The organism is Clostridium simiarum (genome assembly GCF_018919175.1).
Taxonomy (GTDB): Bacteria; Bacillota; Clostridia; order Clostridiales; family Clostridiaceae; genus Clostridium_L; species Clostridium_L simiarum.
Window position 1 is genome coordinate 173014 of record NZ_JAHLQL010000003.1, and the last position, 57671, is coordinate 230684.

The window sequence follows — 57671 nt, forward strand, 5'->3', positions numbered from 1 at the left end:
ATAGAAAATCTTATTAATTCATAATTGGGGATCTAAACTGGCTCCCCAATTTGTTTATCTTTGATATAGCATTTCTATATGAGGTATATTATCCTCTAAGTATTCCTCTGAAACCTCTTTAAACCCAACAGATTCATATAATCCCTTTGCGTAAACTTGTGCTGATAACCTTATAGAGCTCTCCCTTAAATCTTTTTCAACAAATTCTATGGCTTTTTTCATCATTTTTTCAGCTAACCCTTTTCTTCTATGATTTTTGTTAACTACCACTCTACCTATAGAAATTTCTCCATAAGATATTCCCTTATCTAAAATCCTAGAATATGCTAAGATTTCATCTTTCTCTTTATAATAAAGATGATAAGCAAACTTATCCTTACCATCACAATCTTCATATATACAATTTTGTTCTACAACAAAAATTTCACTTCTTAATGCTAAAATATCATATAACTCCTCTAGAGAGAGCTCATGAAACTTTTTTATAAACAGATTCATAATATCACCTACTATTCTTAATTTATTACTACTTTTAATTCCATATGTTTATATAATATTGCTTATACTGAACAATATAAAGTTAATTATATCATATAATTCGTATTAAGATTTAACATAAATTTTTTACATAATATAATAAATATTTATACCATTAAAGCCACTATAAGCGAAAGTATTTGAACTACATTTATGATAACAAAGTTTTTAACTGCTACAATAAAAGTATCTTTTTTAGTCTGTTTCTTAAAGAATATCTTTAAATTTTTATTCACTGGTATTATGGTTAATAGCGTTATCAATGAAGTTATAGGAAGTATCCCAAGTGTTATAGCTATAATTATTCCTAAGTAAGCTATATAGTATAGAATTTTAAATAATTTTAAAGCATTTTTCTTTCCTATATATATTGGTAGGGTATATCTTCTATTTTCTATATCATCTTCCATATCACAAGTATTGTTTGCTAGCATAATATTGGCAATTCCATTCATTGTAGGTATAGAAAATATAAATATGAATATTAGCTCTTTTACATTCATTGTTAAACTCAAAATATTATTACTATAAGCAAATGAAAATAAATCTGAATCCCATACATGAATATACATAGCTAAAAACGGTATTATGACCCCCATAAAAAACCCTGAAAATATTTCTCCTAACGGCATCCTTGATATAGGAATGGGTCCAAAGGAATAAATAACGCCAGTAAAAAAAGAAGCTATTCCTATAAATAAAACTACATAGTTTGTATTTAAAAATAATAGAAAACCAAGTGTAATAGCTATTGTAACTAAAGTCACTATTATAGCTACCACCGTATTTTCTGAAAGCCCATCCTTTACTATAGCATTATGAACTTCATAATTGTACCCTTTAGTCTTTTGAGCTTTTTTAAAATCAAAATAATTATTTATAGCCGTAGTAGCCATATCAAAACATAATAGGGATATTAGCATAAATATAAAATTTTTTACATTAAATCTGTTAAATCTATGTAAGGCATATAAAGAACCTAAAGTGAAAGGAATCATACTGGCTACTTTAGTTTGAATTTCTACTAATTTTAAAAAACTTGAAATGGACAAATTATCTCCCCCTAATGCTACTTAATCATCTGTTTTTTCTCATTACAATCTCCCTATTTTTTTGTTATAAATACCCACTTATATCTAACAACCACTATTTATATTTTTATACACATTTTTTGTTTTTTATTATATACTTATCCACACACTCCTCAACAGAATCAACCAAATAACTTGCATGAACCTTAAGGTTTTTTTCTACGTTATGAAAAGTAAAAGATTTTCCTGCCACCTTAAACATTGATATATCATTCCAAGAGTCTCCTATAGCATAAACCTCTTTTTTATCTACTCCAAGAGTTTCTTTTACATGATTTACACCCTCACCTTTAGAACAGCCTACAGGAACCACATCTATGAAATTAGTGTTTCTATAGGCTACCACATACTTACCATACTTTTTATTTATATCATCACAAGCCTTTTCTATGTCATTAATATCTAAATCTCCACCATATATAGATATCAACGATAACTTTTTATCTTTAAGCTCCTCTAAATGAGCTTCAGTTACTTTTTGAACACTTTTAAGGATTTCTCCAGCTCCATGCACTACAAAAGTATCAAATCCTGTTTCAATGGATATTTCCCAAGGAAATTTTTTAAAACTTTCCACTATTTGTTTTATAATCTCATAGGGAATAGTCTTATGATCAATAACATTTCCCTCCCCATCCATTATTAGTGCTCCATTTAACAAAACAAAATAATCTATTTCTATATTATAATCTTTTTTTAAAAACACCGCTCCATTATAAGGTCTTCCTGTGGCTACAGTCACAAAATATTTCTTATCTTTTAGTCTTTTTAATGCATTATAATTGCCTTCAGTCATTTTATTATTATGTACTAAAGTACCATCTAAATCTGTTACAAACAATTTCCTCATATTTAAACCTCCTAGAAACTTTAATGAAAAATAAATAGAGATGAGTGTTTACCCATCTCCATTTTATCATAAATTTTATAGCTTTTTTGCTTAACATATGTAAAATATAATACCTATAAGAATAGCTTTATAATTGAACTATTAAATATATTTATAAGCCATGCTCCCACTGGTGGAACTATAAATAATACTAATGGTAGAGCTCCTTCATTTTCTGTCATACATTGTATGTTACTCATTGTACTAGCTGGCATACCAAAACTGAAACCTACTAACCCACTAGCCACATAAGAAGCTAAAGGATTCTTTTTGTAAAGCTTAAAAACTACATAGTAGCTTAAAGCCACAAGCCAAGCTAATTGTATTATCATAACAAGTAAATTATAAGGACTAATCTTTAATATCATAGTGATATCAAACATAGAGAATACAGTTATAAGTAACATTGAAAGAGAATAGTTCCCTAGTAAATTTATATTAGGTGCTTTAACCTCATATACCTTTGTAGAGTCAAAAGTCCATCTTAAAATTAATCCTAACATAAATCCTCCACCTGCTGGATTTATGTATTTTCCTAATCCAAACTGATTTGGCAGTAAAGCCACTGATACACCGCCTACAAATATTAATGCATGTTGTAAAAACTCCATTGGATTAAAAGTAGGTGCAGGTATCCTCAAGTTTCCGGATAAGTCCACTTTAGTCTTTAACTTTTTAAACAGTAAACTACCAGCTATAGTTCCTACATACAAAGTTAATATAGAAAAAGAAGTAAGAGATTGAACTGCTTCCTTTCCTCCCTTTGCAAATTCAGGAACAATTCCAGCTAAGGTATGATCTCCCATAAGTCCTAAAGACCCTGATATAACTATATCATAAGCAGATTTACCAAAAATTTTGCCAATACCAAAGCTTACTATATTTTGCATTAATGCTACACATATAGCTGTGATTAAAAATAATAATTGTAGCTTTATATTTTTCTTAAAAGTATTAAAATCTATTCTAAGTCCTATAGATAGAAAAAATCCTGCCACAAATATAGGTAAAGCTGAAAAATTAAGTTTTATAGTGATGAAGTTTTTTACAATAGCTAGAACTATAGTGAACAGCAAGCCCCCTATAAGAGGTGCTGGAATATAGTTATCTACTAAAAACTTAACTTTTTTCTTAATTGTATAACCTATAATCAAAAAAGCTATAAGTAATGCTAGAGTTTGAATAACGCTTAACTCCATACCTACACTCCGCCCTATTTATTTATTACTTTTTCATCATATAACTTTTCTGCTATATAAGCTGCTACTTCTCCAGTAATTTTTATGCAGTGAGCCTTTCTTTCTGGAGATGCAAATTCAAAGTTTCTTGTCATAACTCTACAGCAAGTACTTTTATATATACCTTTTATATGATCATGTAAATCAGCTGACATAGGGAACATCTTCTCTTGCATAGCTTGTCCATGTTCTCTTCCATAAACCATACCTAAAGCCATTACTCCTCCACTTATAGCTCCACAGACACAACCAGATTTACCTATACCTACTGGAAACCCTGAAGCTAACTTTGTAACGTTTTCATCGAAAGGTTTGTCTAAAACATCATTAATTGTTTTAACTACTGCTTCAGAACAAAAGAACTCTCCTCTTTCAAAATATCCTTCTGCAATGCTTCTAACTTCATCTACAAATTGTTTTTTATCCATCTTAAATACCTCCTAAAAACTTTTTCCCTCCTTAATGTATCATTAAAATGTAAATGATGTCCAATCGCTAATATGAATAGTTAAGTGTGATTCCATAGGTTCAATCAATGGCTACAAATAGTTAAATGTAATTCTATAGATTTAATCAATACTTAATTTTTTCCATAACTTCTCTTCCAATACTTCTATTTACTCCTATGTGGTAGTGGTTAGAAATAATTTTATTGAATAAGTCTATACTTATTTAGTTACGTGAAACCCTAAAAAAATTTCACTTAAAGCTATAAATTCTTACTTTAAATTAGTATTTTACTAAGATTTTTTCTTAAGATAATAGTATACTGGAAGTCCTAGTAAAGTAACACCTGTTCCATATATAGCATAGGAAGTGTTTGTTATCAACGTGCTTATTATTATATAAGTACTCCCTAGTATACCTAATAATGGTATTACAGGATATAGTGGAACTACATAAGGTCTTTCTATATCTTTAAATTTCTTTCTTAATATAAATATCCCTGCCACCGTCATAGTAAAGAATATCCATAGCACAAACATAACTAAATCTGTTAGCATATCAAAGGATCCAGATAGAACGTATAAACAAGCTAAGAATATTTCAAATACAAAAGCATTAGCAGGTGTTCCAAACTTATCACTTATATTGCCGAAAAAATCGCTAAAAGGAAGTAATTTTTCCTTAGCCATGGCAAAAGGAACTCTAGATCCTGTCATCATGTATCCATTTAAGGCGCCAAATATAGATATTAAAATACCAGCTGAAACAAATTTAGCTCCAAATCCACCAAATAACACCACAGCTGCATCAGAAGCAGGTTTATTAGAAGCAATTATAGCTTCAACAGGTACTATTTTTACAAGAGCTATATTTATAAAAACGTATACTACTATAGTTATAGATAATCCTAATATTATAGATTTTGGCAAGTCCTTTTTAGGGTTTTTAAGCTCTCCTGCCATATTTCCAACACTTACCCAGCCATCATAAGCCCATAAGGTTCCTAAAATAGCAGCTCCAAAACCTGTAGCAGTAGTAGCACCAGCCCCTTTTAGTATAACACCTTGTGCAGTCCCCTTCGCAAAACCTGCTATTATAATTATAAGTATGGGCAATAATTTTGCTACAGTTACAACACTTTGAATTTTACTTCCTAATTTAGTAGATATTACGTTAATAATAGTTAAAAATAATAAGAATCCTATAGCTACTATCTTTTGCTGAGCATTAGTAAGAGGTACAAATGCAGTAACTTGAGTAGCTAAAACAATAGCCAATGCAGCTATTGACCCAGGAACATACACTAAAGTTTGAACCCATCCAAACAAGAAAGCCCATTTTTCCCCATAAAGCTTTTTAAGATAGATAAATACCCCTCCTGTTTTTGGTATAGCGGCTGCAATTTCAGCTACAGTAAGACCTGATGCCATGGCTATTATTCCCCCTGCGGCCCAGGCTAGTATTCCTAGCAGTGGTGAACCTGCATTTCTAAATACAATAGAAGGTTTGAAAAATATTCCTGATCCTATTACCATTCCTATTACTATGGTCATTGCATCAAATAATCCTAGTTCTTTTTTTAAAATCTTGTTATTAGACTCTTCCATAAAAATTATTCCTTTCTTTAATAGATATAATCTCTAAATACTCCTTCTAATTTACTATTTCCCCCCTTTAAATACTGTATACCTTCATTTTTAAAAATTATCTTCGGTATACCTTTAGTAGCTATATATATTCGACAGATTGTTACACTTTCCTCTCTCATGCTTTATTTAATTACAAAATACCCGATTTATCAAATCGGGTATTTTGTAATTAACTTTATTTTTATTTTGCTAATTCTTCTTTTCCATTATATATATCCATGTCTATCTCTTTCATCATTTTACTAGAAACCACTCCCGCCAATATAGATCCACTTACATTAAGAGCGGTTCTTCCCATATCTATTAAAGGTTCTATGGCTATTAATAAACCAACTAACCCTACAGGAAGTCCCATGGCAGATAAAACTGTTAAGGCTGCAAAGGTAGCTCCACCACCTACACCAGCTATTCCAAAGGATCCCAAAGCTGTAACTATTATAAGCTTAACTAAAAAGGCAGGGGCTAGAGGATTTATTCCTAAAGTAGGGGCAATCATTACTGCTAGCATTGCAGGATATATCCCTGCGCATCCATTCTGACCTATGCTTGTTCCTAATGAAGCTGAAAGATTGGCAAAACCCTCTGGTACTCCTAGCTTATCCACTTGAGTTTCTACATTTAAAGGGATAGCTCCAGCACTTGTTCTTGATGTAAAGGCAAAGGTGAGGACAGAAGAAGCCTTCTTAATATAGGTAATTGGATTTAATCCAAAGATTCCAAGTATTATTAAATGTATTATAAACATTATGATTAGAGCAACATAAGAAGCCAAAACAAAGTTTAATAATCTTAATATTTCACTAAAATTACTTGTAGATACCATTTTTGTCATTAAAGCCAATACCCCATAAGGAGTAAGTCTTAATATTAATGTGACCATTCGCATCACTACATCATGAAGGGAATTTAAAAATTTGGTAAAAACCTCTGCTGACTCAGGCTTCTTTTTCTTTATTCCTATAGTTCCTATTCCAACAAAAGCTGCAAAGAAAACTACAGATAAAGTAGCTGAAGTACCTTGTCCTGTCATTGCGTAAAAAGGATTAGTAGGTATTATTTCTATAATCTGATCTTGAACAGGTTTTGCCTGAAAATCTTTTAAGTTAGCTTCAAGTTTTTCACTAGCCTTAGCTTCGCTTTCTCCAGATTGTAATCCCTCTGAAGTCAATTTAAAGGCACTAGCAGTTCCAGCTCCCACCGCAGCAGAAATTCCTGCTGTTATAACTAGAATAGCTATTATTGTTCCTGCCATCTTACCTAAATTCTTTGAATTTTGATTAATAATTGCTGTTGTAATAGAAACAAATATTAGTGGTATAACTATCATCTTTAAAAGTCTTACATAGCCAGTACCTATGATAGCAAACCAGGTATTAGACTGCTGCACAATTGGGGATTGTACCCCATACATAAGTTGCATTATAGCACCATAAGCTATTCCTATTCCTAAAGCTATAAATACTCTAACGGAAAACGAATAGTGTTTCTTTTGCATAAAATAAAGTATATAAACAAAAATAAGCATTATAATTACGTTTATTATTACAGAAATAGTTGTATTCATTTTTTCTCTCCCTCCACTATTTATTAATGGTATTAATTATATATTTTACAATATTTTGTATATAAATTGCAAGCTTAAACAATATCTTTAAAATAAAATATACTTTTCTTTTAAAGACTTTTAAAACTCATTTACTTACTTTGTGTAAGTATAGTATCATAAGTAATTAACATAATCAATATATTGCAAATAATTTTTATCTGTTAATATTTGTTACATTATATTTAAAATTACTATGTTTTAAATATAAAACCTTTGAGATTCTAAATAGAATTTTAAAATATTAAAGATTATTTAGAAATATATTTAAGAAATGATGCTATAATTAACTGTAATAGAAATAGATAAATGGGGGCTTGAAAGTAAATGAGATCAGATCTTTTTAATAGGCTTGGAGCTTTAGTAATCGATATGCTTATAATAATTATTTTACCCTTAGGAATATTTATATACATGGGAATAGATACAAAAATAGCTTTTGGATATTCATCAGGACTATATTTAGCTTATTCATTTTTAGTTCCCGTAATTACCAAAGGATATACTCTAGGAAAATATTTATTGGGTCTTAGGATTTTTTCTGAAGAAGGGAATAGTTTAAACCCCTTACAGATATTACATAGAGAAATAAGCAAGCTTATGTACACTGTACCTTTACTTGGCTTACTTTTAATTATTTTTTCTTTCTATATGATAAATAAAAGTAGTAAAGGTCAAGGGCTTCATGATTTATTCGCAAAAACAAAAGTTAATAAGTTATAGAAAAAATTAAAGGCACAAAATCATCAATAATTTATTTGTGCCTTTTTCCTATAGGGTAACTTACTTTAAGTATTAATTTGAATTATTAAACTCTTCTCTAGTTATTGAATAATATCTAAATTCTTGATTAAATAATTCTATATCTTTAATATATTTCATACCTAACTTTTTGATCACGTTTTGAGAAGCTTTGTTAAGAGGCTTTGTTAAAGCAATAATTTCTTTAAGGTTTAAAACATTAAATCCGTATTCCAAGGAAACTCTGGCAGCTTCGGTACCATAACCCTTACCTCTTCCTTCTTTACCTAGTGCATAAAGTACCTCTACTTCATTAATGCTTGATATTTTATTAAGTCCACAGTGTCCTAAAATTTTTCCTGTATTTATATCCTTAACAGCCCAGGCCCCGTACCCATGTTTATTCCAATGTTCTAGAATATACTCCATAAAGCGCTTGCTCTCTTCAAAAGAATACCCTTGCCCTTTAGGAAGCCATTTACCTACAGCATCTTCCTTCATTATATTAGAGTAATCTTCTAGATCTCTTTCCAATTCAAATTGTTCTAAACTTAATCTAGGACTTCTCAATTCTATCTCTTTGCAGTTATAGACCATAAATCTCCCTCCCTATAATGTATAGTACATTTCATATTGGCATATTGAATCTTTATTAAATCCTATATGCTTTAAAAACCCTTCTATGCTTGAACTATTAGTAAAACTCATAGAAAGTTTTTTGGGTTTTATATCACTATTTGCATTTTTTATAAGTTTTAGGGCTATATTTTTACCATTAAAATCTTTATGAACCCAAATAAAATAAATTTTCCCATTAGAATCTATAGACAATGTTCCTATTAAATTTTTCTCTACATAAGCTCCATAATACTTAACATTATTTAGTTTTTCCATATAATCAAAATCATTTTGCCAATTAATATGAACATATTTTATATTGTCATTAATAGCTTTTACATCCTCAAAGCTTATTTCCTCAATACGTGTTTCTAATAGTTCTTTATAGCTTATAGAATTAGGCTCTTTATGAGAATAATACTTTATATCATAAATTTTTTCATATCCCAAATTTTTATAAAATTTAATGGCTCTATCATTTCCTACAATAACCTCTAAAAATAGCTGATCACAATTCTCTCTTATGGCTAAGTCTTTATGCAATTGGAATAACTTTTGACTTATGCCTTGTCCTCTATACTCTGGATGAATACACAAAGTTCCACATCTTAAAGTTTTTAGTCCTTCATAAGTCTTTATACCACCTAAAATTAGACCTATAGGTCTCTCATTATCAAAAGCCATAAAAGAATACTGAAGTGAATTTCCCTCTGGTCCAAAAAATCTATTTTCAAAAAAATCTTTAGGCATTTTTATCTCTATAATATAATCGGAAAATCCATCTACAAAAGCTTTATAAATATCATCTATACTTACTTCAGTGCAGCATTTATAATGTATCATTTTTATACCCCTTTACTAGTTTTCTTAATACCATATCTAAATAATTTTCTATTACCTTCTCTGTTACACTAACAGACATAACACTTGAAACAAATCCTATGCCATCCATAGTAGCTAATATTATATAACAAATAGACTCTATGTCAGTATCCTCATAAAACTCACCTTCATCTATACCCATCTTTATTATTAAAGATAAATCTTTATAAAAAAGCTTATATCTATTTAAAGATTTCTCTCTCATTTCAGGGTTTCTGGATAAAACTGACCAAAATTCAAAAGTAAATCTAGCACCCTTAGAAGTCTTATCATCAAAAAGTCCTGTTAATGTCCATGTAATATATTTAATAATTTTTTCTTTATTATAAAGCTCTCCATTAAATTCAGATACAACCTTATGTCTTTTATTAAATCTACTTTCAGCTATGGCTAAAAACATCTCTTCCTTACTTTTGAAGTAATTATATATCCCTCCTTTACTCATTCCCAAAGATTGAACTATATCATCCATAGTAGTTTCTGTATATCCTTTTTCTGCAAATAAATCAAAAGCATGCTGAATAATCTTCTCTTTCCTTAAGTCCTTTTCTTTTTCACTTATTTTAGGCATGTTCCCTCCAAACAAAACGACTAGTCGGTCTTTTTATTTTAATTATATGGTACAAATTTACTTATTACAATACGTTATCCATATATTTTTTTAGCAAAATTATCAGACTCTCATTTGGATACCTTTACAAATATTACTACCCTATAAACTAAAATAATTCTTGTTTAAATGAGCATCCTATAGTATAATGAGTTGTTATGTTTGGAGGAGAAATAATGGAAAATTTAAAATTTAATGATTTAAAACTTAATAATGACATACTTAAATCCATAGAAGATATGGGTTTTGAAGAACCATCTAAAGTTCAACAAGAAGTTATTCCTGTTATTCTAGAAGGTTCTGACGTAATAGGGCAGGCTCAAACAGGTACAGGTAAAACTTTAGCCTTTGGAGCACCTATAATAAGCAATATTGATAAATCTTCAAATAAAATTCATGGTATAATACTTACTCCTACAAGAGAGCTAGCTATCCAAGTTAATGATGAGTTAGTGCGTATAGGAAAGTATTCAAACATAAAAATGTTACCAGTATATGGCGGTCAATCTATAGATAGACAGATTAAAGCTATAAAGAAGAATCCTGATTTTATAGTTGGAACTCCTGGAAGAGTTCTAGATCTTATAAGAAGAAGGGTCCTAGATTTAAGATATATTGATTTCCTAGTTCTTGATGAAGCAGATGAAATGTTAAATATGGGATTTGTTGAGGATATTGAACAAATAATACAATCTTCAAATGAAGAAAGGCAAACTCTTTTGTTCTCTGCAACAATGCCTCCTGCTATAAAGAAAATAGCAAAAAAATATATGAAACAAGATACTAAACACATTTCCATCGTAAAAAATGAAATGACAGTATCTACAGTAGAGCAATTTTATTATGAAGTAAGACACAATGAGCGTTTTGAAAGCTTATGCAGAATATTGGATGTAGATGAACCTTCAAGTAGCATAATCTTCTGTAAAACCAAAAGAGGTGTAGATGAATTAGTAGAGTCTATGCAATCTAGAGGTTACAATGTTGAAGGAATGCATGGAGACATGAACCAAAATCAAAGATTAAATACCTTAAGAAAGTTTAAAGAAGAAAATATAGACTTTTTAGTGGCTACAGATGTTGCTGCTAGAGGTATTGATGTAGAAAATGTATCTCATGTAATAAACTATGATTTACCTCAAGACACTGAATCTTATGTTCATAGAATAGGAAGAACTGGTAGAGCTAACAAAAAAGGTGTAGCTTATACTTTAGTAACTCCTAGAGAATATAAAGCTTTAAAGCAAATAGAAAGCACTACAAAGAGTAGAATAAAGAGAAAACCAATACCATCTATAGATGATATTTTCAATGCAAAATATGACAATATTATAAAAAGAGTGGTAGAAACTTTAGAAAGCGAAGAATATACTAGATTTGTACCTATCGTAACAGAGCTAGACGAAGAATATAACTTAGTTGATGTTGGAGCTGCATTAATGCATATGATTTATGACAAAGAAATAAGTCATAACTATAATGAAAATATTAGTACTACACCAAGTAATCTAAGATTATTCTTAAGCATAGGTCATTTAGATAAGGTTAAACCTAAAGCTTTGGTTGAATTCCTAACGGATTACTCAGATGTGGATAAGAATGCTATAGGAGATATAGACATACTTGATAAATTCACATTTATAGACGTAAGAGCTGATGCCGCTGATACTCTAATTAAAAAGTGCTCTGGTAGAAAGCTAAATGGTAGAAAAGTAAATATAGAAATAGCTAATCGTTCAAAATAAGCTATTCTAGAAAGTAAATTAAAAGAGCTTAACTCAAAAGCATAATATTGAAAATTAAACTTATGATTTTCAATTGAGGAAGCTCTTTTTTACGTTATTTTCAAATAAATCTTCTATCTTTTTAAGTCATAGAAGATTTATTTTTTTACCATAATTTAATACTTATTTTCAATCTATATGCCTATTCACAGGTTAATAAACTTCATTTAATCCATATACTTTCTCAATTTATCTTTTATCTCTTCATCAGCAAAACATGCATTAAGGCTATTGTAATATATCTCTTTATAATCTTCATAATCAATGTTAAATTCATTTGTAATGGCTGAAAGCTCATTAGTCATATTAGTGCTTGAAACCGTTCTGTTATCTGTATTCATGGTAACCTTGATTCCATCTTTGTAAAAATCATATATTGGATGTTCACTTATCTTTTTTACAGCTTTAGTCTGTACATTACTGGTTGGGCATATTTCCAAGGCAATGTTTTTTTCTTTTATAATATCATAGGCTTTTTTACAATCTTTTATATAAACCCCATGACCTATCCTCTCTGCGCCTAGAAGTTCTACTGATTCTAATACATTCTCACCTATACCTGTTTCTCCAGCATGGATAGTAATCCTATAGCCATAGCTTTTAGCAAGACTCATAGGTTCCACAAAAAACTTTGCAAACCCAGCCTCTTCAGGTCCGCACAAGTCTACTGCAACCACACCTTTTCCTAAGTATTTTCTTCCAATATTAATCACCTCAAATATCCCCTCCACTGGCATAGTCTTCATAAAGGATAATATTAGATTAGCATTAATATCATATTTATCTTCAGCATCCTTCATTCCCATTAATACGCTTTCTATTATCTTTTCTACCTCTAACCCTTTATTCCTATGAAGTAAGGGAGCAAACCTTATCTCCATGTATTTAACATTTTCTTTTGCAGCATCTTCAAGAAGCTCATAAGTCACCCTTCTAAGACTATACTCGCTTTGCATAATATTTATAGGTAAAGAAAATCTTTTTAAATATTCATCCAAGGAAGTGCACTCTATAGGTGCTATCATTAAATCATTTATTTCCTTTACATCATAGCTAGGAATATCTATATTTTCTTTTCTAGCTATATCTATTATAGTTTCCGGTCTAACACTTCCATCTAAGTGACAATGTAATTCTATTTTTGGCAAATTACTTAAATTCATATACTTCTCTCCTTCATCTCTCATATACTTTTAATCTCTAGAAAACAAAAAAATTCCTGATTACAAAGAAAACACACGAAAATGTATCTCCTTCGTAATCAGGAATTATCGGTTCCTGGTAGACACCCCTAAACCATATCATTAGAGTTATACGAAACTTAATTATATTAAAATTTATAATTTTAACTTTTTTATCATTTTATCATATTAGGATAAAGTGTCAATAGCATTATTAAAATTTAAATTGATTTCAATAAATTCACTAAATATACCAGTACTTTCTACAGCTATACTATTTTAAAAAACTCTGGTTTCTTATCTTTTGGTGGTGTAGGTCCAAAGTATTGATAATAATAGCACTGTATTCTTCCATTATAAAGCTTTCTATTTTTATGAGACTTTTCACCAAATAATTTTTCAAATTCAGGATGAGAAGTTATCACAAAATATGACCACTCATTTAAATTTCTAAAAACTTCTCCCATATCCTTATATAAAACTTCTACTTCTTTACCCTCGCCTATTCTTTCTCCATAAGGAGGATTAGTTATTATAAACCCATACTTTTTCTTGCTACTAAACTCTCTAACATCCATCTTTTGAAAAAATATGTTTTCTGCAACTCCTGCCTTTTCAGCATTTTCTTTGGCAGTTTTAATAAGCCTTCCATTAATATCTGAAGCTAGTATCTTAAAATCCTTATTATTTATAGAATTTCTTGCAAACTTTCTTATGTCTTCCCATAGATCTTGTGGGATTATATCCCATTGTTCAGAAACAAAACTTCGATTAAGTCCTGGTGCTATATTTCTACCAATCATAGCAGCTTCTATGGCTATGGTTCCGGAACCACAAAGAGGATCTGCCAATATCCTTGAAGGTTCCCATTTACTTAAAAGCACCATAGCTGCAGCTAATGTCTCCTTCATAGGTGCTTCTCCTGCTAGTTCCCTATAACCCCTTTTATGTAATCCAGAACCGGAAGTATCTAATGTTAGCGTAACTATATCCTTTAAAATAGCTACTTCTATTTTGTACTCTGCTCCATCTTCTGAAAATAAATCTCTTCTATATTTTCTCTTCATAGCTTCAATTACTGCCTTTTTTACTATAGACTGGCAGTCTGGAACACTATAAAGTTTTGATTTTACTGATTTACCTACTACGTGCATAAATCCTGTAATAGGTATTATATCTCCCCACTGAACCGCTAAGGTTCCTTGGAAAAGTTCTTCAAAGCTTTCTGCCTTAAATTCGGCCATTTTTATAAGCACCCTATCTGCAGTTCTAAGCCACATATTGCAGGTTACTATATCCATTTCATCCCCTTCAAAGGTTACTCTTCCATTCTCTATAGTTAAATCCTCATATCCCAAATCTTTTAGCTCGTTAGCTACAACCTTTTCTAATCCAAAGGTGGATGTTGCTATTAATGTATAATTCATATCTTTTTCTCCTATAAATAGATTTTGTATTTATTATTATATATTAGCCTTATGTATTTAATCTATACTTATTTTATCATTTATCTAGGCTATAGCATAATATTATATTTAATTATTAATAGACTTAGTAAATATAAAAATAAAAGCCATCCTTTTTATATAATGCCCTTATTACTAAAAAGCAAAATGTAAAAAAGACGACTTAATAATCACTTGATACTCCCTTAACCTAAAGCTACATCTAGAATCATCATAACTGCAAACCCTATCATAGCTCCTATAGTTCCTACGTCACTATTTCTTTCTGCTTGAGCTTCTGGTATTAGCTGTTCTACCACAACATATATCATAGCCCCTGCTGCAAAGGATAATGCATAAGGAAGTATGGATTTCATAGATACTACAGCTATGGCACCTAATACACCTGCAATAGGTTCTACAATCCCTGACGCTTGTCCGTATAAAAAGCTTTTAGTTCGTGAAAGCCCTTCTCTTCGTAAAGGTATTGAAACCGCCGCTCCCTCTGGAAAATTTTGAATTCCTATACCTAAAGCTAAAGCAATAGCTCCTGCCAAAGACGCTGAAGGTAAATCTGCAGCCATAGCACCAAAAGCAACTCCTACCGCTAACCCTTCTGGTATATTATGAAGAGTGATGGCCAAAACTAAAAGTACACTCCTTTGCCATCCAGTTTTAATCCCCTCTGCCTCTTCCATAGGTGCCCCTATATGAAGATGGGGTAATATCTTATCTACTAACCAAAGAAATCCTCCACCAGCTAGAAATCCTACTGAAGCTGGCACCCAAGCTTTTGTACCACTAGCTTCTGCCATCTCTATAGCCGGAGCTAATAAAGACCAAAAACTAGCTGCTATCATAACTCCTGCTGCAAATCCTAACATTCCATTTAATACTTTTTTATTAATTGTTTTAAATATAAATACTAAAGCGGCACCCAGTGCAGTTACAAACCATGTAAATAATGTGGCACAAAGAGCCTGCATTACTGGATCTAAACCTTTAAACCATTCAATAATCATAGCTAACCTCCTTAAAACGTTGCATTCATATACACTATAAATATTAAAATACTATTATAACCCTATAATTTTATTTTAACAATTTGTAATAATATTATCAATTACATATTATTAGTAGAAATTTTTATTATTAAAAATACATACTTGTGTTATAATACTATAAAATATATAAATCTAGATAATTGATAATATGTCACAGCATATGAAGGAGGGAATTTCAAATGAAAAAATTGAAATTAAATAATGCTAATTTAAATAAAATAAAGGTTAATAACCTTAAGGCTCCAGTTTCTAATCATGTTCACGGCGGAAGTTACATAGGTGATAAAAAAGATGGAAAGATGGAGGGCGAAGGAACCTATCTTTATAAGGATGGTAGCAAATACACTGGACAATGGCATAATGATAAAATGCATGGGGATGGTATTCACACTTGGTCCTGTGGTGAAAAATACATAGGTGAATGGAAAGAGGATGAAAAACACGGATTTGGGACATATCTATGGCCAGATGGAGAGCGTTATACAGGACAATGGGATAATGGCGAGAAATCTGGTGAAGGAACTTATATCTGGTCAGATGGAGGCTCTTATGTAGGTCAATGGAAAAATGATTTACGACATGGTTACGGCATTAATACATGGGCAGAAGGGGATAAATACATAGGTCAGTGGGAAAATGATCTAAGAGACGGAGATGGAATGTACATATCCCTAGAGGGTAAAGTCCAAATAGGAAAGTTTAAAAATAATATATTTCAAGAATAATTTGATATAATATAAATCCACACTTCTGAGTAAGTGTGGATTTATATTATCTATATCTTATCCCAGCTTTAGACCCTTAATATTATGCTTTGTAGCTTTAAATAGGTACTAAAGGTTAAAAATAAAAAACGTATAGGTTTAATCCTATACGTTGATCATTCTTAGATAATATTATCTTTGAAATCCTCTGTTGTTTTGTTGCTTTCTAGCTCTTCTACAATCAGGGCATCTTTGTGGTTCATTTTCGAAACCTTTTTCTTTATAGAATGCTTGCTCTCCTTCTGTGAAAACAAACTCTTTTCCGCAATCTTTACAAACTAAATTCTTATCCATTTAAACATTTCTCCTTTTTATTTATATTAAGATTTAAAAATTGATTTACTTTATATGCCTAAAAAGGTAATGCTTAAATCATATTAAATCTTCGTCGTTTAAATTTATTATTACGACTATTTAAATATAACATACATATAATTATTATGCAATAGATTTTTTAAAAATATTTTTTATTTTAAAGAATTTTTATAAATATATTGTAATACTGTATTATATTGATAAAAATATTTTAAATTACTATATACTCCTTAAAGAATTTTTATTTATAATTTAATTTTAATAAAATCTTAAGATTTATATATTATACTTATAATATGGACATGCACTATTAATATTTAAGGAGCTGAAATTATAATATTATGAATGATAAATATATTTATTTGGTTTTTTCAAAAACAGGAACCTGGCTTTCAAAAATGATAAATCTAATTACCTCAATTAAGTATGCTCACTCTTCCATTAGTTTGGATAATAGCTTTAAAAAAATGTATTCCTTTGGTAGGATAAATCCCAATAATCCTTTTTTAGGAGGCTTCGTTGAAGAAAATCTACATGAGGGCGTCTATAAGAAATTTACACACAGTGAATGTTTGATATATAAAGTTAAAGTTACTGAAGAACAACTTGAATCTCTAAAAAATGAGATAGACACATTTTCAAAAGAAAAAAACAAGTATAGATATAATTTTTTAGGCTTGTTCTTTGTACTGCTTAATCTGCCTATTAAAAGAAAACGCTACTATTTTTGCTCTCAATTTGTTTCTGAAGCCTTAATTAAAAGCAATATTTACAAATCTGATAAGACACCTGAGCTTATTAAAACTACAGATTTATTTTCAATTAATAATAAAGAAATTATTTATGAAGGACCCATTAATAAATACTATGTTAATGATAAATCATACAGTGTCATATAAAAACTCTTATGTTATACATGAACAAACTTTAAATAGGTCATATTTAAAACTTAAAAATGGGATTTTAATACAAAATCCCATTTCACTTATTCTTTTGATGCATTCCTAATATTATTATAATTAAATACGTACTGATTTTGTAATAATGTAAGATTTAAAATTAATATGACTTTTTTATCTACCTTTTCGAAAGTATATGCCTCTTGCAATGTATCTTTTAAAACCTCAATACCACCTTGATTTCCTGTCTCCAACAGCTTAGCGCTATTTAAATTACAAAATACCTTATCATTAGTATATTCCAAATGTTTATAGCTTTTTTCATATGTATCTATATTATTACCCTGCCCCTCAAAGGATTCCAAATCTATAAAATAAGTACCTTTTGAAACTACAGGCTTAGTTTTTAAAGAAACCTTTGTAGAACATTTAAAGGGAATGTTCATTGCTAATTTTTTTATATTACCCTTCACTGAATCTCTATGGATACATCTAGCAGTTGCATATTCTATACTTTCTTCTATGACACCTGTTATAAACAGTTTATCAGTACCAACAACTAACTGACATTTTTTTAGAACCACTTTTTTATCTAAAGATATTATTTTAAAAACAGGCTCTGAAAACTTCTCCGTAGCTTCTATAAAAATAGGTACCTCTATTTCACATAGTACAACAGGAATTTTAGAAACCCTTGGTTCTAAAGAAATATCCCATTCCATCCTTTCGCTTGGACTACAATTTAAAAGGGTACTGCTTTTAACTATGCTCTTAGAATTACAAACTATAGTTTTTTTTATATCTTTACTCTCTTCATTATCTATCTTCTTCTCTTCTAAGGGATTTTTTATGGAGTAATTAGTATCTTCTGTTATAATGTGGCTTATATCTAATATAGGTTCCATATCATATTCTACAGATTTATATATTATGTCTCCATTTACATATGTGTCATTATCTACATAGTCTTTCGCACTATTAATATCCTTTTTTAATAACTTTACCTCTGCTTTTACACCTATTATCTCTGAACTCTCATAAATACCAACTCTTTCTTTTAAATCCTCTTCTATAATGTCTTTTTTATCCTGAAGTAAATTATCATAACTAAGTGTTATTCTTTGCTCTGTATCCTCTATAATACCTTCTATAGTGTCCTCTTCATCTTGAACCATGGTGACATACTTTTCTTCATCTTTTATATTTAAAGGCTCTTCATAAAAATTTTCTGTATCCAATGATTCATTTTCAGAAACTTCATCTATATTGTCTAAAGGTACCTCTTGAGAATTTTCTCTTTTCTCTTCAGAATCCTTTTTTATACTTATTATCTCTGAACTTTCATAAATACTAACCCCTTCTTTTAAATCCTCTTCTTTAGCATCTTCTTTCTCCTGAAGTAAATTATCATAACTAGGTGCTATTCCTTGCTCTGTATCCTCTACGATACCTTCTATAGTGTCATCTTCATCTTGAACCGTGGTAATATACTTTTCTTCATCTTTTATACTCAAAGTCTCCTCACAAGAATTTTCTATGTCTAATGATTTATTTCTAGAAATTTCCTCCATATTGTCTAAAGGTATCTCTTGAGAACTTTCTTTTTTCTTTTTGAAATTGTTGTTTATGCCCTTATTATTTTGTTTAAGTTTTTCACTTAATACCTTTAATATTATAAGTGCAATAAATTGTTCTCTAGTTATCTTATTTGAATTCATATTTTTTGAATTCTCTTTTGGTTTTGCACTTGTATGATTTGGGACTTCCCCCCTTCTATCTTTTCCTCTTTTTGACATATAATAATCTCCTTATTATTAATAAGAATCTTCCTCTTGATTCATATAATTATATGTTCAACAGCCTAATTAGCCACTGCCTCCACAATAACTACAACTTCATACTACAATATATGAAAAATAATATTAATCGTTACCCTACCCATGGAGGTTTTCTTCTAAGCCGCTATCCCAAATCTATGATTTAGTGATAGTCAGTTAAGCAGATATCCCAAATCTGCGATTTGATGGGTAGTCGCTTACTCTTCGAGTACTCCTCTGAAGCATGAAGAGGAGTTTCCTAAGTAGAGAACCAAGATCTATGACCTTGTGTGAATCACTTAAGCAGATACCCAAATCTATGATTTGATGGTAGTCGCTTACTCTTCGAGTACCCTCTGAAGCATGAAGAGGAGTTTCCTACATACATAAATAAAGAAACCTCCAAAGAGAGGTTTCTTCGTCATTTAAAAATAATTTAGTGACCAGATTTAGCCATAACTGAAAGTGAAGTATTGCATACTGAGAATTCATCACCTCTATCACTTATAGCATCTATTATCTTAACGGTATAGGTACAACATCCTGGGCAACTATTACACTCGCAGTGAGTAAAATTAAAGGAAGTAGTTAGTTCTTGCAAAGGTGTATTAGTAAATGTAATTGCAAATTCCCATGTGCCACATGGAATTTCCTGTCTATTATCACAAGTTTTAAATAACCCAAATATTAATGTTGTTGGCTGATCATTTTCCTTATCCTTGTATTTAATAACGCTATCAAAATCAAACTTTACCACTGGATTTTTTAGACAACTTGTATCTATAGTAACACAGCCTAGAGATCTTGGTGCAAAAGCTTTAGATGAATCAAGTTTTGGTATATCTACACCTGTTCCTTGAGCACATTCAAAAAGTATTGGATATGCACATGGGCTCTTTGGACAGCAATAGTCATACTTATGCTCATCACAGCACTTATTGTTATTATGTCTTTCTATATCCTCCTTTGGAGCTTTATATAGTTCCATAAATAGTTTCCTCCCTTATTATCATAAAATTTCACTTTTCAACCTTTGTAAAGGTCAAGTCCTTTACCATAATATATTGAATTTAAATATAAGCGTTATATTTAGCAATTAACGGTTCTCTGCTGTTTCTATTCTAAAGTTTATAATACAATATTTTTTTAATGTACTCTAAATAAGGAACCTCCTAAAAGGAGGTTTCCCTTTAATTTAAAAAATTAGTTTAGTGTCCTGATTTAGCTATAACTGAAAGTGAAGTATTGCATACTGATAATGGATCTCCACAATCATTTGAAGCATCTATTATTCTAACAGTATAGGTACAGCATCCTGGACAACTACTACATTCGCAGTGGCTGAAACAGAAAGAAGTTGTAAGTCTTTCAGCTTCTTCTCCACCATCTTGATTTAGTTTAATTCTATATTCCCAAGTGCCGCAAGGTATTTCATGTCTATCATCGCAAGTTTTAAATAATCCAAATGTTAATGTTGCTGGCTCAAAGTTTGCAACAAACTTATATTTAATAATGCTACAGAAATCAAATTTAACCACTGGATTCTTTAAGCAACTTGTATCTATGGTAACACATCCTAAGGATCTTGCTGTAAATGGTTTACTTGGACAAATCTTTGGTATATCCGCACCTGTTCCTTGAGAACATTCAAAAAGTATTGGATATGGGCATGGACTTTGTGGGCAACAGTGTGCATATTTATGCTCATCACAGCACTTATTGTGATGAGAACATCTATGATCATCATAACCTTTATTCGAATCAAATTTTTCTATGTCTTCTTGTGATCCTTTATAGTATAATTTCATGAATAGTTTCCTCCCTTATTATCATAATTTTTCATTTTTTTAACTTTTGCAAAGGTTAAAACCTTTACTACAGTATATGAAGATTGAAGCTAAGAGTTCATTAAAAACTAGTGTTAATAATCATATTCCTCTCTCATTTTCCCTATAACACCCATTTCAGGACTATAACCTATTTCAACATCATCATGGCATATTTCTTGTGTTTTTTTATATTGTCTTTTATATTGTTTTTCACAGCTACATCCGCATTTTCCCATATTGTGTTGTTTTTCACAAGTACAATCATAGTCTTCCATCATATCTACTTTGCAATCTGGCTCTCCAATGTATACTTGTTGATTTTGTAATAATTTAATACGTACATATACTACCATTTTTTCAGTAATGTTTCTAAAGCATTTTAATCTACTAAAGTCTTCAGCACAACGATTATCACGATGGAAAATATCTGTTTCTAGAATTTCTGCCCATTCTAGTTCACAGAAAATTTGCTCGTAATAATTATTAAAATGTTTCCAAGACTCTTCTTTCCTATCCTCACAGAGCATGCTCTTATCTAAAGCATTTGATTTACTTTTACAATATTCTCCTAGTATAGGCTTTTTATCAAATTTAACTGCTGTAACACATTTAAATGGAATATTGAATGTGCTGTGTTTCACATCTCCACATATACTTGTTTCATTATCATTTCTTACTGTAGAATATTGAATGTTCTTTTGTATATATCCAGAAATAAATACCTTATTTGTATGCGGAACTAAATGACATTGAGTAATGCATACATGCTTATCTATTGTCTTTACATCAAACGCTTCTTCACCCAATCTAATATCAGACTCCACATCAATTTGTATCTTGCAGTCAGCTAGTACCACTGGAACCTTAACTACCATTGGTCCTGGACGTCCAAATGGTGTATAGCATTTATTACTACATTCCCCTAAATGTTCAGATTTAACAACCCTTGAATTACAGCTCCTTGAATCGCAATTTTCAGAAGTTGCCTCAATATCAGTAGAATCATTAGTTAAACAATCTTTAAACATTGCTTCATCTCCCTTTATAATCCTTTGTATATAAAGCTTTAAGACTACTTGTAAACCTTAAGACTTTATATCTAATAACATATTATTCTGCTAGGTATAAATTGCTACATATTATTACTTAAATATATTAAGTTCATTTCAATCAACTTTCTTCCTTTCCTAATACTCCTTTTTCGTCATCAAAGCTATCTCCTATGCCCTCTTGTTTTTTGTCATTATTTCTAATATATTCGGGAATAGAATCATTGTTACAATTTTCTATAACCATTACATCTCCATCAAATTCCGGTATAAATACTTGTTGATTTTGAATCACCTTTAATCTTATAACTATGACCATTTTCTCGAGAATTTTTTTTGAGTCTTTATCCTTTTGTAGAGACTTTGTGCTATGATCCTTTTTATCTAAAATATCCGTTTCTAATATTTTTGCATATTGCAGTTCACAATAAACTGGTTCGTATAGCTTACTATAATGAATCCATGAATCTTCTTTATTATTTTTACAAAGCATATTTTCATCTAAACTGTTTAATCTTTCTTTGTAGCTTTCACCATATAAGGGTTTTTTAAAAAACTCGATTTCTGTTACACACTTAAAAGGAAGATTAACTGTTGTATGTTCTACCTTGCTACTTATGCTCGTTTTATTAGTACAATCATTAGCAGAAAATTGTATGTTCTTTTGCACATATCCTCCTATAAATAGTTTATTTGTATATGGAATAAGCTTACATTCAATTATAAAAACCTCTTTATCAATATTTATTAACCTTATATCCCTTTCTTCTAATTCTATTTCTGATTCCTCATTGATCTCCACTTCTACATCTGATAAAACTACTGGAATTTTAGCTATTAAAGGTCCTGTAAATCCCATAGGGATATTGCACTTACTTTGGCATGTGCTTAAAGTTACTGAGTCTAGTACTTTTGAATCGCATCTTTCTTTACATTGAGGATTTTTCTTGTTATTACTTATAATGTCTACTTGCTCCATATATCTTCCCCCTTATTATTTATAAAATATTATGTAATACCATATTATTCATAATGATTGGAAGTGGCACTTATAGTAATCTCTTATAAAACAAAAAAAGAACTACATTTTCTGTAGTTCTTTTTTAAATTTATTATTTATTTTTAATACTTATTATAGTTTCTAGATTTCATCTAAAATAAAATTATCTTGATTACATTGCCTTGTTTTCTAGGCTTACTCCTTTAAACTGACTATTATAAAGTTCTCCATAAAATCCTGCTTTAGCCAAAAGCTCTTCGTGATTTCCCTTTTCAATAATACTTCCATCCTTCATAACCAGTATTAAATCTGCATCACGAATTGTTGATAGTCTATGAGCTATAACAAAGCTTGTTCTACCTTTCATAAGTTCTGTCATAGCCTTTTGTATATAAATCTCTGTTCTAGTATCCACACTGCTTGTAGCTTCATCAAGGATTAATATAGATGGATCTGCTAATATTGCTCTAGCAATAGTTAATAGTTGCTTTTGACCTTGAGATATATTAGAAGCTTCCTCATTAAGAACTGTATCATACCCTTCTGGAAGAGTTCTAATAAAGTGATCCGCATGAGCTGCTTTTGCTGCATTAATAATATCTTCTTCTGTAGCTTCAGAGCGTCCATAACCTATATTTTCTCTTATAGTACCATTAAAAAGCCATGTATCTTGGAGCACCATACCGAAAATGCTTCTTAAATCTCCACGTTTTAAATCCCTTATATCAACACCGTCTACAGTAATTTTTCCTTCATTTATCTCATAAAAACGCATAAGTAAATTTACAAGAGTAGTCTTACCTGCACCTGTAGGTCCCACAATAGCAATGGTTTGACCTTTTTTCACATCTATATTCATATCTTCTATAAGAGTAACCCCTTCTTTGTATCCAAACTTAACATTTTCAAATTTAACTTCACCCTTAGGAAACTCTATAATTTCTGAGCCACTAGCATCTGGAATTTCTTCAACTTCATCTAAAAGCTCAAAAACACGTTCTGCTGCTGCTACAGTAGACTGTAGAATATTAACTATATTGGCTGTTTGAACTATTGGCTGACCAAACTGTCTTGAATATTGTATAAACGCTTGAATGTCACCCAGCTCTATCTTCTTTTTAGTTACAAATATGCCTCCAACAACACACACAAGAACATATCCTATATTGTTTATAAAATTCATTAAAGGCATAATTATACCAGAAATAAATTGTGCCTTCCAACCTACATTGTATAACTTTTCATTTATTTCATTAAATTCTTTTATAGACTTTTCTTCGTGACCAAAGGCTTTTACTATTTTATGACCAGTATACATTTCCTCTACATGACCATTAAGCTCTCCAAGAGTCTTTTGTTGCTTAGCAAAGTAACTTTGTGAGCGTTTTGCTATGGTTGTCGTTACCAGCACGGAAAGTGGTAGAGTTACTATTGTTACAAGAGTTAATACTGGACTTATAGTAAGCATCATAACTATAACACCTATAATGGTAACCACTGAAGTAATAAGCTGTGTTAAACTCTGTTGAAGAGTACTAGAAACTGTGTCTATATCATTAGTGACACGGCTTAATATTTCCCCATGAGTATGGGCATCAAAAAACTTAAGTGGTAGACGAGAAAGTTTTTCATGAGCTTCCTTACGCATGTCAAAAACGGTCTTCTGTGCAACCCCTGCCATAATATATTGCTGAATATAACTAAAAACAGCACTAATAGCATAAAGACATATTAAAATTAAAATTATACTTCCGATATAATTAAAATCTATTTTGCCACCATTTAAATTCATTATTTCAGATATTTTACTATTAACCACATCTAACCCATTTGTAACTTCCTTTGTAGCTGTGGCTGGATTAGATGCCAGTTTATTTAAGTTATCTAATTGTGGCAATAATTTTCCGAGAGCCATTTTACTCATAATACCCTCAAACAACTTAGTAGTAGCCTTCCCCATAATCTTTGGACTTACAATACTAAAAACCGTACTTAAAATAGCAAATAAGAACACCACTACAATACTTAATCTTCGAGGTCTTAAATAGATCATAAGCCTTCTTATAGTTCCCTTAAAGTCTTTTGCTTTTTCTACAGGTCTCACCATTGCAGGGCCATGTCCCATAGGGCCTTTTCGTTCTCCTCTGGATTTATGCTCTTTATTTTCACTCATGCTATCTCCTCCTCTGAAAGTTGCGAAGATACAATTTCACGGTATACATCACAATTAGTTAAAAGCTCTTTATGAGTACCCATTCCTACAATTTTCCCCTCATCTAAAACTATAATTCTGTCTGCATCCATAACAGTACTTACTCTTTGTGCAACGATAATTACTGTAGAATCCTTAGTTTCCTTTTTAAGAGCTGCCCTAAGCTTTGCATCTGTTTTAAAGTCAAGAGCTGAGAAGCTATCATCAAAAACATATATTTCAGGATTTCTAACTAAAGCACGAGCAATAGATAGGCGTTGCTTTTGTCCACCAGAAACATTAGTACCTCCCTGAGCTATAACTGAATCAAAGCCATCTTTCATGTTAGATATAAACTCTATAGCCTGAGCCGTTTCTAAAGCTTTCTTAACTTCTTCCTCTGTGGCATCTTCCTTACCGTATCTTATATTATCTGTAATAGTTCCAGTAAATAATACTGCCTTTTGAGGAACAAATCCTATTTTAGACCTAAGACTTTCCTGGGATATTTCACGAATATCCACTCCATTAACTAAAATACTTCCACTATCAATATCATAAAACCTTGGTATAAGGCTTATAAGTGTAGACTTACCTGAACCAGTACCGCCAATGATAGCTGTTGTCTCACCAGGCTTTGCACTAAAGGAAATATCATCTATGACAGGATTGGCTGCCCCAGGATAGCTAAACTTAACATTTTTAAATTCAACATAGCCTCTTTTATCATCAGCCTTTTTAATTTCTTTAGCATCATTAATTTCCGGAACTATATCAAGTACTTCATTAATTCTTACTGCTGACACTGAAGCACGTGGTATCATGATAAACATCATAGAAACCATAATTAAAGAGAACATTATTTGCATAACATACTGTATAAACGCCATTAGATCTCCTACTTGCATACTTCCAACATCAATTCGCTTCCCACCAAACCAAATAATTGCAATAGTTGTAAGATTCATAACTAGCATCATTAAAGGCATTAAAATAGCCATTGTTTTATTTACCTTGATGGCAGTACTAGTAAGGTCATAGTTTGCATCATTAAAGCGTTTCTTCTCATGGTCAATACGGTTAAAAGCACGTATTACCCTAATGCCAGTAAGATTCTCACGTAATACTAAATTTAATTTATCTAGTTTTGTTTGCATAGCTTTAAAAAGTGGCAAACCTTTTTTTGCTACAATAGAAATAGTAGCAACCAATATAGGCAGAACCACTACAATAATTAGTGAAAGCTCCTTATCCCTTGAAACTGCCATTATAATTCCACCTATGCACATCATAGGAGCACTTATCATCATGCGCATAATAATAACAAGCACTTGCTGAACTTGAGTAATATCATTTGTAGTTCTTGTAATAAGAGAGGATGTCCCTACTTTCTCAAACTCCTCAAGAGAAAAACCCTCAGCTTTCGTAAAGATCTTTTTACGAAGATCTCTACCAAATCCTGTTGCAACCTTTGAAGATAAAAGATTAGCAGTAACAGTACATATAGCACCTCCAGCAGCAACTAACAGCATTAATCCACCTATTTTAAAAATATAATTAGTATCTCCATTTACGATCCCATTATTAACAATATCAGACATCAAAGTTGGTAGATATAGCTCTGAAAGGGATTGAAAAAATACTAATATCAAAACTATTGCTATGGATGTAGCAAAAGGCTTTAAGTTTTTGAATAACTTAAACATAAATAATCATCTCCAGTCATCTAAAGTCTCTAATATTTCTATAGCTTATTAAACATCTAACTTGTTATCACAAACCTCCATAAGGTTATCTCTCATTTGCATTAATAATCTTCGGAGTAAAACTTGTTCTTCCTGTGTAAAATTCCCAAAACATTCTTCTTCTATAATCTTCATAATATCCTGTAACTGTTCCCAGGCTTTTCTTCCCTTCTCAGTTATGTATACTCTAGATATCCTCTGATCTTCTGGATCTTGACGACGCTCCACTAACTCTGCTTTCTCCATCCTTTTAAGCATCATAGTAATAGTTGCAGGCTTAATTTTAAGTTTTTCAGCTAATTCCTTTTGACTTTGACCATCCATTTTATGTAACACCATAAGCATAGGTGGTTGTCCTGGATACATTCCTATTTCATCCAATAACATATGAGTGCGATGATAATGAAATCTCAAAACTTGATGAAATACATGATATAGCGAATCAGATTCAAAAAAACTCATTTATATTCCTCCTAATTAATTAGTCGACTAAGTATATTAAAAATAATATCATCTTACTGTTTACCCGTCAACATATTTAATAAAAATATTTTTTAAGTATTTGTAAATACTAAATCTATCTTGCTAAATCATGGTATAATGGTTATTTAGTGTGGTTCTTGCATTATCTTATACTGTAAATTTTAAATATAAACTCATACCCTGTTTACCATAAAGCTCTTATATATTAATGTTTTAAAAATTTAATAGTATTTATTTAAATCAAAATATTACTTAGTCTGCTAATTATAAAAAGCATAAGATTCACGGTTCTAAAACCATGAATCTCTCTTACTATTCTCTAAAGGCTAAGGTTTTAACAAGTCTATCCTGACCTATTATGCTGTTAGGAAAAATGTCTATTATATTATTTTTGTATATTTCAGGATCTGTCATAGCTGGACTGAAATGGGTAAGTAAAAGTTCCTGAACCCTACCTTTATTAGCTAGTTCTGCTGCTTCTCTAAATGTCATATGTTTATTTTTTATAGCTTTGTCTAAATCACAATCATCTCCATATGTGCCTTCACATACAAATAAATCACTAGTTTTTATAAAACCTGGTATTTTATCTACTGGCCTTGTATCTGTTATATAACTTATTTTTATTCCTTTTCTTTCATTTCCTAATACCATAGAAGGTTCATATGTCTTTCCTTCATGTACTATTACATCACCCTTTTGAAGCCTATTCCAAAAAACTTTAGGTACTCCATTAATAATTGCTTTTTCCATATCAAACTTAGGACTTCTATTTATATAGAAGCTATATCCTATACAAGGCCATGAATGATCAAGCTCTAATGTTGAAAGCACTATATCTCCATTTATTAAAGAAATGGCTTTCTTAGGGTTCTCTATTATATTTATATCATAAGGAAGATAAGGAACTATAACCCTAAGACCTCTTATTATCTTCTCTATACCCTCAGGCCCTATTAATGTCAAAGGTTCAGTTCTTCCACTATTACCTATAGTTGCAAGAAGTCCCGGTAACCCCACTATATGATCGCCATGTCCATGAGTTATGCATATAACATCAATGGATTTAAATCCCCATCCCAGAATTCTCATAGATACTTGAGTACCCTCACCACAATCTACAAGTATTTTTCTACCTTTATAATTTATAAGAAGGGCAGATAAAAACCTATTTGGCATAGGCATTCCCCCTCCTGATCCTAATAAAGCTATATCAACTATTGAAATCACTCCCTTGACTTTTAATTTATAGGATGAATACCAGGTCTAATAGTTTTTATAGAAAACTTATTTCCATATTTTTTACTTACAATACTTATAGTATTATCTCTTTTTTTATTACCATTCTATTTTATCCAATGACTAAATACTCTTTACTCTATCTTCTTCAAAATGAAGTAAAGAGTAGACTATAAAGGAGATTCACACAAAATCAACACTCCCTGAGTATATATGTAGTAGTACTTTATTAATGAGGAAAGGATATAAAATATATGATAAACTATGGATTTTATAATTCAAACCCAACATGGCAAAATCATGGTACCATGAAGATTAATGGAGTAGGAATGTTAAAGGTAGAGCCTAACATGGCTATCATAAGATTAGGTGTCATTACAGAAAACATTAGTTTAGAGGAGGCTCAAAGAGAAAACACATTAAAATCCACTTCTGTAATAAACCAATTATATCAAATGGGGATTCCTAAAAATCAGATTCAAACAGCATCTTACAATATTGAACCTCAATACGATTTTGTAGAAGGTAAACAAGTATTTAGAGGTTACAAAGTTACAAATATTCTATCTGTAACCATGAAAGATCTAAGCAGAATAGGGGAAGTAATTGATAGTGCTACCTCAAGCGGTGCCAATAGTGTATCTAACATAGTGTTTGATCTAGAAGATCCTTCTATATACTACAATCAAGCTCTAAATCTAGCTATAAGAAATGCTGTAATAAAAGCACTAGAAGTTGGTAATAAACTAGGGGTAAATGTAAATGAAATTCCCTGTAAAATTATAGAAGAAAGTTACTCAAAAGCTGTACCACAAGCTTCTATGTTACAACTTACCGCAGCTACTACTCCAATACTTCCTGGAGAGATAAGTATTAATGCAAAAATAGAAGCTATTTTTAATTATTAATTTTTTTAATAATTAAAGCATCTAATTTCCATCTTTAAGATAATAAAGGAGAAAAGCCTACGCTTTTCTCCTTTATATTAAAAACTATTAATTTAAACAGCAGATTTTAAAAATCCGTTTCCTTGAACATCTACAGCCTCTGAAACAGATATTAAAGCTGTTTCATCTATTTCTTCTATTAATTTTTTCACTTTATTTAGTTCATTTTCTCCAACAACACAATAAATTATCTTTCTTTTTACTCCAGTATAAGCACCTTCTCCATAAAGGAAGGTAGTGCCTCTACCTATCTTGTTTATTATAACCTTTGATACTTCCTCTTCCTTTGAGGTTATTATTATTAGAATTTTTTTCTTGTTAAAACTGTTAAGTACCTTGTCTATAACCACAGACTTTATATACATTAATACTACTGTGTATAATGTTAGTTGTAAGTTTGTAATAAAGATTCCAAGCATGGCAATTATCCCATTTAAAGCAAAATATAAGGTTGACATCTTTGTCCCATTTCTTCTTCTGAGAATAATAGCTACAATATCTGTTCCACCCTGGGAGGCCCCCTCTTTAAAAATAAGCCCCATTCCAACCCCACTCAGAACTGCTCCCATCAAAGTTGAAAGCACAATATCATCTAACTTTAAAAAGCCTACTATGTCCTTAGTTAAAACTAGAAAAAGAGACATGGACATCATTCCAATAAAACTTAGAAATACAAACTCTTTATTTACCAGTTTATATCCTATTATAAATACTGGTATATTAATAATAAAAACCCAGTATCCTGATGGTATACTTGAAATATATTGAAGGATAAGTGCAATTCCAGCTACACCTCCACTTAAAAGTTTGTGTGGTATTATAAATGCATTAATTGCAATAGAATAAAGGAAACTCCCTATTAAAATTTTTACTATTTTACTATACAAGTCACTTTCTTTTTCTTTTTTAACCATTTAAATACTCTCCCAACATTAAATATATTTAATTTATCAAATTATAGCGTAAAAATCACAGTGGGATTTTTCTAAAATAATTAAAACTGTATAATAAAAGCACCTCTTTGAAGCCTTTGTTAATACATTTCATATTTAATCCTCCCCTCCGAAAGATTACTTTAAGATTGTAGGCAGGTTTCCTGACTCTGGTCTCATCCTCTTCTAACCTTCCCAGCCTAAGCCAGTGGTTTATTAGATTTGTCTTCCATTACAGTAGCGGGGGCTGTAGTGGCTTTTAACCACTTTCCCTTTTACCTCTATTGAATAGAGCACCTATAATCCTAATATTAAATTATTCAATATATTATAAAGTGATTCTTCTCTTCAGATGAAGTTTGATTAAAAGGTATACCCTGCTCCATCTAAAACTTAGAAGAACTTATAAAAGAACATAACATCCGTTACCTATCATTTATATAAACTTTTATTATCACGGATAGTAGTTATATGATGAAATTATTTCCGAAAATTTTTGCCACATAATTTAGCTATTTAAAATAAAACCTCCGTAAAAAACGGAGGTTAAAAATTATTTTTATAATTATATAAATCAATAAACCTAAACGGATCACATCCAAAAACCAATAATCTTATTGTTCTGATTTATGATTTTTCTTTCCTCCAAGTTTTCATGTCCATTTTAGGTAAGTATCCTAATTTGTAGGTTAACTATATATATCCTTCTAAGGCTACTCAAAATATCTAAATTTTGTCATTACTTGTAGCTTATCATTCTATAGTAGCTATTACCCTATTTCTCTATTGAAGATTATTAAAGATACTTAAGACTAGTTATTAGATTTTATTATATAACAATCATATTACATTTACATAAATTATTCAATTTCAAATTTAGCCATTAGCACCAGATTTAAAGAGAAAAAATCCTACCTCATAAGAAGAAAGTAGTTTTATATATGTATGCTATAGGTTACCCTCCTAGAGTTATGTCTTGATCATTATACCAACTCAACGCATCATAAAAGTGACCTGGCTTAAAATCAGGCCAATACTCTTCTACCACATAAAAATCTGAATAAATAGACTGTACAGGTAGAAATCCACTTAACCTTCTGCGACCTCCCCAACGTATAATCAAGTCTACTCTTGAAACATCATAGGACTCAATTTGCTGTATAATATTATTACTTCTAGATTTAGAGGTTTTTAAATGATCAATATCCCACTTCCAACTGTAATTCACTAGAAAATTAACCTTTATCCCCCCCTTACCAAATACTTTTCTAGTTGTATATGGAAGTAACTCTATGGGAAACATAGGAGATTTAGTGTTACCTACCACAAGTAGTTCAGCGTCCTCTTTTGAAAGTATTCTTACAGCATTAATACATGCCTTGGTAAAAGCTTTTCTTTGTTCCATAGGTCTTTTGGTATTATCTGCAGTGAATCCATAGTAGGTTATCTCCTGAACGCCTTCCCTTTGACATAGCTTAAAAAGTAGCAATCCAGGGTCAATACCTGATTCGTAACCATTTTCTTTCGATAATCCTTTATTTACAGCCCATCTTCTATTTCCATCAGGAATTATTCCTATATGACTTGGTACTCTCATTTTGTTCACCTCAAATATTACATATATTTCATAAGCATTAATTAATCTTTGATTTTCTTATATAATAAATGCCTTGCTTTTATATTATTAACATTTGTAAGAAAAATAACCATTGAAATTATTAAGTGTGTATATACTTATATAGAGGCTAAAAATAAATTAATGTTCAATAATAATAAAATATTAATCGCAAGATTTAATATTTTGAGTTATAATGATTTATATGATAATTGTTATCAACTAACTTTAAATTGTTTTTAATAATTCTTTGTCTAAGTCAAAGAATAGCAAAATTAAAAGGAGGGATTACACATGTGGCTATTTTTAACTATAATATCAGCTTTACTATATTCATCTTTAGTTGAGTACTGTCTTCATAGATTTGCTCTCCATCATTCCCCAAAGCAGATACATATAACAAATCATCATAAAAAATTTCACGGAATTAAGTCTTACCAGCTTAGTAAAGTAAATTCTGTAGATGTAGTTTCAAGTAAAAAATATATTTTAAGCAACATTTTACTTGCTCTACCTATATCTTTAATAATATCTACCCTAAACATTTATTTAGGAATTTTGTTTATCACTATAAGCATTGTCTATACTTTGTGGGTAGAATATTTGCATTATTATTTCCATAAAAGCAATAATGCTAGATTAGAAAAACTTAAATTCTTTCAGAGATTAAAGGAACACCATAGGGTTCATCACTATATCTACAATTCCAATTATGGAATGGCAACAAGGTTTTGGGACAAAGTATTTAGAACCAAAAGGTAACATATATTAACTTAAAAATATTATTGAAGGCTACTGATTTTATCAGTAGCCTTCAATAATTATTACAGTCCTTTAGACTCATTTAACTATCAACAATAGCTTAATCTAAACACCATATTATTTATGATAACTTTCATGTTATTTTTTTAATATAAATTTTTCATATCTATTTGTTTCCTTAACAGTAAAATTCTTATAGTACAAAGTATATTTTTTTAAAATTTTATAAACTATTTATATTTTTTATATAAATTTATACTTTTTAATTCATTTTAACAAAAATAATGTTGATATATGCTGGTAAATTATTATAAAAAAAGGTTAATTTTCAAAGGAAAATACAGTATTTTGTTGAATAAATAAGTATATACCATTTTGTAATTATTTTGACTAATCTTTTCATTTAAACTTGTATAATAATTTGAATCATTGGTTAAAACATTAAACTTTTTATTATAGTTGGGGGGTATTTAAATGTTGAAAGAAATTGTACCTGCTGGAATTATAGGAGTGGGTGCGTACATACCAGAAGAAATTAGAAAAAATAGTTTTTGGGAAAATATTGAATTAGTTAACCTACCAGTTGGAAGAAAGAGTCCCTTTGATAGAATTGATGAAAGAAGAGTATTTCCAGTTGATATAATGCCTTCAGATGCTGAAACACAGGCTGCGGAAATAGCAATTGAAGACGCTGCTATTTCAAAAGATGAAATCGATCTTATTATGGTACATTCTATGCTTCAAGATCAAATAATTCCTAGCAATGCTAGCTTAGTTCAACACAAATTAGGATTAAAAAATGCAGGTGCTTGGCATATAGATACATGTTGCTCAAGCTTTATTACAATGCTTACTACTGCCTCAAACCTAATCGCAATGGGGGAATTCAAAAATATTTTAATTGTTACCTCTGTATTCCATTCAAAGCTTGTTGATTACTCAGATTATTTAAGTGTATATGCAGGTGATGGAGCAGGGGCTATTGTTATGGGACCAGTTCCCGAAGGTAGAGGATACGTAGCATCCTGTTGTAATTCTGATGGATATTATCATGATGCATTTACCCTTGCTGAAAGAATGCCATTAAACCAAAAAAGTAGAAGACACTTTGAACCATCTCCAATGAGACCATTTCTTACAACAAATCCAGTTAAAACAAATGGTGTTGGAAAAAACTCTGTTAATATAATGCAAGAGCTTCTTGAAAAGCTACTAAAAAAAGCTAGTATGACTTCAAATGATATACATATGTTTTTATCTCATCAACCAGCAGATTGGGCTCATGATGCATGGAGAGATTCAATTAATATTCCTAAAGAACGTTCTTACCAAACATTCCGTAAGCATGGAAACCTTGCTTCATCCTCAATACCAGTAAACCTTTATGAAGCTAAAAAGAAGGGCTTACTTAAAGAAGGTGAAAATCTATTAATTGCCTCCTCAGGAGCTGGTGAAAATCACATTGCTGCCATAATAAAATGGTAATATGTTCTTAGAAGGTGATATTAATGTATAAAATTTCTTATTCTAAAGAAAAAAACAGAATCTATATTGAAATTTCAGGGAAATTATCTGAAACAGATGAGCAAGATTATATAAGTGAAATGCTGACTTGCTTAAACAATGTTGAACCTAATTTTACAGTTAGTGCTAATCTACAAAATTGTGATATTTCAGTCCTAGATAAAAGCAGTAACTTTGAGGTTATAAGAAATTATGGCAAGGAGAAAAAACTGTATAAAGTAGCAGTTATTTTAAGTGTAGAAGCTTTTAATAGTAACTTGTCTAACCCATTTAAAGGATTAAATAATGCCTTTAATAATATTAAAGATGCTGAACATTACCTTAATAGCTAATAATCTTTATTTACATGAGGGGGATTTTAAATGTACACTATAAGATATGATAATTCAAAGAACTGTATTTATATTTTAGTTGAAGGAAATATGGATCTTCAACAAGCTGATAATTATGTAAAGGATTTAAAAAGAACTATAGATGGTGCAAAAGCAAACTTTAATATGTGCACTGATTTATCAAAGGCTTCAGTAGTTCTTCCTGAAGTTAATGAAAAGCTTAATGAAACTAAGGCCTATGCTAAGAAAAAAGGTTATAATAAATGTGCATTCGTAGTAAGCTCTGCAGTGTTTAAAATGCAAATAAGAAGAGTATTTGAAGAATCTCAAGAAAGCCTCTTCACTAGCATCACTGATGCAGAAAAATTTTTAAATAGTTAAATAATAAGATTTTTAGAGGTACTGAATGCTCAGTGCCTCTAATATATTTATTACATAAAAAAAGTCCTACTATATCCTTTCAGCTTCAAACTTCATATATATCCTCTGCTATATCATCCAAAGCTTTCCTATCAAGTATTATTATAGAGCCCCTCTGCTTTTTTATTATATTTTGCTCTTCAAATTTATGAATCACTCTAATCAAATGTCTATAGCTAGCTCCTAGAAGTTCTGCTATTTCTGTAATCTTATCTGTATATATCTCATGCACTTTAGAGCAATGATTTTTTTCTGGAGTAATAGCTAAAAGATAACTAGCAAACCTACTCTCCAAAGGATATAAAAGATTTATAGCACTATATTTAGAAATGCTACTCAATTTAACCCCTAGTTCCTTACATATATATTTTAAAAACTTACAATCATTTATAGCATACTTTCTTATATTATCCATGGATATAGCTATGCATAAGCACTGTTCTATAGCTTGAATATTAGAATCAGCCTTGTCTATGTCAATACACTCTACATCACCAATTATTATTAATGGTTTATAAAACTTTAGCAAAAGACTTTTCCCATTCTGAAGAAGATTATATACTTTTGCTTTTCCTTTAACTAAGAAATAAAAATAGTACATAGGGTCACCAGCTCTATAAATATGCTCATTTTTATCAAATAAAAACAGCTCCATATATGGATTCATGTTTCCTTCAAAAATATCCTCTATATTATACTTTTCTATATAATAATCAAGCTTATGTTTATCTTTTACCTTAATCATAACACCCTCACCTTCTCACTTTAGTATATTATATATTTTGTATTTTTTGTGACATATGTCATATTAATTTACAAAGACTTCATGCTATAAATTAGTTAAGAATATTAAAAATGGGGGATTAAAATATGAATAATCTATTAGCTGTAGTGGTGGGTATCCTTATTTCTATAATGATTACCCTTAACGGAGGATTATCTAATTATTTAGGTTATTATACTTCAACCTTAATTGTTCATGTAGTTGGCTTATTATCAGTATTAACAGTATTAATTATAACTAAAAATAAGATGAAATTAAAAAAAGAGACTCCTTTTTATTTATTTACTGGAGGAGCCATAGGTATATTCATTGTAATTTTTAATAGCATATGTTTTAAAAACCTAGGTGCTTCTTTAACTTTATCTATAGCCCTACTTGGACAACTTGTATTATCCATATTAATAGACCACTTTGGATTATTTAATATGGCAGTTCACAAATTCAAAAGTAAAAAACTTATAGGACTTTTATTTATTTCCTTAGGGATAGTTATTATGCTTATATACTAATTTAAAAGGAGGCGTATTATTTTGTATATATTTTTAGCATTTATAGGCGGGGCTCTAGTTACCTTAGCCTCTATAATAAACTCAAGACTAGGCAAAGAAATAGGCGTTATCCAAGGTACTATTATAAACTATACTGTAGGTTTAATATGTATACTTTTAGTCTGTTTATTTAATGGATCACTTTTTAAAATCTCAAGTCAAGGCTTTTTAGACATACCTTTATGGGCTTACTTAGGTGGTATGGTAGGAGTTGCTGTTGTAATACTTTCAAATATAGTAATACCTAAAATACCTGTGATATATTCCACATTATTAATTTTTATAGGTCAAATTGTTACAGGTATAATTGTAGATTACATCTTTGGAAATCCTATTTCAAAAGGAAAGTTTATAGGTTGTATATTTATTATATTAGGCTTAGTATACAACTCTAATATAGATAAGAAAGATTTAAGTTCTAATAGATGTGAAGATTTAGCCTAGTGGTTATTACAAAAATATTTTAGTTTTATTCCATAATACTTGCATAAAAGGAGCTAACCTTAGATATAAAGTTAGCTCCTTTCTATTTTAATTACACAACTTAGAAATCTAATTTATATTGAATTAACCTATTATTAAAAACCGTATAAAATCCATTATCATAAACATTTAATAAATCCCCCTGATACTTATATTCTTTGTTATCTTTTAAACTCGTTATAATACCCAAAGATTTATTATTAATAAGAATTTGTCCCTTATTATTTATAAAAACAGATTTTTCATCACTACTAACATCTATGGTATCCCCTCTGACTAAGTTACCATCAGTGTCCATTGTATATAATTTCACCTTATTTACTTTACCATCCTTAACTTCTTCAAAATAAAGTCTACCATGATAATCCATATGAATAAATTTATTTGTAACATTATCTTTTAAAGAAAGTTTTTTATTGTCTAAGCTTGAATAAATATTAGTTTTTGTAATATCAGTATAGATTATCTCTTCTTCATTAGGTAAAATATAGAAATAATTTATCTCTTTTATTTGTAAGTCTAATTTTTTTATATCAGAACCACTTTTAACCTTTATTATATTTTTTTCACTATCATCACCATATCCTATGTAAGTAATATTTTTATTAGCTGATTTTTTTATTAAAAATATGGAGTGGTTTGAGTTCATATCTTTAATTTTATAAATATTACTTCTTTTATTATTTTCCACATCATATGAACATATATCTATCTTATCCAAATTGATTTCATTCCCTTTTTCAGCTATTATAATCTCTTTACCATCTTCTGACCAATTAAAATAATCTATCTTTTTATCTTCTTCAGGTACTATATAGCTTTCTTCTCCACTTAATATATTGATTATCTTTATACTTAAATTTTCATAATATGCTATGTACTTACCATCACAAGAAATTAACTTTTCACCTAGATCCTTAGGAAGTTCTCTCGTGATATTATTACTGAATACTTTTTCTAAATAAGTTACTTCAAAATTATAATTATCTACCAGATAATACCTATCTAAAAATACTAATAAAACGCATTGAAATATTATTGATATAACAGCAATAATAATAAGTCCTTTAAGTTTCTTCATACAATAAACCTCACTATTTCACAATTATAGCTGAAGATAAATTTCTTGAAGCTTGAGATCCCTTTGGTTCATTAACTGCCTTTCCATCCTTATACATAATAACAGAATTTCCACCATCAAGATTCATAGCATTAATGGCTCCTAAATCTAACATTAATTGCTGAAGTTCAGCTAGACTTGCTCCTGCTCTAGGATGAAGATTTCCCTCAATTACAATTAAAATAATTGAACCATCATATTTCTGTCCAATTACAGTTCTTTGGCTCATCCCTCCACCCCAAATAGAATTATATCTTATGTCTACAGCTTTACCTTCTTTTATTAATATGGGGCCAAAACTTACTGCTTCTTGTACATTTAAATTAACTAATTCTTTGTATGAATAACTGCCAACTATAAGAATACCTTCTTTAGTTATAGCACAGATCTCCATTTCATCACTTAAATTAATCTTATCCTCATCTTCTGGATATATTAAATTCCCTTCTGATATAATAATTCCTAAAGGAATATTACTGTATTCACTGCTCCTATCATCAAAGTTTGGAGTAAATCCTCCACCATTAACTCCAGCAAGGGCATTATTCTTTTCCACAATAGCTGAAATTTCTTCGCCTTTTCTCCCTGAGTTATCTGAATATGCCACCTTAACTCGCTTTGGATTATGTACTAACATTACATACCCATTATACCTAGCATTATTAATCTTTAAAAAATCAATGGTTTCATCTTGGGTTTTAGATACCTTTACAGTATCCTCATTACTTTTAAGTTCCTTACCTTCGTCAATTTGTTCCATTAGGATATTATTAATCTTATTAGTAGATAAAAACTTTGTTGCTAACCACTGGTGGCTTGTACTCATAACCGCGGAGCCAACATAAACTTTTCTAGCTCTCTTAAAAAAAGGAGTATGTAACAACAAAATAGGAAAGGAAACCATTGTAAAAATTATAAAAAAACAAAAATAATATAGATATTTCTTTTTAAAATTTTTCATTGTTTTTCAAACCCCTTTTGCAAATAATTTTTGTGAAATATGCCTATTTCATGTATTTATAATAACATATGCTTCACACACAATTTGTCAAATATCGGGATTTTATATGAATAATATACTACACATTTTGACATAAAAATTTCAACTAATTGTTCTTATATCAGTTCTCTTTAAACTATCCTAATCATAAAAACAGTAGAAGGACTTTAGCCCCTCTACTGTTTTTATATAAATCTTATCTATGCAAATCCTAATAATGATCCTATTTGGTAAATTAATACTGAAACAATGTATGCCACTATAAAGGTATAGACTGCTGTAAATATCGTCCACTTCCATGAGTTTGTTTCTCTCTTTACAGCTCCTAAAGCTACTATACAAGGAGTATATAGTAGAGACATTACCATAAATGATACTGCTGTTAACGGAGTAAATATGGTTCCTAATGCAGCAATTAATGCCTCTCCAGCATCTGTTCCTGCATAAATCATTCCCATAGTTCCTGTAACTGATTCTTTAGCTAATATACCTGCAAGTAAACTTATTGATGCTTGCCAAGTACCAAAGCCTGCTGGTGCTAGTATAGGTGCAAAGATCATCCCTATCCTTCCTAATATGGATTCATCACTGTATTGTTCCACACCAAAAGGCATTACTGATAAGAACCATAATATAGTCATTACAGGTAAAATAACAACAAATGCCTTTTTAAAGAATGCGCCAGCTTTATCCCACATAAGTGTTAATACATTTTTAATGGAAGGCATCCTATAAGGTGGAAGTTCCATAACAAAGTATGAACTTTCTCCCTTAAACACAGTTTTTGATAGTATAAATCCACAAATTAAAGCCACTATAATTCCTAAAGCATATAATGAAAATAATACAAGTCCTTCTTTATGAGGGAAAAATGCTGCTATGAATATTCCATAAACTGGTAGCCTAGCTCCGCAAGAAACAAAAGGATTTATTAAAATAGCAATCATCCTATCCTTTTTGCTCTCAAGAGTCCTAGTTGCCATTATCCCAGGAACATTACATCCAGTTGAAACTATCATCGAGATAAATGTTTTACCATGTAATCCAAGACTTCTCATAATTCTATCCATAACATAGGCGGCTCTTGCCATATATCCTGAGTCTTCTAATAGACCTATTAAAAGGTACATAACCATTATTAAAGGTAAGAAACTTATAACTGTACCTACCCCACCAATTACTGCTTCCTGTATAAACGCTCCAATAAAATCACTACCTGTTAGGGCTGCGATACCTTCTGAAGCCCACTCTCCAAAAGTTCCAATCCATCCTTCTAGTGTATCTTGGAAGATATCCTTACCTATTTTAAAAGTTAATTCATATACAAAATACATTATTAAAGCAAATATAGGTAATCCTAAAAATTTATTTGTGACTATCCTATCTATCTTGTCAGATAAGGTTTCTGAAGCTTGCTTTCTTTTTAGTATATTTTCTGTAATACTTGTTATATAGGTATACCTTTTATCAACTATGCTCATTTCTGGCTCAAAACCTGTAGCCTTGGTAACCCTATCTATAGCTAAGTTAACTTCACTTAATATGCTTGTTTCATTTAGTGATTCTAATTGTTCTTTGATCTTAGTATCATTTTCTAAAAGTTTTATAGCTATCCATCTAGCTGAATATTTTAATTTATTACTTACATTTTGTAGCTTACTTTCTAATAAATCTATTTCATCATTTAATTCCTTACCATAGTCTATATGAAGTATTTTTCCTTCAGCACCGCTATGCTTTTCAGTGGCACTAATTAATTCTTCTACACCTTTTTTCTTAATAACCACTGTAGGCACTACTGGAATTCCTAGTGCTTTTGACAAAGCCTTCACATCTATTTTAACACCTTGTTTTTCTGCTTCGTCCATCATGTTAAGTGCTACAATCACATTTGCACCCATTTCAAGCATTTGAACTGTCAAATATAGATTTCTTTCTAGATTAGTAGCATCTACAACATTAATTACAGCTTGAGATCCTCCGTCTAATATAAAATTTCTAGCTACAACTTCATCCTCCGAATAAGCTCCCAAACTATATGTCCCTGGTAAATCAACTACCTTAAACTCTTTGTCTTCTTTTTTAAGAATCCCCTCTTTTTTTTCTACAGTTACACCAGGCCAGTTTCCTACATGTTGCCTTGCTCCTGTAAACACATTAAACAAGCTAGTTTTTCCACAATTGGGATTACCAGCTAAAGCTATTGTAATCATGTCCTATCCCCCTTATATTATATGAATCTCATTATCAACTGTTAACTAAAAAATATTTAGCTAACTTCTTCAATCATGATCTTATTAGCCATTCCCTTTCCTAAAGCAAGTCTTCCACCGCCCAAAGATACAATTACTGAACGTCCATCATTTTTTATAACTTGTACCTCTGCCCCATTAAAGAATCCCATTTCTTGAAGTTTCTTATTCATATCTTCCTGAAGCATTAACTTATTTATAATTGCTTTTTTACCGTCTCTAACAAATCCTAAAGGCATGTTCATAAAATCCCCTCCTTTATATTAATATTCCCTTGGCTTCATTTTTTCTTAATGTTAATTTATATCCTCTAATAGTTATTTCAACTGGATCTCCTAAAGGTGCCTTACCTGAAAGTAATAATTCTACTCCTGGCGTTATACCCATCTCTAAAAGCTTTCTTCTAACTGTACTTTCTCTATCCAAATCCTTAACTATAGCTTTTTCTCCTATTTTTAATTCTAAAACATTCTTCATAGTCCTCTCCCCCTAATACTTTATAAATTAATAGCATTTTTCCCTTTTTCTGTTAGGGACCACTTTACTATTGTAGGCATTAAAGATGCACTGCAACAGCTGCATTTTTTTCCTTCCCCACAACTAATATTACAATCGCTATCTTCTTTTTTTATATATCCCCCAGCCTCTAGTTTAAATTTATAGTCTCGAACCACCTCTTCATTCAAGCCTAATTCTCTAGCAATAGCTTTATCTGAAAAATCCATACCATCATTTAACATTGCTAGAATTTTCTTTATCACATCTACCACCCCATCGATATCCTTTATCATTTATTATGATACATCAACTGATACGCAAAATCAATATTTTTAGTGAAATAAATAACGAAAATTTTATATTATAGTTATTTATTTAACCTTATATAAAGCAGAGATTAATTTCTAAAAATAAATTTTCTTGGGGTTCAGCAGAAATTTACATCAGATTGTAATTTAATGGTAGTGGTGTTATAATTAAATGAATAGCCTAAGGTATAATTACATTTAAACAGGAATTATAAGGGGGTATTTTATGAAAAATCAACTTAAATACTTTTTATCAGGGATTATAATAATATTATTTAGTTCACCTATAGGTTACTTTATGATTAACACAATCTATGCTAATAGAAACCTAACAGGTGAATACAATCCTTTGTTAAATGGCTTTATACATTCAATAACGATAATTGGTGTTTTAGTATTTTCTGTGGGAATAATAAATATTTTTATTGAGAAAAAGTACAAATAGAATCTTTATTTTATAATTCTAAATTATTACAAATTAAAGTCCAGCAAATTACTTGCTGGACTTTGTTATTACTACATACTATACATATATAGTATGTAGTAATTAAGTTTTTCAGAGTTTTTTAAAATTTACTCTTAATAATTTTAAACCCTATTTTTTTATTAGTTAAAGTATCCATGCATATTTATTCAATCTTTACTCTTTCTAGATTGAGCTAGAGAGAGGTATTCTTCATAATGAAACTTCACATGAACCTATGAATCACTTTGCACTATTTTGCTTTAAATATATTACTCTTTACTTAATGGAGTAAAACCGCAATAGCCTATTCCATCACATCTTTCTTTCATATTATCCCATACAGATTCCTCTGTTATAACCTCAATAGCTGATGGATATAATATATAATTTTCCTTAAATATATGATCTCTAAGGTTAAATATTATATACTTAGCTATTTCATCTAACCTTTCCTTAAACTTATCAAAGTTTAAATGTTCTACAGAAGTAGCTAATTTTTTTAATTCTCTTTTCTTTGCTCTTAAATCCTCATGCTCCATCTTCATTATTCTTGTTGGACCTGTTATTTTTCTTTTCTCCATCTCTACAAAAAGAACATCTTCTTCTCTTTGATGGTGCTTTTCTGCATCTAATATATTATCAGCTAATACTATTAAATCTTTAAATTTTTCATTCTTTGGATCATACTTATCCATGCTTTGAATGTCCATATTCAACTCTTCTAAGTCTGTTAAGAATCCTAAAATTTCATCATGCTCAGCTATCATTGTGTAAAGTACATGACCTGGTTTAATTTTTCTCTTAATCTTATTTAGTTCATCCTTTAAAACCTCCATGTGAATATCACATAAATGTCTCAAATCTTTAGGATCCATTCCTTCTTCAATAAGATTTTGTTCTGCTATTGATAGTTCTATAGGATTAATATTTTTAACTATTTCTATAGCTTCTTCTCTTACCTCCGCTGTTATTCCTTGTGTATTTAACTTTTTTAATACCTTTGTTAAGCTTTCAATTCTTTCATTTTCCATAACTCTATCTCCCCTAAATTAAATCATATTAAATAAAACACTATTTTCTTTATAAATATGAATAAATAAGTCTTTCTCTAATCCATGAAGCTTATCATATACAAGTTTAAAGCTTGTACATGCTCCTTCTGGTGCCTTAAAGTCTCTTGTAACCTGTTCTAGTTCTTTTAATATGTCTCCAGCTGCATCGTGTTCATCTTCTGTATCCCTTATAAATTTGTATATGTCTTCTTTATACTTCTCATTCCCTGTCTCTTCATATACCTTTATTAAAGGAAAAAGATTTTCTTCTTCTTTTATTAGATGCTCCTCAAGTTCTGTCTTTAATGTTCCAAATAGCCTATGAACCTTCATAAGTTCTGCTCCATGGTGTTTAAAGTGTACTTTTAAAACCTTAAATAACAATGCATCTATTTCTTTAAGTTCCTTTTTTGTGAAACTATGATGAGTATTTAATATATTTTCCATTAAATCTGTAGGTTTTTCCTTTCTCCAATCCCTGTATTCTGAATTGGATTTTATAAACTTTTCATATTCTTCATTAAGCTTTTCTACTATATCATTAGGATTTAATCCCTTTTCTTTTAAGGCTTCCCCTAAAGAGTCATGACCTCCACAGCAATAATCAATTTTTAATTCGTTAAATATCTCACTTGATTTTGGGAAGATTGAAACAACTTCTCCAAGCTTTTGACCTTCATGTATAACCTTATCCATAACTTATCCCTCCTAAAACCTTTTACTTTTATCTATTTATTTTAATTACTTATTTATTTTTTCTCTTGCTATGTTTTGATTTTATATCTCTTTTAAATTTAATAATATGATTCAAATCAAATTATCATTTATTATAAAAATTTTTAATAAAAAACCCATAGAACTAAAACTCTCCTTTAGTTCTATGGGTTAACTTAAAACAAATTTATATATTATTTTACTCTACATAACCTCTTAATGTAGCTTCGTTTTTTATTATGATTATCTTATTTCCTTTAAGTTCTATTATGTCTAACTCTTCAAATTTTGATAGCTTTCTACTTATAGTTTCCCTTGTTAGCCCTGTATAATTAGCCATTTCTTCTCTATTTATAGGTAACCTTATCTCTATTTCCTCTCTTTGTTTTATCCCATATCTTTCTCCAAATTCTAAAATCATATAGGCAATTCTAACATCTGCATCATTTGTGGCAAGGTTTTGAGCTAGGTTTTCCGTTTCTGCTAACTTTTTTGTAACTTCTTTTAATATTTTTAAAGATATTTTAGGGTTCCTCATTAAAATATCATCCATGTTTTCTTTAGAAAGAGTGCAAATTTTTACATTAGAGATTGCATAAGCTGAAAAGTTATATTCTTCTTCATCATTAAATAAGTTTAACTCTCCAAAAAAATCTCCACTTGTAAGTATGTGAACTATTTGCTCTTTACCCTCTTTAGTAATCTTTGAAAGCTTCACTTTACCCTCATTTATTATAAATAAAGTATCTGACTTTTCTCCCTCATAGCAAAGTGCTTCCCCCTTTTTAAACTGAAGGTGTCCTGTCATGGATATTATTTTCTTTAACTCCTCATCAGATAAAAAAGAGAATATAGGAACTTTCTTAGCACATAAATTATTGCTGCATCTTTCGCAACTACACTGATTCATTAAAACACCTCCCAGCTTTTTAAAGTTCAATTTATTACTATATAGATACTTTTATATCTATTATATTATTTAAGTTTTAATATGTAAAAACCATAAGTAAATCTTAAAAATTTAATCTAATTTTATTATATAAAAAAACATACTCATTTAAAATAGTATGAGTATGTTTAAATATAATTCTTATTAATCTCTATCTATCCATTTAGTCAGACTATCAACGGATTTTCTTTGAGCCTCTTTTCTCTCCATGTCAGGGTATCCTAAATATATAAAGGCTAGTACCTCATCCTTTTCCTGTAATCCGAAAAACTCTTTCATTTTAGGGCTATAACAAGCCTTTCCTGTTTTCCAAAATGAAGCAAGCCCTAAGGAATGTGCTGCAATAAGCATGTTCTCTATAGCTGCATAGGTAGCTCCCAATTCTTCTAATCTAATTACCTTTTTATTTTCAGTTACTTCTGCAGCAACAGCAATAATTACCGGTGCTCTAAAAGGCTTATTTTTTTGTTTTTCAATCTTCTTTTTTCCTTCTTCATTGTGAGGATCAATACAAGAATCTATTGCAATCTCTTCCATAACCTTTGAAAGAGCACGTCTTCCATCACCAGATATTACAAAAAATCTCCAGGGCTCTGTAAGATATCTATTAGGTGCAAATGTTCCTGCCTCAATTATCCTTTCTATAAGGTCTCTTGGAACTTCTTCATCTTTAACCTTTCCTACAGATCTTCTGGTTTTAATTGCTTCTATTACATCCATTTCGCTACCTCCTCTTACCATATTAATCTATTGTAAGCTCTACAGGGCAATGATCTGATCCTAATACCTCAGTGTGTATATCCGCTCCTTTTAGCCTATCTTTAAGCCTTTCTGACACACAGAAATAATCAATTCTCCATCCCGCATTCTTCTCTCTAGCTTTAAACCTATAAGACCACCAAGAATATATCCCTTCTTTATCAGGGTAAAAATATCTATAGGTATCTATAAATCCACTTCCTAAAAAAGTAGTAAACTTTTCTCTTTCCTCATCAGTAAAACCGGCATTTTTTCTATTATTCTTAGGGTTCTTTAGATCTATCTCTTTGTGGGCAACATTTAAATCACCACAAATTATTACAGGTTTCTTTTCATCAAGAACTTTTATATATTCTCTAAAGGCATCCTCCCATTCCATTCTGTAAGATAATCTTGCTAGCTCCTGCTGTGAATTAGGTGTATATACTGTTATCATATAAAAATCTTCAAATTCTAAGGTTATAACCCTTCCTTCTTTATCATGCTCCTCTATGTTAATACCATATGATACAGAAATAGGTTCTTCCTTAGTAAAAATTGCTGTACCAGAGTATCCTTTCTTTTCAGCATAGTTCCAATATTGATGATATCCATCAAGTGTTAAGTCAATCTGCCCCTCTTGCAGCTTACTTTCTTGAATACAAAATATATCTGCATCTACTTCTTTAAAGTAGTCTAAAAATCCCTTTTGAACGCAAGCTCTTATACCATTAACATTCCATGAAATTAGTTTTTTCATTCCACTTATCCTCTCTTTTCTTAAAGTTCTTAAATATATTGTAACATTAATTTCTAACTTCATATAGATACTAATAATAAGTTTTAGAAAATAAATATTATTATTAATTTATAATGATTAAATTTTTTCTGTAATTCCTACACTTGATTAAGATTTTGCATCACTGGTATCAGCTTAATAACAGGTTTTATTTAATATTTCACTAACTATTATTTTTATCTGCTGGGAAAACTAATCCTATTTGCCTTCTTATTTCATCCATTACTTCCATAGCTGATAGTGAAACTTGATGAGAGTTAATATTAGACTCTACCTTTCCTTCTTTTATTAAATTTACAAACTCCTGTAATTCATAGCACATATCCTCTTCAATATGAGGCTGTGACAAATCTTCTTCCAGACCATTTTTCAATACTATTTTCACCTTTTGGAAATTATTAATCTTCTCTATTATTATACTTCCATCCTCTCCTTGGATCTCTGATGGTAAATATGAGTTAGCAATTTTTGAGTATATAACTACAGCATCCATATCTTCATATTTGAATACTGCACTTCCTTCTCCATCCACACCAGACTTTAGCATTACACCACTAGCCTTTATTTCTTTTGGCATACCAAATAAATTTATCATAGGATGAATACAATAAACTCCTATATCCATTAATGCTCCATTAGATAATTCAGGATTAAAAGCATTTAAAACTACACCTTCCTTATATTTATCATATCTTGAGGAGTACTGACAATAGCTTCCAAAGTATCTTCTTACCTTGCCTATTCTATGTAAATTATCTTTAAGAACCTTAAAGTTAGGAAGATGAGTGGTTTTCATAGCTTCCATCAAAAGTACATTGTTACTTCTAGCTGCTTCTACCATTTTAGAAACCTCTTTTGCATTTGATGCAAAGGCCTTTTCACATAATACATGCTTTTTATGCTTTAAGAATAACATTGTTTGCTCTGCGTGAAGAGCATTTGGAGATGCAATATAAACAGCATCGATTAAATCACTCTTTGCCATGTCCTCTAAGTCTGTAAAAACCTGTTCTACACCATACTTTTCTCCAAAAGCCTTCCCTTTTTCCTTATTTCTTGAATAAACCGCTGTTAGAACAAAATCTTTTACGTTTTTTGAACCATTCAAAAACCATTCAGTAATATTATTTGTACCTACAACACCAAACCTTATAGCTTCCTTACTCATCTTTTATTCCTCCTTTTTTCATGAAAATATTTATATAACTTTTATCTTTGAATAATATAAAATCTAAACCTGATTTATAATATTTATATTTTATCATATTCCTGTGAATATTATAGATTGATGTTAATAAAAATATTCATAAGCTATTTTAATGACATTTTTTCCTATATTTATCTAGTTAAACTCATCAAATAATAAATAAAAGGCCTTCAAATAGAAAGCCTTTAAAATAATATTTACATAAAGATTTTTAAAACCGCACTTGCTAAAATCAATACAAATGCTCCACCTAGTCTAGATGATATCTGAGCAAATGGCATAAGTTTCATTCTTTTTGAAGCAGATAAAACTGCTACGTCTCCTGTTCCACCCATATTAGCCATACAAAGTCCAGCTGTTATAGAAGATTCTATTGGATAGAATCCTACAAACTTTCCAACAACCCCAGAACCAATAGCAGCTCCTACTACAGTTATTCCAACAAGAATTAAGTACTGTATTGTCATTGCATCTAATACCTGTTGAAGATTAGTATAAGCTACTCCTATCCCTACCAATAGCACTCCTGTAAGGTTATCCATTACAAATTGGAACCATTGGAAACAGGCAAGTTCATATTTCCTAGGCATAAGACCAAGAGCTTTTACTAATGCTACAGATATAATCATCCATGCATAAGGGTGGATCGACGGAAAGAACTTACCTACAATACTTCCCCATAAAAAGAACAGCACCGATATTAAAAGCCCTATTCCCATGAGTTTATACTCTATAGGACTATCTTCATTCTTCTCTACTACAGTATCATCTTGTACACTCATTAAGTCACCATTTCCAGTAAGAGAAGGCTTAACTTTTCCAAGTTTATCAAGAAGCCCTGCAACAACTATTGATAGTGAATTTCCAAGAGCAACAGCAGGAACCATAACTGAGAGCATCTCCTTTGGATCCTTTTGAAGAGTTGAGCCAAATATTTTTGATAAAGGAACAGCACCAGCTCCCATACCTCCTCCCATTATTGGAATCCCTATGTACAGTATAGCTTCTTTTGCACCATATCCAATAAGTGCTCCTACAAGTCCTACCATTCCAATTGATACTATAACACCACCTAAAATTGCAGGTAAATATCTCACTGCAGCCTTAACTAATAATTCTCTTTTCATCCCTAATATGCTACCTGTTATTAATGCTGCTATATAAAAGTCAAGAAATCCTTCACCAGTCATAAAGTTTGTCATGATGTCTGTAGCATATTTAGGAAATATACCATACATCACTAAAGCTGCTGAACCAAATATTATTACAATTGGTCCACCACCAAAATAATCTTTAATAATTGGCATATGATTACCTATTTCCCCTAGTATAGCTCCTACAATCATCATTAGTGCAAAGGCTCCAATCATACCCTTAGGCAGTACACCCATGTAAGTACCAAGAACTACTACTGCTACTAGTATTGCAAACATAGGTAAACTTAATCCCATAATTTTATACGATGGCTTAGATTGTATACTTTCTGCTTTCATTCTCATTCCCCTCCTAATTGTATACGTTTTTATAGTTTTATTATAGGATACCCATTAATATAAATATATTTTTGTAAATAAAAAAAATATTGATATTTCTTTGGCAATACTAGAAATATCAATATCCGTTTAACTATATTACTAAAACATAATTACTTGTTTTAATGACTTTCATTATGATATTTATATAATGTTAATGGTCTTCCTACTGTTTTATACTCTAATTTAGTTGCAACCTTACCAATTGAAGCTAAGTAGTCTAAATATTTTTTTGTGGTAACCCTAGACATACTAACTTTTTCCGCAACTAACTCACTAGTGTATATTTTGCCCTTATTTTCCTTCATAAATTTATATATTCTTTCTAAAGTTTTTTCACTTATTCCCTTTTGTAATCCACTGGTAGAAAGGTTATTTGTAGTAATTTTATCAATATCTCCTTGTTTCAATGTTGTCTTATCATGTATGAGGTTATATCTTAATCTGTACCCTTCAAGAGACTTTTTTATCCTAACATATCTAAAAGGTTTTATAAGGTAATCTACAACTCCTAGCTTTAAAATTTTATCAATATTACTAGCATCACTTTCTGCCGTAACAAGTATAACATCTGTCATAATAGAATTCTTTTTCATCTCTTCTAAAAGCTCCATACCGCCTAAACCCGGCATATAAACATCTAGAAGCATTAGATCAATTTCATTATTCATAAGATATCTTAAAGCATCTTCACCATTATTTAATACCTTTCTTACTTCAAACCCTTGAATATTTTCTACATAAGATTTATTTAAATCTGCCACCATCATATCATCATCAACAACAATTACACTAATCAAATTACTTCACTCCTTCAGAAGAACACCTAATTACAAAAATATCATCATCTTATATACACAATTAATTATAACAGTTTCAAAGGTAGATACAAAATCACTTGTAATATATAGTATTTTATATTTTAAGAAAGTAAAAACCACTAGTTTTTACCACAGCTTAAAAGCTCATATAAATAATATTTTTCCTAATACTATTAGTGTAAGTTTAATATTTAAATTGAAATTAAGGAGTGATTGTGTGAAGAAAAAATTTATTGTTTTAGCCTTAAGCCTATCACTGTTTTTTACAGCTTCATGTACAAATCAGCAACAAAAACAAGCCATCGGTGGCGTAGAATCTTCAGTTTCTAAAATGGGAGATATTAAAAAGGTAAAAGTTACCGCGGATAAGGCAAATATAAGATCTGGTTGTTCTAATGATACTCCAATACTTCAATCATCCAATAAGGATAATACCCTAGATGTTGTAAATGAGGTTTCTGATTGGTTTGCAGTAAAACTTCCCAATAACAGTATCGGCTTCGTTCCAAAAAGTCAATGCAAACCAATAGTGGCAGAAGATACAACTCCAAATACAACTCCTGATACAAATAAAGATGTAACTCCTGAAAGTCAAGGTACAACACCTCAAGGAGGAACAAGTCAGCCTGAAGCTACAACTCCTAAAACGCCAAGTGCTCAAACAAACGCTAGTACATTAACTGATTCAGAACAACAAATGATAAAACTATTAAATGAAGCTCGATCTCAAAACAATTTAGCACCTTTAGAAGTAGATATGCAACTAACTAACGTAGCTAGAGTTAAGGCTCAAGATATGATCGACAACAACTACTTTAGTCATAACTCTCCAAAATACGGCAGTCCTTTTGATATGATGAAAGCTTTCAAGATAAATTTCGTTCAAGCTGGAGAAAACATAGCAGGTAATCAAAGCGTTGAAAATGCAGAAAATTCATTAATGAACTCTCCTGGTCATAGACAAAATATATTAAGTCCAAATTATACACATATTGGCATAGGTATTAAGGATGGTGGCCCTTACGGCAAGATGTTTTCACAAATGTTCATCAGTAAACCTAAGTAATTATTACTTTTACCATAATTAAATCATAATATGATTAATACCGAATAAATAATTAAATGCAATTATCTATTCGGTATACTTTAAATAATTTAAGATTAGTAACTATTCATTACCTTTTCTTCTTTTTTTTCTTCTGAATAGAGTACCCAAACTTTCCTAAAGGCTTATTGTTTAAAGAAAAATATTCACCGTGGGAATAGGCTATTAAGTTAGCTCTTTCAAGATGTATCTTTTCTTTACTATCTATTATATCCTCATCTACAGATATAGATAATACTTCTGCCAAGAAAAGATCGTGGCTACCTAAAGGTGTAATACTTTTAACTTTACACTCTATATTTACAGGGCAGTCCCTTAAAGAAGGAGCTACTACCTTTTGTGAAGTTTCTACCGCAAGATTCAATTTATTTATTTTGTCCTCCCTACGACCAGATACAACTCCACAATAGTCAACTGCCTTTGTCATAGAAGCAGAAGGAAGATTAATTACAAATTCTTCACTTTCTTTTATGTATTCATAAGATAACCTTTCTGGTCTAATAGCCACAGTTATCATAGGCGGACGGGTACAAGCTGTTCCAACCCACCCCACTGTAAACACATTTATCTTCCCCTCTTTATTCTGAGAGGTTATTAATACTGCTGGTACTGGATTTAGTATAGCAGAACCTTTAAAAACTCTTTTGCTCATATTAGCTTTACCTTTCCTTTGCTTTTTAAGTGTCATTATAACCTAAGTTCTATTATAACTTCACTTCAACACTTTTAAAATAGCCAATAAATTTGCTTTAAACTGTTCAATACCCATTAGCAGTATATTATTTTTTTATTTACAGATTATTTTAAATCATTAAGATATATCAGATCTTACTAATTATAAACTTCAAAGTTTCTTTACCTAATTAAATTATTGTAGCTGTCAACTAGGCTTGAAACCTTAGTACTGAAATCCCTTATAGTAATGCTTTTTTCATTTGGTCTTACTGAACCCTTTGCATTGCTTTTCCCACTTGTATCTTTTGTAGTTAATATCTCCATTATATTATTAGCACTACCTTCCATATACTTTAGATCAAATTTAAACTTATCTAAAAAAGGGGTATTATTTAAACCTTCTTTTTTTAGTCTTTCATCATCTTTAACGTATTCTCTAAATTTATCAATCCCCTCTATTAGAGGATCATAGTACTCTTTATATTTGCTAACATCATAATCCAAAATATTATCATCGCTAATTTCTGCATTATAAAAAGCGTTATCTATATCCTGTGCTTTTGTTACAATGTCCATGGCATAATATCTTATCATCATATCTTTTTTCTTTAAAGCTTCTAAACTTTCCTTCTTCTTTTCCTCAGCTATCAAATCAAAGTCATAAAAAAACTTTTCAGTTAAAATAACGCACTCACTATATTCATTATATATTTTTTTATGTAATTCCTTGCCCTTAGCAAAGTCATCCTCTAGAAAAGATTTTGAACTATAATAATTATCTATTTCATTTATAGTATTTAATACTTCCTTTACTTTTGGACATAATTCCTTCATAGAATCATCAGCAAGGCCATATGATGGCTCCTTTGTAGTATATTCTAAAGCCTTTTCTACGTCTTTAAAGGCTCCTTCAACAATAGGAGTTACCGCAGCACCTTCAAACTCCTTTTTTCTAAACTTTTCTTTAATTGTAATCTCCTCTTCAAAGCCAAAATCATTAAAGTATGATTGCATATTTAAACTTAACCATCCAGTCAAATAATTGTTTAAATTAATATAAGCATTGTACTTTCCATTATCAGATTTTGAACTTACCTCCTTCGATTTTTCTTGTGAACCACAAGAACTTAAAAAAATACATATCATCAAACACATAAAAATACGCCCTAAGAACTTTTTCAAAATAAAACTCCCCCTTAATATTTTCTTATGATTTTATTGTAAGATTTTTAAATTAATAGCTGCCTAAAAGGAACCATTTTTTTCACAATAATATATATCGTCCCTTTTTTATTTTTCTATAGTTTAAATTTGTATATTTTAAACACTGAACCTTTCTTTAGACTAATTATTTGTTTAATTCACATATAAAACAAATACTATAAAATCCCAAATACTATTATTACAATAAATTGAGCCAATATTAAAATACTCCAGTATCCACTTAAAGTTCTACTGGAGTATTCTTTATAGAGCTTGTATTATATTGCTATCCTTTGTTTTCATAACCTCAAGTTCTAATGTGGCATTACTTATAATATCACAACTTATTTTATTCATATGCTTTTAAAAGATGTGTTTACCTTTTGCAAAATTCACTGAATAGATTTCTCTGCTAGAACAAGAAAGCTAATTTTTATAATTAGCTTTCTTGTTCTTAAAAGAAGTTAAACAATAAAACCTAATCTTATAATAAGATTTTACAATGAAAGCCTTATTTTTCAATGAATTGTATTAATTCCTTATTAAATTTATGGCGCTGTTCCCAAAACAACCCATGCCCACTATCTTCAAAGGATACAAGTTTAGAATTTCTAATTACCTCTTTTTGAGCTACAGCTAATGGGAATGGACAAACTTTATCATGAGTCCCGTGAAGAATTAGAGTTGGAACATGTACTTTTTCAAGATCAGAAAACAAACTTTCATCTCTAAGAGAAGTAGCAACCTCTGCAGTAGCCCACCCTGCTGCTTGTAATCCTAATTGGAAGAACCAATCTGAAAAAGGTTTCGTTACATACTGAAAGAAAAACATATCTCCAAAGCCTTCCAACATTTTAGGACGGTCATTATAAGTGTCCTCAATAATTTTACTTACCTCTTCTTTTGTAAACCCATAAGGAAAATCTGGACGCTTAGTAAAACTAGGAGCGGCAGCAGCAAAAAGAGCAAGCTTTGATACCCCATAGCCATTATGACGAGCCATGTATCGAATGGAAATTGCACCTCCAACGGAGTGTCCTGCCAATATGAAATCTTCTAAATTAAGTACCTCAACTACCTTTCTAATATCATCTGCTAATACATCATAAGAATAGCCTCTAAAGGGCTTATCTGAATTACCAAACCCTCTTAAATCAACACCAATGCATCGATATCCTTTTTTAGGAAGTTCATCAAACTGATATTCAAATAAATTATGGTTTGCAGGCCAACCATGTATAAACAAAATTGCCTTCTTACCCTCTGGGTTAATATCTTCCACATAAACTTTTACATTTGGCTCTACTCTAACATAGTATCCCACTTGGATTCCTCCATTAATAAAATTCTTTTCAGTAATAGATTATTCACTTAGCATTAAATAGGTGATTTATCTATTTACTTTCACATGTAATCTTTAGACTGAATTTGTATAAAATCTCTAAGCTCTGATATAATCTAAATATACAATTTAATTTTGAAATAATATGTTTTAATACATGAAAGTCTTTATAGATAAAACTATATTACTATGGAGGATAAAAATGGAGAAAATTTTTTATGAAAATCAATATATAAAAGATTTTACTGCTGAAATAATTGATATAAAGGAGATAGATGATAAATTCCATGTACTTATGGATAAGACAGCCTTCTTTCCAGGTGGCGGTGGTCAACCTTCCGATTTAGGATTTATAGAAAATCATGAGGTTATAGCTGTATATGAAGAAAAAGGACACATATACCATGTTGTAGAGAAAAAACCTATAAAAATACATAAAGTAAAGTGTTCTATAGATTGGAATAGAAGGGTAGATGGTATGCATCAACACTTAGGCCAGCATGTACTTTCTGGATGCTTTTTTAAGCTCTTTAACGCCAACACTGTTAGCTTTCACTTAGGAAAAGAAATTAGCACCGTAGATATCCAAGGGTACTTAAAGGAAGATCAGATAAGAGAAGCTGAAGCCTTAGCTAATGAAATTATTGAAGAAAACTTAAAAGTTGAGTTTTTAGTTCCTTCAAAAAAAGAATTAAAAAACATAAAGATTAGAAGAGCTTTACCAAATACAGAAGATGAAATAAGACTGGTTAAAGTAGGTGAACTAGACCTTAATGCTTGTTGTGGAGTCCATCCTAGTTCCACACTAGAACTTAGAGTTATAAAAATAAAAAGATGGGAAAAACATAAAGATGCTACAAGAATAGAGTTCTTAGCTGGAAGACGAGCAGTTGAAGATTGCTTTAAAAAAGATAAATTCTCATATACCATATGTAGATATCTAAATAGTAATGAAGATGAATCAATAAATGCTGTAAGAAATTTAAGTGAAGACCTAAAAACTTCAATAGATAGCAATAAAAAGCTTAAAGGAGAACTTTTAAATTATCAAGTTAAAGAACTTCTTGAAGAGTCGGAGAAAATAGATAATATTAAGGTTATAAGAAAAATATACCCTGATGAAGATCTAAAATACATGAATAAATTAGCCTCAAGGCTTGTAGAAAGTGAAAGTACCCTCTCTCTTATAGCAGTAACTTCAGGAGAAAGAGCAAATTTAATATTTGCCTGCTCCAAAGATATAAAAAATGTAAATATGAATGAACTTTTAAAAGATGCCATAAGCCTTATAGAGGGAAAGGGTGGCGGCAGTAACGTATTAGCTCAAGGTGGTGGGAAAAATAATAGTAACCTCCAAGGAGCTCTAGATTATGCATTTATTAAAGTAAAAAATCTTTTATCCAATGACTATCTGCTCTAATACTCCATCTTCTTTAAAGTAGGAACAAAGAACGGCTACATCCCTAGATAATGATTTTTAAGCTTTAGTGGGAGTAAAAACTCCCACTAAAGGCAAGGACTCTGTTTATACCATAATTCCCCATTCTAATGATTATTGGTGGTTACATCTTTTACTAAATTAATAGAGGATGGTCTCCTTTCTTATTAATAAATAACAAAACTTCCCTTTTCCCTTTTTAAATAATTTTCTAATTTAAAGCCTTATCCAAGGATCTATATAAATCTTCTGTTTCACTTACATTCTCATAATTTATAACTATAAGCTTATTATCATTTGTGTATATAGCAACAAATGGATCAGTTTTATCCATTATATAAAAATATGCTTCTTTATGATTCACAGCCTTATGCTTCCCCATTATCATTTTGTTAACAGAAGCTCCACCTCTTCTTCTAATACGGTTTGGAAGATCCTTTTCTAATGACACCTTATTTATTTCTTCCTTATTAACAGTTATGCCCCATTGCCCTTCAATGATTATTTGATTATCTATCACATCTACTTCTCTACCTTTGAAAATACTTGGAAAAGTTAAGGTTCTTACAGAGGCAATGATACAAATTCCCACTATAGCTACTCCAAGTACTTTACCTAATGGCCTTGCAAAGTTAAGAGACAATAGTCTTCCTTCTTCTTTGCTAAATGCCCAAAGAGCTGGATTCTTTTTATTATAATATATAAATCCCATAATATAATTTTCATCATCCATAGTTTCATCTTTAATTACAACTTTCCAATTTTCAGTTTCCTTTAAGGCTTTAACTTTTTTGTGTATCTTATAGTAATTTGCATATATTACCATAATTTCTATGAATACAAATAAGTTTCCTAATACAACAGACCATATTTCAGAAATTCTTAAGGTTAAAACAATATATATTAAAATAATAAAAACATAACTTACAGTAAAGTTTCTCCTATATTCTCTTTTTAGTTGTGCCAATTTTTCCTTTTCATTATATCCATAGGGT

The 57671-nt window shown here is 30.3% G+C and carries 59 protein-coding genes and 2 riboswitches (2 of these 61 only partly in view); of the genes, 15 read left to right on the forward strand and 44 right to left on the reverse strand.

Annotation, left to right across the window (positions count from 1 at the left end; translation table 11 throughout):
* Positions 1-24 carry the 3' portion of a polyamine aminopropyltransferase gene (gene speE, locus KQI89_RS10640; protein WP_216457058.1) on the forward strand. 834 nt of this gene lie to the left of the window's left edge, so 24 of the gene's 858 nt are visible here — the last part of the coding sequence; its start codon lies off the left edge, out of view; its stop codon occupies positions 22-24.
* 30 nt (positions 25-54) lie between these two features.
* On the opposite strand, the gene KQI89_RS10645 is transcribed toward speE, so the two are convergent.
* The 7 genes from KQI89_RS10645 to KQI89_RS10675 all read right to left on the reverse strand — a co-directional run bounded on the left by KQI89_RS10645 (position 55) and on the right by KQI89_RS10675 (position 7415).
* The gene (locus tag KQI89_RS10645; protein WP_216457059.1) at positions 55-498 is read right to left on the reverse strand and encodes a GNAT family N-acetyltransferase; all 444 of its coding nucleotides are present in this window, start codon (positions 496-498) and stop codon (positions 55-57) included.
* Between the two features lie 146 nt (positions 499-644).
* A complete protein-coding gene (gene menA / locus KQI89_RS10650; protein WP_216457060.1) occupies positions 645-1589 on the reverse strand; it encodes a 1,4-dihydroxy-2-naphthoate polyprenyltransferase in 945 nt (314 codons plus the stop codon).
* Between the two features lie 106 nt (positions 1590-1695).
* The gene (locus KQI89_RS10655; protein ID WP_216457061.1) at positions 1696-2478 is read right to left on the reverse strand and encodes a Cof-type HAD-IIB family hydrolase; all 783 of its coding nucleotides are present in this window, start codon (positions 2476-2478) and stop codon (positions 1696-1698) included.
* A 113-nt stretch (positions 2479-2591) separates the two neighbouring features.
* The gene (locus KQI89_RS10660; RefSeq protein WP_216457062.1) at positions 2592-3716 is read right to left on the reverse strand and encodes a sodium/glutamate symporter; all 1125 of its coding nucleotides are present in this window, start codon (positions 3714-3716) and stop codon (positions 2592-2594) included.
* A gap of 14 nt (positions 3717-3730) precedes the next feature.
* On the reverse strand, positions 3731-4183 hold the full coding sequence (locus KQI89_RS10665) for a C-GCAxxG-C-C family protein (RefSeq protein ID WP_032123459.1): 453 nt from the start codon (positions 4181-4183) through the stop codon (positions 3731-3733).
* A 312-nt stretch (positions 4184-4495) separates the two neighbouring features.
* Complete coding sequence (locus KQI89_RS10670) at positions 4496-5809, reverse strand: APC family permease (protein ID WP_216457063.1); 1314 nt, start codon at positions 5807-5809, stop codon at positions 4496-4498.
* Between the two features lie 223 nt (positions 5810-6032).
* Positions 6033-7415 carry an L-cystine transporter gene (locus tag KQI89_RS10675; protein WP_216457064.1) on the reverse strand — a complete coding sequence of 461 codons (1383 nt, stop codon included), beginning with the start codon at positions 7413-7415 and terminating at the stop codon, positions 6033-6035.
* A gap of 366 nt (positions 7416-7781) precedes the next feature.
* Here KQI89_RS10675 and KQI89_RS10680 point away from each other — a divergent pair, with 366 nt between their 5' ends.
* On the forward strand, positions 7782-8177 hold the full coding sequence (locus KQI89_RS10680; RefSeq protein WP_216457065.1) for an RDD family protein: 396 nt from the start codon (positions 7782-7784) through the stop codon (positions 8175-8177).
* A gap of 72 nt (positions 8178-8249) precedes the next feature.
* Here the strand turns inward: KQI89_RS10680 and KQI89_RS10685 are convergent, their stop codons facing one another.
* Genes KQI89_RS10685 through KQI89_RS10695 form a run of 3 tightly spaced genes read right to left on the reverse strand, consistent with a single transcriptional unit; the run spans position 8250 to position 10266 of the window.
* A complete protein-coding gene (locus KQI89_RS10685; protein WP_216457066.1) occupies positions 8250-8792 on the reverse strand; it encodes a GNAT family N-acetyltransferase in 543 nt (180 codons plus the stop codon).
* Between the two features lie 12 nt (positions 8793-8804).
* Complete coding sequence (locus tag KQI89_RS10690) at positions 8805-9656, reverse strand: GNAT family N-acetyltransferase (protein WP_216457067.1); 852 nt, start codon at positions 9654-9656, stop codon at positions 8805-8807.
* Complete coding sequence (locus tag KQI89_RS10695; protein WP_216457068.1) at positions 9643-10266, reverse strand: TetR/AcrR family transcriptional regulator; 624 nt, start codon at positions 10264-10266, stop codon at positions 9643-9645. The genes KQI89_RS10690 and KQI89_RS10695 overlap by 14 nt, the downstream gene beginning before the upstream one ends.
* Before the next feature lie 215 nt (positions 10267-10481).
* On the opposite strand from KQI89_RS10695, the gene KQI89_RS10700 reads away from it, so the two are divergent.
* Positions 10482-12050, forward strand: coding sequence for a DEAD/DEAH box helicase (locus tag KQI89_RS10700; RefSeq protein WP_216457069.1), 1569 nt, complete (start codon positions 10482-10484; stop codon positions 12048-12050).
* 206 nt (positions 12051-12256) lie between these two features.
* On the opposite strand, the gene add is transcribed toward KQI89_RS10700, so the two are convergent.
* From add to KQI89_RS10715, 3 genes are all read right to left on the reverse strand, one after another.
* The gene (add, locus tag KQI89_RS10705; RefSeq protein WP_216457070.1) at positions 12257-13252 is read right to left on the reverse strand and encodes an adenosine deaminase; all 996 of its coding nucleotides are present in this window, start codon (positions 13250-13252) and stop codon (positions 12257-12259) included.
* A gap of 75 nt (positions 13253-13327) precedes the next feature.
* A riboswitch (purine riboswitch) is annotated at positions 13328-13427 on the reverse strand.
* 112 nt (positions 13428-13539) lie between these two features.
* Entirely contained in the window at positions 13540-14697 is a 1158-nt protein-coding gene (locus KQI89_RS10710; protein WP_032123450.1) for a THUMP domain-containing class I SAM-dependent RNA methyltransferase, read from the reverse strand.
* A 224-nt stretch (positions 14698-14921) separates the two neighbouring features.
* A complete protein-coding gene (locus KQI89_RS10715; protein ID WP_216457197.1) occupies positions 14922-15731 on the reverse strand; it encodes a ZIP family metal transporter in 810 nt (269 codons plus the stop codon).
* A gap of 227 nt (positions 15732-15958) precedes the next feature.
* Here KQI89_RS10715 and KQI89_RS10720 point away from each other — a divergent pair, with 227 nt between their 5' ends.
* Positions 15959-16504 carry an MORN repeat-containing protein gene (locus KQI89_RS10720; RefSeq protein WP_216457071.1) on the forward strand — a complete coding sequence of 182 codons (546 nt, stop codon included), beginning with the start codon at positions 15959-15961 and terminating at the stop codon, positions 16502-16504.
* Positions 16505-16675: 171 nt separating this feature from the next.
* Here KQI89_RS10720 and KQI89_RS10725 read toward each other — a convergent pair whose 3' ends face one another.
* Positions 16676-16837 carry a zinc-ribbon domain-containing protein gene (locus KQI89_RS10725; RefSeq protein ID WP_032123448.1) on the reverse strand — a complete coding sequence of 54 codons (162 nt, stop codon included), beginning with the start codon at positions 16835-16837 and terminating at the stop codon, positions 16676-16678.
* A 362-nt stretch (positions 16838-17199) separates the two neighbouring features.
* Here KQI89_RS10725 and KQI89_RS10730 point away from each other — a divergent pair, with 362 nt between their 5' ends.
* A complete protein-coding gene (locus KQI89_RS10730) occupies positions 17200-17757 on the forward strand; it encodes a hypothetical protein (protein ID WP_216457072.1) in 558 nt (185 codons plus the stop codon).
* 86 nt (positions 17758-17843) lie between these two features.
* Here KQI89_RS10730 and KQI89_RS10735 read toward each other — a convergent pair whose 3' ends face one another.
* The 9 genes from KQI89_RS10735 to KQI89_RS10775 form a co-directional block, all read right to left on the reverse strand.
* Positions 17844-19553, reverse strand: a complete 1710-nt coding sequence (locus KQI89_RS10735) for a hypothetical protein (protein ID WP_216457073.1) — start codon at positions 19551-19553, stop codon at positions 17844-17846.
* Positions 19554-20010: 457 nt separating this feature from the next.
* Positions 20011-20562, reverse strand: a complete 552-nt coding sequence (locus KQI89_RS10740) for a DUF4489 domain-containing protein (RefSeq protein WP_216457074.1) — start codon at positions 20560-20562, stop codon at positions 20011-20013.
* Positions 20563-20782: 220 nt separating this feature from the next.
* The gene (locus KQI89_RS10745) at positions 20783-21382 is read right to left on the reverse strand and encodes a DUF4489 domain-containing protein (RefSeq protein WP_032123444.1); all 600 of its coding nucleotides are present in this window, start codon (positions 21380-21382) and stop codon (positions 20783-20785) included.
* Between the two features lie 113 nt (positions 21383-21495).
* Positions 21496-22431 carry a CsxC family protein gene (locus KQI89_RS10750; protein WP_051986453.1) on the reverse strand — a complete coding sequence of 312 codons (936 nt, stop codon included), beginning with the start codon at positions 22429-22431 and terminating at the stop codon, positions 21496-21498.
* A gap of 142 nt (positions 22432-22573) precedes the next feature.
* The gene (locus KQI89_RS10755) at positions 22574-23431 is read right to left on the reverse strand and encodes a CsxC family protein (RefSeq protein ID WP_216457075.1); all 858 of its coding nucleotides are present in this window, start codon (positions 23429-23431) and stop codon (positions 22574-22576) included.
* A gap of 193 nt (positions 23432-23624) precedes the next feature.
* Positions 23625-25625 (reverse strand): ABC transporter ATP-binding protein, encoded by a 2001-nt coding sequence (locus tag KQI89_RS10760; protein ID WP_216457076.1) that lies wholly within the window; start codon positions 25623-25625, stop codon positions 23625-23627.
* Positions 25622-27349, reverse strand: coding sequence for an ABC transporter ATP-binding protein (locus KQI89_RS10765; protein ID WP_216457077.1), 1728 nt, complete (start codon positions 27347-27349; stop codon positions 25622-25624). The genes KQI89_RS10760 and KQI89_RS10765 overlap by 4 nt, the downstream gene beginning before the upstream one ends.
* 48 nt (positions 27350-27397) lie before the next feature.
* Complete coding sequence (locus KQI89_RS10770) at positions 27398-27850, reverse strand: MarR family winged helix-turn-helix transcriptional regulator (protein ID WP_032123440.1); 453 nt, start codon at positions 27848-27850, stop codon at positions 27398-27400.
* A 333-nt stretch (positions 27851-28183) separates the two neighbouring features.
* A complete protein-coding gene (locus tag KQI89_RS10775) occupies positions 28184-29092 on the reverse strand; it encodes a ribonuclease Z (RefSeq protein ID WP_216457198.1) in 909 nt (302 codons plus the stop codon).
* 272 nt (positions 29093-29364) lie between these two features.
* Here KQI89_RS10775 and KQI89_RS10780 point away from each other — a divergent pair, with 272 nt between their 5' ends.
* Positions 29365-30018 carry an SIMPL domain-containing protein gene (locus tag KQI89_RS10780; RefSeq protein WP_216457078.1) on the forward strand — a complete coding sequence of 218 codons (654 nt, stop codon included), beginning with the start codon at positions 29365-29367 and terminating at the stop codon, positions 30016-30018.
* Between the two features lie 92 nt (positions 30019-30110).
* Here the strand turns inward: KQI89_RS10780 and KQI89_RS10785 are convergent, their stop codons facing one another.
* A complete protein-coding gene (locus KQI89_RS10785) occupies positions 30111-30971 on the reverse strand; it encodes a YitT family protein (protein ID WP_032123438.1) in 861 nt (286 codons plus the stop codon).
* Between the two features lie 155 nt (positions 30972-31126).
* Positions 31127-31305, reverse strand: a riboswitch (cobalamin riboswitch).
* A 639-nt stretch (positions 31306-31944) separates the two neighbouring features.
* On the reverse strand, positions 31945-32586 hold the full coding sequence (locus KQI89_RS10790) for an undecaprenyl diphosphate synthase family protein (protein ID WP_032123437.1): 642 nt from the start codon (positions 32584-32586) through the stop codon (positions 31945-31947).
* A 312-nt stretch (positions 32587-32898) separates the two neighbouring features.
* On the opposite strand from KQI89_RS10790, the gene KQI89_RS10795 reads away from it, so the two are divergent.
* The 4 genes from KQI89_RS10795 to KQI89_RS10810 all read left to right on the forward strand — a co-directional run bounded on the left by KQI89_RS10795 (position 32899) and on the right by KQI89_RS10810 (position 35603).
* Complete coding sequence (locus KQI89_RS10795) at positions 32899-33366, forward strand: sterol desaturase family protein (protein WP_216457079.1); 468 nt, start codon at positions 32899-32901, stop codon at positions 33364-33366.
* Between the two features lie 474 nt (positions 33367-33840).
* Positions 33841-34851 carry a 3-oxoacyl-ACP synthase III family protein gene (locus KQI89_RS10800; protein ID WP_216457080.1) on the forward strand — a complete coding sequence of 337 codons (1011 nt, stop codon included), beginning with the start codon at positions 33841-33843 and terminating at the stop codon, positions 34849-34851.
* A gap of 23 nt (positions 34852-34874) precedes the next feature.
* On the forward strand, positions 34875-35222 hold the full coding sequence (locus KQI89_RS10805; RefSeq protein WP_216457081.1) for a hypothetical protein: 348 nt from the start codon (positions 34875-34877) through the stop codon (positions 35220-35222).
* A gap of 30 nt (positions 35223-35252) precedes the next feature.
* Complete coding sequence (locus tag KQI89_RS10810; protein ID WP_216457082.1) at positions 35253-35603, forward strand: hypothetical protein; 351 nt, start codon at positions 35253-35255, stop codon at positions 35601-35603.
* Positions 35604-35688: 85 nt separating this feature from the next.
* Here KQI89_RS10810 and KQI89_RS10815 read toward each other — a convergent pair whose 3' ends face one another.
* Entirely contained in the window at positions 35689-36387 is a 699-nt protein-coding gene (locus KQI89_RS10815) for a cyclic nucleotide-binding domain-containing protein (RefSeq protein WP_216457083.1), read from the reverse strand.
* Positions 36388-36512: 125 nt separating this feature from the next.
* On the opposite strand from KQI89_RS10815, the gene KQI89_RS10820 reads away from it, so the two are divergent.
* The gene (locus KQI89_RS10820) at positions 36513-36935 is read left to right on the forward strand and encodes a DMT family transporter (protein WP_032123431.1); all 423 of its coding nucleotides are present in this window, start codon (positions 36513-36515) and stop codon (positions 36933-36935) included.
* A 21-nt stretch (positions 36936-36956) separates the two neighbouring features.
* Positions 36957-37418 (forward strand): DMT family transporter, encoded by a 462-nt coding sequence (locus KQI89_RS10825; RefSeq protein WP_243125516.1) that lies wholly within the window; start codon positions 36957-36959, stop codon positions 37416-37418.
* Between the two features lie 100 nt (positions 37419-37518).
* Here KQI89_RS10825 and KQI89_RS10830 read toward each other — a convergent pair whose 3' ends face one another.
* From KQI89_RS10830 to KQI89_RS10855, 6 genes are all read right to left on the reverse strand, one after another.
* The gene (locus KQI89_RS10830) at positions 37519-38538 is read right to left on the reverse strand and encodes a hypothetical protein (protein WP_216457084.1); all 1020 of its coding nucleotides are present in this window, start codon (positions 38536-38538) and stop codon (positions 37519-37521) included.
* Positions 38539-38551: 13 nt separating this feature from the next.
* A complete protein-coding gene (locus tag KQI89_RS10835) occupies positions 38552-39538 on the reverse strand; it encodes a phosphodiester glycosidase family protein (protein ID WP_216457085.1) in 987 nt (328 codons plus the stop codon).
* A gap of 239 nt (positions 39539-39777) precedes the next feature.
* Positions 39778-41790: a ferrous iron transport protein B gene (feoB, locus tag KQI89_RS10840; RefSeq protein ID WP_032123429.1), complete on the reverse strand. Its 2013-nt coding sequence runs from the start codon at positions 41788-41790 to the stop codon at positions 39778-39780.
* A 56-nt stretch (positions 41791-41846) separates the two neighbouring features.
* Positions 41847-42074 carry a FeoA family protein gene (locus tag KQI89_RS10845; protein ID WP_032123428.1) on the reverse strand — a complete coding sequence of 76 codons (228 nt, stop codon included), beginning with the start codon at positions 42072-42074 and terminating at the stop codon, positions 41847-41849.
* 13 nt (positions 42075-42087) lie between these two features.
* Positions 42088-42306 carry a FeoA family protein gene (locus KQI89_RS10850; protein WP_216457086.1) on the reverse strand — a complete coding sequence of 73 codons (219 nt, stop codon included), beginning with the start codon at positions 42304-42306 and terminating at the stop codon, positions 42088-42090.
* Between the two features lie 20 nt (positions 42307-42326).
* Positions 42327-42590: a transcriptional regulator gene (locus KQI89_RS10855; RefSeq protein ID WP_216457087.1), complete on the reverse strand. Its 264-nt coding sequence runs from the start codon at positions 42588-42590 to the stop codon at positions 42327-42329.
* 271 nt (positions 42591-42861) lie between these two features.
* Between KQI89_RS10855 and KQI89_RS10860 the strand changes: the two genes are divergently transcribed.
* On the forward strand, positions 42862-43080 hold the full coding sequence (locus tag KQI89_RS10860; protein WP_032123425.1) for a hypothetical protein: 219 nt from the start codon (positions 42862-42864) through the stop codon (positions 43078-43080).
* A 290-nt stretch (positions 43081-43370) separates the two neighbouring features.
* Here the strand turns inward: KQI89_RS10860 and KQI89_RS10865 are convergent, their stop codons facing one another.
* From KQI89_RS10865 to KQI89_RS10900, 8 genes are all read right to left on the reverse strand, one after another.
* Positions 43371-44132, reverse strand: coding sequence for a DUF438 domain-containing protein (locus KQI89_RS10865; protein WP_216457088.1), 762 nt, complete (start codon positions 44130-44132; stop codon positions 43371-43373).
* 18 nt (positions 44133-44150) lie between these two features.
* The gene (gene ric, locus KQI89_RS10870) at positions 44151-44849 is read right to left on the reverse strand and encodes an iron-sulfur cluster repair di-iron protein (protein WP_216457089.1); all 699 of its coding nucleotides are present in this window, start codon (positions 44847-44849) and stop codon (positions 44151-44153) included.
* A 217-nt stretch (positions 44850-45066) separates the two neighbouring features.
* The gene (locus KQI89_RS10875; RefSeq protein WP_216457090.1) at positions 45067-45777 is read right to left on the reverse strand and encodes a Crp/Fnr family transcriptional regulator; all 711 of its coding nucleotides are present in this window, start codon (positions 45775-45777) and stop codon (positions 45067-45069) included.
* A gap of 183 nt (positions 45778-45960) precedes the next feature.
* Positions 45961-46536: a nitroreductase family protein gene (locus KQI89_RS10880; RefSeq protein ID WP_216457091.1), complete on the reverse strand. Its 576-nt coding sequence runs from the start codon at positions 46534-46536 to the stop codon at positions 45961-45963.
* A gap of 22 nt (positions 46537-46558) precedes the next feature.
* Complete coding sequence (locus KQI89_RS10885) at positions 46559-47314, reverse strand: exodeoxyribonuclease III (RefSeq protein ID WP_216457092.1); 756 nt, start codon at positions 47312-47314, stop codon at positions 46559-46561.
* 202 nt (positions 47315-47516) lie between these two features.
* Positions 47517-48521: a Gfo/Idh/MocA family protein gene (locus tag KQI89_RS10890; RefSeq protein ID WP_216457093.1), complete on the reverse strand. Its 1005-nt coding sequence runs from the start codon at positions 48519-48521 to the stop codon at positions 47517-47519.
* 236 nt (positions 48522-48757) lie between these two features.
* Complete coding sequence (locus tag KQI89_RS10895; protein WP_216457094.1) at positions 48758-50053, reverse strand: 2-hydroxycarboxylate transporter family protein; 1296 nt, start codon at positions 50051-50053, stop codon at positions 48758-48760.
* A gap of 161 nt (positions 50054-50214) precedes the next feature.
* The gene (locus KQI89_RS10900; protein WP_216457095.1) at positions 50215-50892 is read right to left on the reverse strand and encodes a response regulator; all 678 of its coding nucleotides are present in this window, start codon (positions 50890-50892) and stop codon (positions 50215-50217) included.
* 217 nt (positions 50893-51109) lie between these two features.
* On the opposite strand from KQI89_RS10900, the gene KQI89_RS10905 reads away from it, so the two are divergent.
* Positions 51110-51979, forward strand: a complete 870-nt coding sequence (locus tag KQI89_RS10905; protein ID WP_246583076.1) for a CAP domain-containing protein — start codon at positions 51110-51112, stop codon at positions 51977-51979.
* 109 nt (positions 51980-52088) lie between these two features.
* On the opposite strand, the gene KQI89_RS10910 is transcribed toward KQI89_RS10905, so the two are convergent.
* From KQI89_RS10910 to KQI89_RS10920, 3 genes are all read right to left on the reverse strand, one after another.
* Complete coding sequence (locus KQI89_RS10910; RefSeq protein WP_216457096.1) at positions 52089-52670, reverse strand: flavin reductase family protein; 582 nt, start codon at positions 52668-52670, stop codon at positions 52089-52091.
* A 203-nt stretch (positions 52671-52873) separates the two neighbouring features.
* Entirely contained in the window at positions 52874-53875 is a 1002-nt protein-coding gene (locus tag KQI89_RS10915; RefSeq protein WP_246583077.1) for a DUF3829 domain-containing protein, read from the reverse strand.
* A gap of 532 nt (positions 53876-54407) precedes the next feature.
* Positions 54408-55220 carry an alpha/beta fold hydrolase gene (locus KQI89_RS10920; RefSeq protein WP_216457097.1) on the reverse strand — a complete coding sequence of 271 codons (813 nt, stop codon included), beginning with the start codon at positions 55218-55220 and terminating at the stop codon, positions 54408-54410.
* Positions 55221-55440: 220 nt separating this feature from the next.
* On the opposite strand from KQI89_RS10920, the gene KQI89_RS10925 reads away from it, so the two are divergent.
* Positions 55441-56658 (forward strand): alanyl-tRNA editing protein, encoded by a 1218-nt coding sequence (locus tag KQI89_RS10925; protein WP_216457098.1) that lies wholly within the window; start codon positions 55441-55443, stop codon positions 56656-56658.
* A gap of 229 nt (positions 56659-56887) precedes the next feature.
* On the opposite strand, the gene KQI89_RS10930 is transcribed toward KQI89_RS10925, so the two are convergent.
* On the reverse strand, positions 56888-57671 hold the 3' portion of the coding sequence (locus tag KQI89_RS10930; protein ID WP_216457099.1) for a hypothetical protein. 110 nt of this gene lie beyond the right edge of the window; the window shows 784 of its 894 coding nt (coding positions 111-894); the start codon falls outside the window, past its right edge — the gene reads right to left on this strand; its stop codon occupies positions 56888-56890.

Bases quoted from the DNA above. Each gene is read 5' to 3' on its own strand.
- KQI89_RS10645 (WP_216457059.1), bottom strand. From the start codon at position 498: ATGAATCTGTTTATAAAAAAGTTTCATGAGCTCTCTCTAGAGGAGTTA.
- KQI89_RS10655 (WP_216457061.1), bottom strand. From the start codon at position 2,478: ATGAGGAAATTGTTTGTAACAGATTTAGATGGTACTTTAGTACATAAT.
- KQI89_RS10660 (WP_216457062.1), bottom strand. From the start codon at position 3,716: ATGGAGTTAAGCGTTATTCAAACTCTAGCATTACTTATAGCTTTTTTG.
- KQI89_RS10665 (WP_032123459.1), bottom strand. From the start codon at position 4,183: ATGGATAAAAAACAATTTGTAGATGAAGTTAGAAGCATTGCAGAAGGA.
- KQI89_RS10670 (WP_216457063.1), bottom strand. From the start codon at position 5,809: ATGGAAGAGTCTAATAACAAGATTTTAAAAAAAGAACTAGGATTATTT.
- KQI89_RS10675 (WP_216457064.1), bottom strand. From the start codon at position 7,415: ATGAATACAACTATTTCTGTAATAATAAACGTAATTATAATGCTTATT.
- KQI89_RS10680 (WP_216457065.1), top strand. From the start codon at position 7,782: ATGAGATCAGATCTTTTTAATAGGCTTGGAGCTTTAGTAATCGATATG.
- KQI89_RS10685 (WP_216457066.1), bottom strand. From the start codon at position 8,792: ATGGTCTATAACTGCAAAGAGATAGAATTGAGAAGTCCTAGATTAAGT.
- KQI89_RS10690 (WP_216457067.1), bottom strand. From the start codon at position 9,656: ATGATACATTATAAATGCTGCACTGAAGTAAGTATAGATGATATTTAT.
- KQI89_RS10695 (WP_216457068.1), bottom strand. From the start codon at position 10,266: ATGCCTAAAATAAGTGAAAAAGAAAAGGACTTAAGGAAAGAGAAGATT.
- KQI89_RS10700 (WP_216457069.1), top strand. From the start codon at position 10,482: ATGGAAAATTTAAAATTTAATGATTTAAAACTTAATAATGACATACTT.
- add (WP_216457070.1), bottom strand. From the start codon at position 13,252: ATGAATTTAAGTAATTTGCCAAAAATAGAATTACATTGTCACTTAGAT.
- KQI89_RS10710 (WP_032123450.1), bottom strand. From the start codon at position 14,697: ATGAATTATACATTAATAGCAACATCCACCTTTGGATTAGAAAAGGTT.
- KQI89_RS10720 (WP_216457071.1), top strand. From the start codon at position 15,959: ATGAAAAAATTGAAATTAAATAATGCTAATTTAAATAAAATAAAGGTT.
- KQI89_RS10725 (WP_032123448.1), bottom strand. From the start codon at position 16,837: ATGGATAAGAATTTAGTTTGTAAAGATTGCGGAAAAGAGTTTGTTTTC.
- KQI89_RS10730 (WP_216457072.1), top strand. From the start codon at position 17,200: ATGAATGATAAATATATTTATTTGGTTTTTTCAAAAACAGGAACCTGG.
- KQI89_RS10735 (WP_216457073.1), bottom strand. From the start codon at position 19,553: ATGTCAAAAAGAGGAAAAGATAGAAGGGGGGAAGTCCCAAATCATACA.
- KQI89_RS10740 (WP_216457074.1), bottom strand. From the start codon at position 20,562: ATGGAACTATATAAAGCTCCAAAGGAGGATATAGAAAGACATAATAAC.
- KQI89_RS10745 (WP_032123444.1), bottom strand. From the start codon at position 21,382: ATGAAATTATACTATAAAGGATCACAAGAAGACATAGAAAAATTTGAT.
- KQI89_RS10750 (WP_051986453.1), bottom strand. From the start codon at position 22,431: ATGTTTAAAGATTGTTTAACTAATGATTCTACTGATATTGAGGCAACT.
- KQI89_RS10755 (WP_216457075.1), bottom strand. From the start codon at position 23,431: ATGGAGCAAGTAGACATTATAAGTAATAACAAGAAAAATCCTCAATGT.
- KQI89_RS10760 (WP_216457076.1), bottom strand. From the start codon at position 25,625: ATGAGTGAAAATAAAGAGCATAAATCCAGAGGAGAACGAAAAGGCCCT.
- KQI89_RS10765 (WP_216457077.1), bottom strand. From the start codon at position 27,349: ATGTTTAAGTTATTCAAAAACTTAAAGCCTTTTGCTACATCCATAGCA.
- KQI89_RS10770 (WP_032123440.1), bottom strand. From the start codon at position 27,850: ATGAGTTTTTTTGAATCTGATTCGCTATATCATGTATTTCATCAAGTT.
- KQI89_RS10780 (WP_216457078.1), top strand. From the start codon at position 29,365: ATGATAAACTATGGATTTTATAATTCAAACCCAACATGGCAAAATCAT.
- KQI89_RS10785 (WP_032123438.1), bottom strand. From the start codon at position 30,971: ATGGTTAAAAAAGAAAAAGAAAGTGACTTGTATAGTAAAATAGTAAAA.
- KQI89_RS10790 (WP_032123437.1), bottom strand. From the start codon at position 32,586: ATGAGAGTACCAAGTCATATAGGAATAATTCCTGATGGAAATAGAAGA.
- KQI89_RS10795 (WP_216457079.1), top strand. From the start codon at position 32,899: ATGTGGCTATTTTTAACTATAATATCAGCTTTACTATATTCATCTTTA.
- KQI89_RS10800 (WP_216457080.1), top strand. From the start codon at position 33,841: ATGTTGAAAGAAATTGTACCTGCTGGAATTATAGGAGTGGGTGCGTAC.
- KQI89_RS10805 (WP_216457081.1), top strand. From the start codon at position 34,875: ATGTATAAAATTTCTTATTCTAAAGAAAAAAACAGAATCTATATTGAA.
- KQI89_RS10810 (WP_216457082.1), top strand. From the start codon at position 35,253: ATGTACACTATAAGATATGATAATTCAAAGAACTGTATTTATATTTTA.
- KQI89_RS10815 (WP_216457083.1), bottom strand. From the start codon at position 36,387: ATGATTAAGGTAAAAGATAAACATAAGCTTGATTATTATATAGAAAAG.
- KQI89_RS10820 (WP_032123431.1), top strand. From the start codon at position 36,513: ATGAATAATCTATTAGCTGTAGTGGTGGGTATCCTTATTTCTATAATG.
- KQI89_RS10830 (WP_216457084.1), bottom strand. From the start codon at position 38,538: ATGAAGAAACTTAAAGGACTTATTATTATTGCTGTTATATCAATAATA.
- KQI89_RS10835 (WP_216457085.1), bottom strand. From the start codon at position 39,538: ATGAAAAATTTTAAAAAGAAATATCTATATTATTTTTGTTTTTTTATA.
- feoB (WP_032123429.1), bottom strand. From the start codon at position 41,790: ATGATTACAATAGCTTTAGCTGGTAATCCCAATTGTGGAAAAACTAGC.
- KQI89_RS10845 (WP_032123428.1), bottom strand. From the start codon at position 42,074: ATGAACATGCCTTTAGGATTTGTTAGAGACGGTAAAAAAGCAATTATA.
- KQI89_RS10850 (WP_216457086.1), bottom strand. From the start codon at position 42,306: ATGAAGAATGTTTTAGAATTAAAAATAGGAGAAAAAGCTATAGTTAAG.
- KQI89_RS10860 (WP_032123425.1), top strand. From the start codon at position 42,862: ATGAAAAATCAACTTAAATACTTTTTATCAGGGATTATAATAATATTA.
- KQI89_RS10865 (WP_216457088.1), bottom strand. From the start codon at position 44,132: ATGGAAAATGAAAGAATTGAAAGCTTAACAAAGGTATTAAAAAAGTTA.
- ric (WP_216457089.1), bottom strand. From the start codon at position 44,849: ATGGATAAGGTTATACATGAAGGTCAAAAGCTTGGAGAAGTTGTTTCA.
- KQI89_RS10875 (WP_216457090.1), bottom strand. From the start codon at position 45,777: ATGAATCAGTGTAGTTGCGAAAGATGCAGCAATAATTTATGTGCTAAG.
- KQI89_RS10880 (WP_216457091.1), bottom strand. From the start codon at position 46,536: ATGGATGTAATAGAAGCAATTAAAACCAGAAGATCTGTAGGAAAGGTT.
- KQI89_RS10885 (WP_216457092.1), bottom strand. From the start codon at position 47,314: ATGAAAAAACTAATTTCATGGAATGTTAATGGTATAAGAGCTTGCGTT.
- KQI89_RS10890 (WP_216457093.1), bottom strand. From the start codon at position 48,521: ATGAGTAAGGAAGCTATAAGGTTTGGTGTTGTAGGTACAAATAATATT.
- KQI89_RS10895 (WP_216457094.1), bottom strand. From the start codon at position 50,053: ATGAAAGCAGAAAGTATACAATCTAAGCCATCGTATAAAATTATGGGA.
- KQI89_RS10910 (WP_216457096.1), bottom strand. From the start codon at position 52,670: ATGAGCAAAAGAGTTTTTAAAGGTTCTGCTATACTAAATCCAGTACCA.
- KQI89_RS10925 (WP_216457098.1), top strand. From the start codon at position 55,441: ATGGAGAAAATTTTTTATGAAAATCAATATATAAAAGATTTTACTGCT.